Here is a 52,419-nt window from a genome sequence, read left to right on the forward strand (position 1 = left end):
GAAGACAGTGTAGCACAACGTGTTTCCAGCGGGCGAACCCGCCGCTGGCGGGCTCGCCCGCGTGCTTTCCCAACGCTTGTTTGACTAGGCGACGACACTGCTCAACGAAGTCGAGGAGATCGACTTCCATGGACAGAATCGATTTCCTCGGCTTCGTCCTTCTACTCCGTGATAACAGCTGATTAGATCGCTATTCAACACAGCAGATTGGACAACAACTGAACGATATTGACTCAGACATTTCGGAGTCAATAGATGCTATCAAGCAATATCTTGACCTCCTCGAAGAGAAACGCCAAGCCCTCATCACCGCCGCAGTTACGGGTCAGATTGATATATCTGAGGAGAAAGGTGTCATTCAAGGCGACGATTAATGAGCAAACCCTACGACGAGAAGGCCTTCGAAAACGAGATCGCGTCCGCCCTCCTCGATCGCGGCTACGTCGCGGTCCCGAGCGATCGCTTCGACGCCGAGCGCGGCATCTTTCCCCAACAGGTCGTCTCGTTCGTGAAGGAGACGCAGCCCGAAGCGTGGTCGAAACTGGAAACCGCTTATAAAGGAAACGCCCGGCAGCGCTTCCTCCAGGAGCTCACCAGCGCGCTCGAACGACAGGGGACGCTCGAACTGCTGCGACACGGGCTCCGCACCACAGGGACGAAGATCGACCTCGCGACGTTCCAGCCCAACACCGGGATCAACCCCGAACTCCAGCGGAAGTACGACGCCAACGTCCTCGGCGTCACCCAACAGCTCCACCACTCCGCGACGAACCCGGATCGGAGCGTCGACCTCGCCTTGAGCCTCAACGGGATCCCGGTCGCGACCGCCGAACTCAAGAACACCTTCACCGACCAGACGTCGCAGGACGCCCGCGAACAGTACAAAAAGCGGGATTCGAGCGAGCCGGTCCTCCGGTTTAAACGCGGCGCGCTCGTCCACTTCGCGATCGACCAGAACGAGGTGTACTACACGACCGAACTCGACGGCGACGACACCAACTTCCTCCCGTTCAACAAGGGCCACGAGAAGGGCGGCGGCAACCCGCCGCGCGAGGACGACCACCGGACCGCCTACCTCTGGAAGGAGGTCTGGGCGCAGGACAGCTGGATGGACATCATCCAGCGCTTCATCCACATCGACACCGAGGAGATCAAAAAGGACGGCGTCACCGTCGAGGAGGACGAGACGCTGATCTTCCCGCGATACCACCAGCTTGAGTGCGTCCGCCAACTGGTGGACAGCGCGAAACGCGAGGGCTCGGGCGAGGACTACCTCGTCCAACACTCCACCGGCAGCGGGAAGAGCAAGTCCATCGCGTGGCTCGTCCACCGCCTCGTCTCGCTTCACGACGCCGACGACGAGGCCGTCTTCGACGGCGTCGTCGTCGTCACCGACCGGACGATCCTCGACGAACAGCTCCGGAACACGATCTACGAACTCGACCACAAGACGGGCGTCGTCCACGGGATCACGGGCGAGAAGGGACCGAAGTCGGAGGAACTCGCGGCGGCGCTCGAAGCCGGCAAACCGGTCATCATCACGACGCTCCAGACGTTCCCGTACGTCATCGAGCACACCCAGTCGCTCCCCGAGCGCGACTACGCGGTCGTCGTCGACGAGGCGCACAGCAGCCAGACCGGCGAGATGTCCGCCGAGATGAAGGGGATCCTCTCCGGCGTGGACGCGGAGGAGATCGACGACGCCGAAGACGCCATCGTCGCCAGCGCCGAAGCCCGGAGCAAACAGCCGAATCTCAGCTTCTTCGCCTTTACCGCGACGCCGAAGGCGAAGACGCTCCAGATGTTCGGCGAGCCCGACGGCGAGGGCGGTTACGAGCCCTTCCACCTCTACTCGATGCAACAGGCCATCGACGAGGGGTTCATCCTCGACGTGCTGCGGAACTACACGACCTACGAGACGTTCTACAACGTCGCGAAGGTCGTCGAAGAGGACCCGCAGGTGCCCGAGAAGAAGGCGGTCAAAGCCATCTCGCGGTTCCTGAAGCTCCACCCGCACAACGTCTCACAGAAGGTCGAGATCATCGTCGAGCACTTCCGGAACAACACGCGGCACAAGATCGGCGGGAAGGCGAAGGCGATGATCGTCACCTCCTCGCGTTCTCACGCCGTCCGGTACAAGAAGGCCATCGACGAGTACATCGAGGAAAACGGGTACGACCTGAGCGCGCTCGTGGCGTTCTCGGGCACCGTCGAGGACGACGGCGGGAGCTACACCGAGGAGGGGATGAACGACGGGATCAAGGAGTCCGAACTGCCGAACGCCTTCGACAGCCAAGCGCACCAGATCCTCGTCGTGGCCGACAAGTACCAGACCGGCTTCGATCAGCCGCTGCTCCACACGATGTACGTGGACAAGAAGCTCTCCGGGATTCAGGCGGTCCAGACGCTTTCCCGTCTGAATCGCACACACCCCGGGAAAGAGGACACGTTCGTCCTCGATTTCGAGAACGAGCAGTCGGAGATCAAGGAGGCGTTCGAACCGTTCTACGGGAAGACCACGGTCACCGAGGAGACGGACCCACAGCACCTCCAGCAGCTCGCCAGCGACCTGAAGGCGTTCCGCATCTACGACCAGAGCGACGTCGACCGGTTCGCGGAAGTGTTCTTCGACCCGGAGAACACCGGGACTGAGGGGGCACACGCGAAGCTGAGCAGCCTCGTCCAGCCGGCGCGTGACAAGTTCGTCACGTCCGACGAAGAGACCCAAGAGGAGTTCCGATCGACGCTTCGGTCGTTCCTCCGCCTCTACAAGTTCCAGTCGCAGATCGTCAGCTACGCGGATACGCACCTCGAAAAGCTGTACACCTTCGGACGGTTTCTCTACAAGGAGCTTCCGAAGGGGTCGGGCCAGCCGGACGTCGAGTTCGACGACGAACTCGCGCTCCAGTACTACCGGCTCGAAAAGTCTGAGGAAGGCGATATCGAGGTCGACACGACCGACGGAGAGGTTCAGGGCCCGACCGAGACGGGAACCGGCGGCGGAAGTGACGACGACGAAGTCGAGCTTTCTACCATCGTCGAGAAGATCAACGATAAGCTCGGCACCGACTTCACCGAGGCCGATCAACTGTTCCTCGAACAGCTGAAAGAGGACGCACTCGAAGACGATCACCTCCGTCGATCCGCGCGGGTGAACAGTCGCGAGAACTTCGCTCTGGAGTTCGACGACGCGCTCACCGAGATGTTCATCGATCGGATGGACCAGAACGAGGAGCTGTTCGCCGAATTCATGGATAACGACGAAGTTCAGGAAGTGATCACTGAACACCTACGTCAGCAAGTGTATCAAGAGAGTCAGCAAGCGGAGGGGTAGTACACAGGGGCCGCCGTAGAACAGCGTTAGCGTCCAGGGCCATCCTCGCTTTTGTCGAACATCCAGCACCAGAACGGATACATCTCACACCTGTTCGTCGGCAATCCTCTCGTACAGTTTGTATGTGATCGAGCCGCCAGCAGCAGCCGTCTCAGAGACATGCCCGATGGTGCCAAGCAGATCCGCCGTCGACGACGAGATCGCGGGCTTCCGCGAGAACGCCACCAAGACGAACTCGCTCGTCGACCGCCTGAAGGCGATCACGCTGCCCGACCCCGACGACGCCGCCGACGACCTCGGCCGCTACGTCGAGACAAAGAAACGCGCCGACGAGCTCGACGCGAAGATCGCGGAGACCGACCGGCTCATCGACGAGATCGTCTACGACCTCTACGACCTGACCGAGGAGGAGATCGAGATCGTCGAAGAAGCGGTGGCGGAGTAGTCGTCGACGCGACCGAGCGGAGCGAGGTCGCGCTTTTATAAGTGACCGTCGTTGCCGCAGTGAACTCCTTCAAAGCCCCAGCCGCTCGCTTATAAATGGCGGATCGCGGAGCGACGACGAACACCGCCAAAGCCCCAGCCGCGAGGACTCGCGCGGCTTGCTGCGCTCCTCGCTCACTCCGTTCGCTGCGGTGCTTACTGCGCCGTGCTTCGTCCTCGCGACTGCCCCTTTGAATCCCACCCCCACGCACAGCCCCGCACCTCACGCCTCCCCAGCCTCGTCGGCCTCCCTCCGGTCGGCCGACTCCCTCGCGTGGTGCTGTCTCGCGGCCGCCGAGGGCGGCCGCTCGCAGGCACGCGCCACCGTGATAGCTGGCGCTTATTGATTCGTCCGTACTGAGCGATGGGATCGGTCGAACGCGACCGAGCGAAGCGAGGTCGCGCTTTTTGATCGAGCTTTTTCCGTGAGCGGTCGCGGGCGCAGCGAGCGACCCGACTCGGAAAACGATCGGAGTGAGGCCGTCGCGGGGGAGCTGGGCACGCGGAGAGAGATTACACCGCGTCGTCGCGGTCTTCGATGGATTTGACGACGAGCGCCGTCTTTCCCATCCGCCGACGTCCGTAGACGACGCCCAACTCCGCAGAGTCACTGTCGTATAATTCGTGGAGCCTGTCGAGTTCTCGTTCTCGGTTCACGAACGCAGGCATGTCTCCGCCTTTGAACCACCAGCATATAAAACGCACATATAGCGTAGCTCAGACTATCGTAGTTCAAGCTACGGTAGTTGTGGTAACGAAATATCAGAGCATGTGAATACGGGAGTAAGAGAGACACGTACAAGATCCCGATCGCGAGGTCGTGCCTTTTCGTCAGGAGTTCGGACGGGTGCCACCTGTTCTTTGTTAGGATTTCCCCTAACACTTATCGGAGCAGGGTGCGTCGACACGCGTGTGGATGAGCGATGACGTCACCGTACTCGAAGACGAGATCGAGGCCTACGCCGACGGTACTGTTGCGCGGGTTCGCGTGCTCTCGGTCCCGACCGGTTCGAGGACGGGATCAAGTACGCCTACCATTACGGCGAAGCCGGCGCGGACGAGCCGATCATCCGGTTCGACAACCACCACGGCGTCCACGAGCTCCACCTCGGGGGAGAGGCCTTCGAGATCGACTACCCCGGCCTCGCGGAGATCTTCCGCGCGTGGCGGGCGGCGCTCCCAGAGGAGAAACGCGACGACTGGTAGCGCGTTCGAACACGGTGACCGACGTACTGGCCGCGACCGACTCCACGACCCACACCACCCATGACTCAGACACTCCACGTTCGGATCGAGTCCGCCGACCGTAGCGACCTCGAAGAGCGCCTCGAAGCGATCGACGCCGGCGAGGACGTCGAACCCAGCGAGCCGACGCTCTCGATTGAGAACCTCGAAACGTTCGGCCGCGTCTTCCGCTCGACCAATCTCAAGCTCTTAGAAGCGATCGTCGAACACGAGCCAGGGAGCATCCGCGAGCTCGCGCGCTTGGTTGACCGGAACCCGCCGGAAGTCCTCGAAAACGTGAACGAGCTGGCCGACTACGGACTCCTCGAACTCGAAGAGGACGGCCGGGCGAAGCGGCCGGTCGTGTGGTACGACGAGATCGACGCCGACATCCCGCTCACGACTGGGTCGGGACAGGGGCGCAAGGCGAACGCCTGACCCGGCGAGGAGACACGGATGGGCGACGACGTCGACCCCGAGGATCCGCGTCCTACTGCTCACTACCACGTCGACCGCAACGCAGAGTGGTACTACGTCGACGGCGACCTCGCGGGGACGATCGCCCTCGGGCCAGCGACCGACGCCAGGCAAGGTGACGACTGGGTGCTTTCGCTCTCGGCCGCGATGCGGGGTCGCGTTACGTTAGTGTCAACATAGCTTCCGTCATGCTATTTTACAGGAAAAACATATTCATTTACTGACTATAAAGGTGAATTAATTCGGATATGTTTTGTCGCCTGACCTGCTCAAACCGAGCGGTCCGATTAAGCCCCGTAGACAATTTCAAATTAGCCTATTTCAAAATAGGCTATTCGGAAGTATTATTTTTCGCCCCGGTGGAGGAGGGGTATGGACCGCTTCGTGAATCGGGACGACGAACTCGCTCGGCTCCGCGACTGCTACGAGTCCGACGACGCGGAGATGGTCGTGGTGTTCGGCCGGCGACGCCTCGGGAAGACGCAGCTCGTCCAGCACTCGCTGTCCGACCGTGACGACGCGGTGGTCTATCAGGCCACGGAGACCACCGCTCAGGTACAGCTCGACGAGTTCGTCGACGTCGCCGCCGAGACCTTCCCCGGCGTCACGCGGATCAAACAGAACTGGGAAGCGCTGCTCGGGTATCTGGGCGATCAGGACGGCATCGTCGTCCTCGACGAATTCCCCTACCTCATCGACGCCGACGAGAGCCTCCCCTCAGTAATTCAGCGACTCTGGGACCAACGGCTCCGGGACACCTCGGGGACGCTCGTGCTGGTCGGGTCGTCGATCAGTATGATGGAAGAAGCGACGCTTCTCGGGAGCAGTCCCCTGTACGGCCGATTCACGGAACGGCTCGATCTCCGGCCCCTCGATTTCGCTGCCGCACAGGCGTTCGTTCCGGACGCGTGTTCGCCCGAAGACCGGATTTTCACGTGGGGAATCTTCGGCGGCGTTCCGTACTATCTCGACGGCGTCGATCTCGGACGGGACCTCGGAACGGTTCTCACCGAGGAGCTCCTCTCCCAGAAGGGATACCTACATAACGAACCGGAGTACGTGCTCCGCACCGAACTCACGGACCCGAACCGATACTTCGCGATCCTCACCGCCATCGCCGCGGGAAAGACGACGTCGAACGAGATCGCACAAGCGATAGGAATCGACGGGAAGCAGATATCGACGTACACACAGAAGTTAGAACGGTTGCGGCTCATCGAGCGGGAGGTTCCGATCACCGAAGAGAAGGCGAAGTCACGCCGGGGACGCTATCGAATCCTCGATCCGCTGTTTCGGTTCTGGTTCCGCTTCGTTTACGGCAGGGAAGATCGATACGAACGCCTCGGGGCGGACGCCTACGACGCGGTCATCGAACCCGAACTCCCGGATTTCGTGAGCCACGAGTTCGAGCGACTCTGCCGCGACGCACTCCCGGGACTCTACCCGGGCGAGACGTTCCTCGACATCGGCCGCTGGTGGTACAACGAGCACGAGGTCGACGTCGTCGGATTCACCACGGACGGAACGATGGTCGCCGGGGAGTGCAAGTTCACGAACGCACCGCTCGATTACGGAGCGCTCTCCTCGCTCGAAGACCACGCCGCCGAGATACGCTGGACGCCGGACGGCGATGAGAGGGACACTGAGTACGCCTTATTCACCCGGAATGGTGCGACACGGTCCGTTCAAGAAGCCGTGTCCGAGCGCGATGACGTACGACTGTTCGACCTCGAAGACGTCGCGAAACACGCGTAGAGAGCAGTCAACGGCCAGAGTGGGTCGATAGCCGGTGCTCGAAATGAAACTAGCTTCGGGGTCAGCTAATCCGTTTCAATAAAACAGCGTAAGAACGCCGAGAACGCCCGCTGACGTTCGAGGCCGTTCTCACTCGTTGTCGAACATCTGGCGCATTTCTTGCTGGGGGTTCCAAATATGTGGGCGTCGATCGACTGTGTATGGCCGACGTCAACGACACGAACTCCACCCGCGCGAAGTTCGAGCGCGAGCAGGAGCTCCTCGAGGACGCCGACATCGACGAGGACGACCGCCGGGCGATCCGCGAGTTCGTCACCCACCGCCGGCAGATGGAGGACAAGTCGCTCAATACACTGATAAGCGATATAGGAAATCTCCGTCGCGCCGCCGAACGCGCCGAGACCCCGCTCTTGGAGATGGACATCGGCGACGCTCGCGCCTTCGTCGGGCTGCTGGCGGCGCCGAAGAAGACTGGCGGCTACGGCCTCGACCCCGACGGCTCCGGGATGTTCGGCTACAAGCGCGTCCTCCGCGTCTTCTTCCAGTGGCTCGACGAGGAGCCCCACTACGGCGAGTACGGGTTCGGCGAGCGAATCAGCCTGCCCGACCGCAACACCAAGGAGGAAACCATCTCGAAGGACGACCTCCTCAGCGAAGACGAGATCGAGCAGCTGAAGCGCGCCTGTATGAACAACCGCGACCCCGTCCTCATCGACTTCCTGGCCGACGTCGGGGCGCGCATCTCGCTGGCGACCTCGCTCCGCGTCGGCGACATCGACGGCCTGGACACGCCGCGACCCACCTTTTCGCCGAACACCGACGCGCTGAGCCTGAAGGGTGTCCGCGACGTCTCCTACCCGATCCTCTACTCGCGGGCGGAGCTCCGGGAGTGGGTCAACCGCAACCATCCCGACCACACCGGGCCCAACGGCCGGGCGCACGACGAGGCACCCCTGTTCCCCGTCATCGAGCACTACGATCCCGACGACCGAGAGATGATGGCGGCCCACACCTCGACCGTTCGGAAGTCGATGAAGCGCGCGGCCGACCGCGCCGGCCTCGACGTCGAACGCGTCCATCCTCACCACTTCCGGCACGTCTTCATGACGCGGATCAGCGACTCCGAGCTGAACGACCGAGACATCGAACACATGTCGATGCTCGTCGACGACCGGATGCGGATGCGCGACCGCTACGACCACACCGGCGACGCCGAGCGGAACGACTCCATCTTCCAGAGTCACGGGTTCGTCGACCCGACCGAGGACGACGAGTCCGGGGACGCGCCCGAGATTGTCGCCTGCTCGAACTGCCGCGCCGAGGTGAAGTCCACCGCCTATCACTGCCCGCGGTGTGGGTTCCCGCTGCGCGAGGAGATCCAGAACGCGATCGATGACGCCCGCGCGGAGATGCGCGAGACGACCGTCGAAGCCGACGAGCGCGCCGAGCGGGAGGCCGCCGCCGACGCGGCGACCGTGATCGAGAACGACGAGCGGGTCGCTGAGGAGTTCGCGATCGAGGACGGGCACCTCGACGAGTGACTCACTCGGCATCGTCATCACCCTCCCAGTCGTCACTGCCAGCCCGAAGGATCGACCGTGCGACGCGTCCGCGTCGACTGTCTTCGTCGGCCCACTTCCGGTAGACCTCTCCGTGCCGGTCGACTGCCTCTTCCGCGCTCGTCGCGTCTCTCGCCGGCGTCTCGTCGTTTGATGTAGCACTCATCGGTTTACTTCCTCCAGATTCGCGGGGTCGATTCCGGACCGGTAGCTGGTCCCGTACTGTGCGTCGACAGCGGCTGCGACGGCCACGCCGTGGATATTGGTAAGATGGGCTGCGGCGAGTCCGTACACCGTCGTGAGGTCGTCCTCGCGCCGGCAGACGACGACGTCGCCGACCGGGTCGTATCGCATCTCATCGTGACGTGGAACCGGCGCCGCCGCGGGCACCTCGACGGGCTCGCCGTCGCGCCACGCGGCCAGCACCGAGTCCGTCGGCTCCGTCGAGCGCTCGTGGAACCGGTGACGGGCGTGGACGCTCGCGGACAGCCCGTCTCCGAGGCTGGCCTCGGTGCTCATCCCATCACCTCGACGAGGATGAGCGCGCCGAGCGTGACGGCCAGCCCGACCGTCAGCCAGTGGGCCGTAAACCGAATCGACCAGCTCATCGACCCACCTCGCTCGGATCGCGCCCGGCGACGACCACGTCGTGGATCGTCTGGAGCGTCTCCTTGTTCCAGTCCCGACGGACTCCCGGCGCGTCGATTTCGAGCGCGCGTTCGAGGACATCCGTTGTCCCACCCCGCGTGAGCTGGTCGATCCACTCGCGCCGGTCGAGGCCCTCGCACTCGTCGACGGCCGTCGGCTGGTAGTCGACAGCCTCACAGACCGCGGCGAGGACGTCACGCATCCAGCCGATCGTCGTGTTTGCCCGCTCCCACCGGACGCCGTCACGCTCGACCATCCTGTAGCGGGCGCCGTCGGCGCCGGTCGCCCGCGTGATCTCGCGGACGAGGTTGGGCTTCTGGAGCTGTCGCGACCGACGCGTGTCGGCCTCGCCGGCGACCCGCGTGAACACCCACTTCACGGGCGAGGTGTCGCGCCACTTCGAGACCTCGACGTCGGCGAGGAACCCGTTGGGGGTGTCCCCGCGCAGGTGTGCGCCGAGCGTCTTCCCGATCTCTTGGATGCGGACGTCGGTCGCGCTGTTCGCGATGGAACGCGACGAGGCGATGCGCTCGTCGGTCACGTGCTCGGCGACGTACCGCTCGATGGCCTCGATGGCGGCCTCACTGCCGCCGTAGGCCTTGCTCTCGTAATCGTTGTCCTGTCCGGCGCCGTTGTCGTCGAGGACCTGCTCGGCGGTGGTGCCGCCGTCGGTTATCAGGCAACCATTTCTGGTTGGGGTGTTTATTTTTTCATTCCTATCATTTTGGACATCAGGGGAGCTATCCCCGGTTGTCAGAGGCGCGCCTCCCGTCTGGTCCCGGCCTCTGGGATCAGTTTTCATCGTCCACCTCCTCGAGGACGTACGTCGTCCCGTCGTCATGCGCGAGGATCGCATCCCCGTTGCGCTCCAGGAGCTCGGCGGTCTCGCGCTCGACGTGGTCGACGACGCGATACTGAGTCGCTGTCACGCGGTCTCACCTCGGTTCTGGTAGCGCCGCCACGTGTCGTCACCTTCGGGCTTCGCGTCGGTCTCCTCGTCATCGGTCTGGAGCTGGATGAGCGACGCCGTCGACACCCGACCGACGGCGCCGACCGACTCCACGCCCCAGCCCGGCGCGTCCGGCTGGTGACTCACATGCTTGACTGGCGGATCCTCGACGCAAATCTCGTCGTCGACGAGGACGAGGTCGAACTCGCGAGCGCCATCGCGACCGCTCGCTGACTCGGAGAGCCGCAGCCGGCGCGTGTGCCACGTTCCACCGGTGGCCGACTCCCACTCAGTTGGCTCGGGCGCCTCGATGACGGTCCGCGGGTTCACCCACCCGTTGCGATCGGCGAGCGTGATCTGGAGCTTCTCGCCGAGCGTCGCCTCAAGGACGACCTCGACCGGGTCGACGAGCGGTTCGAGATCGGACTCGTTCCGTTCGGCGCCATCCCCATGAACGCCAGGATCGGAACACGCGCCGCACTCCTCAAGGTCGCGGTTCTCTGCCCAGGACCGGTCGCGCTCGCGAAGCTTCTCGCCCTTGCCTTGGACGACCGAGCAGTCGGTCGTGTGGTAGACACCGTTCGTGCCGGTCGACCCGCTCGGCGCCAGCACGGCCTCGCCCCGCCGCACCGACAGCGGGATCGCGGCCTCGCTCACCACGCTCTCGGTCGCGTCGAAGTCGACCTCGCGCGGTTCGACGTCGACGATCGCGTCGGCCGTCTCCCGGAGGAGGGCGGCCCGCGTCTCGGAGACATACGGCACATCCGTGAGCGCGCCCTCGTCGGCGATGAGGATGTCCGCGACCGTCTCGATCCCGTTGTCGTCGAGGCGCTCGGCGACCGACTCGCCGAGGCCGTCGACGTGCCCGGCGAGGGTGACGACGTCGGTCGTCGCGTTAAGTTCCGACATCGTCACCCTCCTCGGGGAGCGGCTCCCCGCACTCACGACAGTAGTTGTCCGCGGCCGAGCAGAGATGGCCCGCCGGACAGCGCACCTGCCTATCGAGCGGCGTCTCCTTCCGCGGGTGCTTACTCGCCATCTGCCATCACCTCCTGCTCGTCACCTTCTTGGGCGTCACCGAGCGTGCCCTGGAACTCCTCGGGCAGGCTCGCAAACGGCAGGATCTCCGAGTTGATGAACGCCGCGTACGTCCCGGCCCGGTCTCCGCCGTCGTAGAGGGCAACGTATCCACTTTCGGAAACGACACCGCGGGTGTACCCATCCTTCCAGGTGTACTCGAAGCCGAGCATCGTCGTCGCCCGGCTCCCGCCTGTGTCCGCGAGGTGGGCGGCGTCGTGGTACTCGATCGTCGCCTCCTCGGCGTCGTCGTCAGGGTCGAGACTCCGCGTCTGCGTGACGTTCCACGCGTTCGCATTCGGGTAGTCGCTCAGGTACTCGGCGAAGCCGTCGACGTCGATCTCGGCGCGCTCGATGAGCGTGCCCTTCGTCGCCCCAACGGTGTTGAACAGCCAGTCACCGTCCGAGCGGTTAACGCCGACCCAGCCCTCGCGAAGGTCGGCGATCCACTCGCAGTAGACATCCTCGCTGGCCTGCTCGGTCTCGGTGATGATCCCGTCTTCGGTGACGTAAATCGTCTCGCGCTCGGTGTCGATCGTGCCGGCGGCCTGCCCAGCGTAGATGGTCGTGCCGTCGAGACGCTCGTACGCGGTTGCGTCGATCGCAGGATACGTACTCTGATCGAGGTGTCCCTCGATCGTCGGGTCGGCGACCTCGTCACGGGCGAGTCCGAGGATGGTCGCGCGCATCAGGCGTCACCCCCGACTCCCTCTTGTGACGGCCGGTCGAGTACCTCGAATCCCGACCGCTCTGCGAGCGCGCCGTCGAGACGGTGGAGCGCACCGAGCGCCCGGATTGCGTGTTCACGCTCGGTCCCGTTCAGGTCCGCCAGCCGCAGGTCGTGGAGGCCGGGGGTGCCCTCGTCGGCGCCTTTGAGGGCGTTCCGGACGATCGCGTGCGCGTCGTCGACGGACATCTACGCCACCTCCGCGACGTCGACGGGGTACTTCGCCGACACCCACGCGTCGCCGCCGGCGTCGAGCTGGAAGCGCCCGAACAGCCGGTACGCCCGTGGCGGGTCGCCCCCGACGTGTGGCGCCGGCGCCGGGACGTGGTCGGTCTCGAACCCGGACTGGTCGCTATCGAGTATCTGTGCGTCGTTGCTAACTGCCGTATTGGCGGTATTACTAAACCGCCTGTCGTCTGATCTGGTCATGGGTCTCTCGAAAGCCCTCGTCATGAGGGTGGCTTCAGGGGACCCGGCCCGTCGGTGCTGGAACACCGGCGGGGTTTTCTACTCCCGCGGAGGCCAGGTCAACTGGTAGTTAATGCCCCTCCTACAAATAACTTGTTAACGGTTTACTAACGGTATCAACGACTTACCATCAGAATTATACACACTACTGTTGTATGTAGATACACCGGTAGTCCTATGAGCGCAACGGAACAGACATCGAACGTGGCCCGGAAACGCGGGGATTGGATGCGTCCTGTCGACGATCCGATCCTTGAACACATGCGGGATGAGGGAAACCTGACGCCGCAGGCGATCTCTAACCTCGGCGTCTGTACGCGGAGCCACGCGAGTATGCGCCTTTCCGCCCTCTCTCGTGTTGGATTCGTTGAGAGAGTAGCTGACACTCAAGGCCTCTACCGTCTCACCGACGACGGCCGTGCCTACCTCGACGAGGAACTTGACGCCGCCGAGCTCGACCCGGTCGAGTAGCCTCACGCGACACGCACCTCTTCGACGTCGATCTCCTCACCAGTCCGCTGGTCGATCAGCACGTCGTACTCGACCTCACCAGGGAGTCGCCAGTGCGGACAGCTCGAACACGCGATTACGCCGTCGCGAAGCCGCCAGTCGGTGTGCCCGCGCGGGCAGGCGTAGCGCCACTTCTCGCCTGCCACCGACCGATCGATCTCGACAGCCATCACAGCACCCGCAGGCCGGGCGCCGCCTTCTTGATCGCCGGGCCGAGCCACCGCGGCGCCGACCGCCCGGGCGTCCGTTTCAACTCGCCGAACTCGTCGAACGTGAGCGTCCACTCGCCGGTGTCGTGATCAACTTCGACGACCGTCTCGTCGTCGCGCTCGTCGACGGAGATCTCGACGTCGGCGTCCGCGTCGAAGCCGAGTTCGCTCAAGTCGATCGTCTCCCGTGTGCGGGTAGCCTGTGAGGGCATACCTCGACCGACGGGTGGATACACAGTAAAAGGGGGCCGTACTTCCGGGGTTCGAAACAGTATTTGTACAGCGTTATCTGTAGCCCAATCTGAATAAATTAGTCATACACAAGATTATTGACTCACCGCCCAAACTATTCATCTGGACATGGGAGACGACAGACTAGCGCCTCCAGACGCGATCACCGTCGACAGCGATGGAGACGAGCATGAGGAGGCGTGGGAAGACAGTGTGGATGGGATCGATCGAGTGGCTTCCGTGGCGATGTCGCTCGAACAGCCCCGTACCGCGAGCTACATCGGGACGAAAGCACAAGTCTCGGAGACCACTGCGCGCAAACACCTCGAACGGCTTGTTGAGTTCCGGATCCTTGCTGCTGTTGAGCAGCGTGGTGCGAAGACATATTTCCCAGACCAAGCGTACCAGCATTTCCGGGAGGTGTCGCAAATGGTCGAAGAGCATGACCAGAGTGAAATCGAGCAAATAACGGTTAGCGCTAAAGAGGAAATAGAACACCTCAAAGAGACGTATGATGTGGACTCACCGGCAGACCTGAGATCGGCAGCAACCGAAGAGGAAACATCGTCAGCAGAGGCGCGTGAATACTTCAAGAAGGCCGCTGAGTGGGACCAACATCTCAGAATGCTCTCAATTGCGAACGAGGCTCTTGACCGATATTCGGATATCTCTAAACAAGGTCCAGAGCCAAGCCACGCGACCGTATAATACTGGATGAACCAAGGTGCTCTGATGGCCGATGGCGGCTCACAGCCAATCAATCTATCCGGGCGACGTAGCCGGATTATGGATCAGCTCCGGGTGAATCTCCGGAATCACCCCGCGACCGACTACGTCGCGTATGAACCGACGCGTGATGGCCTCGACAGCAAGATTGTCGTTGACTTTGACACAGACATCTACGTTGATGGGCTCATCGAGGCCGAAACCGCGCATCTTGAGGTGACGTGGTGGACACACCCAATCGGTACAAAAGACCAGTTTAAATTCCACTACATTGAGTCTGCGGGGTACGATTGTGGCTGGCACCGCCAGCCCCACCCGGAACGCGACGAGATCCCATTCGATCACTTCCAGCAGCGGGCTGATCCACAGAACGAGTACCAATACCAAGCCGTCGAATTCAACGACGACCATCCTGTCGGGCTCGTATGGGAAATCGTTGATACACGTCTTCCGAGAATAATTCGAGCGAGATACGGTTCCGAGTGAGCGTTATCCTTGTAGTATACCGATATTATTGTCGTTCTCTGTGACGTTAATCGATGTGGACAGTGTCGCTTCCTTTGGGGTGTACAACCACCGATGGTCGAGTCGCTCTCGCTCGACGAGGTCATACGCGCGGAGCTTGTCGAGCTTGTTTCGCCGGTCGCGACGGCTGATCGGTGTTCGCTCCCGGTTCGCGTACACCCGCTCTTCAACCGATTCGTATCGCTGGTTCAACTCTCGCCCCGTAATCTCGCCAGCGTCCCGGATCAACTCGTAGAGGACGCGATGGTGGAACGGGAGCGACTGGAGGTTCGCCTCCCGGATGCTCGACCGAGCGCGCTCGTAGGCGTCGTCGACGTCGGCGTCGTGGATACGCCCGTGTTCGCGCTCGACGGCGATCTCGGCAGCTGCGCGGAGCGTCTGGATGCCCTCGCGAGCAACACCGGCGACGTCGTCGGCGATCGTCTCCAACTGGTCGCGCGTGACCACGTTGTCGACGAGCCCGACCCGCGCCCGGTCGCGAAGGATATCCGCGAGCTGGTCGACGCCGAATCGGTCGAGTTCGATCCGCCCGCCGTGGAGGTACTGCCGGACACCTGATTCAGAACGGGCAAGCCAGTCGTCTGGCTCGTGGCAGATCACGACGACCTCGACGCCGGGGACGCTCTGGAGCTGTCCCACGGCGCCGGTGCCGGCGACGTCGTCGGCCTCGTCGAGCAGGAGGAAGAACTCATCGCCAGCGAGCGTCTCCCGGAGTCGGTCCGGGAGTTCGTCGTTCGGCGCGTTGTCGGCGACAGTCCCGCCGGCGCCCCGGATGGCCCTGCGGAAGAGCTCACCTGTGGTCGTGCCGAGCGACTGGATCCACGTCCAGCGCGCCCCGAATTCGCGTGCGAACTCCTCGAGGACGGTTCGCCCGAGCGCTGTCTTCCCGACGCCACTCGGCCCTGCCAGCAACGCGCCCTGGTCGTGGTCGGAGCGGGCCCGGTGGAGGAGTCGGATGAGTTCTTGGACGTGCGCTTCACGGTGGCGGAGGTCGGGTGGCGGGGTCTCGTCGTCGAAGACCTCTGGACGACGTATCATACTGGAGACTGCTGACGTAGAGTGGGGTAATAAAGCGGCGCCTCGCTTCCGGGGTGGAACTGAAACTAAACTGTAGAACACCGAAACAGCCATGTGATTGAGAGGTTAATTTTACCCCAACTATGAGTGGTTTTGTTATACCGCCAGTCCAACAGACCCGATAGCAGTCTGAAAGCGGCTGCGAGTCGTGGACGGCAACGGAAGCGGCGGAGTCGGTTCGCAATGTTTGAGCTACACGAGTCGCCGGCTCCCCCTACAGCCGGCACGCTGGCGGCAGCGTACCTCGTGGTCAACGGACACGCCGTCTTCGCGGTGGGGTTACTTCTGGTGGCCCTAGCATACGGCCTCTGTCTTGCGGCGATGAGCACTACCGGAGACTAACCGCTCTCCGGCCCCGCCTCTGGCGGGGTACTCATCAACCTATCTTGTCTGAAAAGTCGATCCGCAGAGGTGTGAGAGCTACACGAGTCCGATCTTAGGTTACGCCACAGCCAGCATCTGCTGGCCCCCTACGTGGCTGATAGGACCGGATACCATGTCGTTGTCAGCGACACCTCCTTCGGTGCTGCGCCTGTAACGCAGCACCTCAAAATACGTTCTCCAGCCCTAAAATGTACCGTGAAGTGTGGAAGTAAAGCGCCTACCGCACGAACCGGTCGCGGAAGTAACGAGAGACGACGTCCCGCTGCGGGCAGTCACGGTCGTGCGGCAGGTTGTCGATCGTCGTTGTGTGACTCTCGGGCCCGTCGGTCCGAACCCGGGCGCCGCACTCGGTACACTCGAGGAACTTCGGCTCGATGATCGCGAGCCCTCCGCGCTCTCTTCCTGGTCGTCAACCCGAAGCAACCCAGCAGCTCGCTCGAACGCTTTCGCGGCGCCTCGCTTCCGGAGTGGAACTAAAAGTGTTCTATCGCTCGATACACCTGGTGGGGCGGTGCGATCAGCTACAGCTTCTGTGTCTGCGACGCATCCACAGGACCTGTTCTCTGCCGATCCCGCTGGGATTGTCCATCACGCAACTGGAGATATGCCGCGGCGATGATCGCGTAGTAGGGGAGGAAAAACACTGCTGAGAAGGTGATAATGACGATATCAGCCGCAACCGAGAGGCCGGCGAGGGTTAACAGGGGCGCGATGGCGCCGATAACCCCACCGAACAGCGCGGACGCAAACACGAGGACACCGAGTTGAAGTCGAGAGCCACGAGCTAATCCCCAGCTTCGCTTCAGGGAACTAATCACACCTTCATCTTCGACAGCGACAGCGAAGATGAAAAATAGGAACGAGACGGCCAGGAATAGCCCCGGAATCAGGAGGAATACCGAGCCAATCATGATCATAATTGTGACGAGTACTCCGCCGATTAGTGCGAAAACGGTGGCGCGGCCGAGTCGCTCTGTCACCGAGGCGGGGAACGATCCAGCTTCGCTGAGCGGTTGCGCAAACGTCCGAGACAAGACCACGAAATACGCGGAGCTCAAGAGAATCAGTACGCCCAGCGCCGCAAGAGCGATCTCACCGGAGATCGGAAGTGCGAGCCCGACGCTACTGCGAAACTCTGTTGCTGCCTCAGGAGGAAGATATCCGAGAATCGCTGTATTAACCATTGTTTGTGTACCGAGCTGGATGGCAAGGAACCCCAGAAAGAGGGCTCCACCAGTTCGGGTGAAGATACGCCGAATACCGTCGCTAACCGCATGGCTAAGTTGGAGGGCCATACCTGAGAAAGATCTCACGGTTGTCTAATAAAATAATCGAAATGAGCGCGTGAGCTACCGTACGAACCGCTCGACGTAGTCGCGTGACACCACGTCTCGCTGGTCGCAGTCGCGCTCGTGCGGCAGGTTGTCGATCGTCGTTGTGTGGCCCTCTGGACCGTCGATACGGATGCGCGCGCCGCACTCGGTACACTCGAGGAACTTCGGCTCGGTGATCGCGAGCCCGTCGACACTCGGTGGACTGCCCGAGGGGACAATGCGGAACTCAGTATCCGGCGAAGCGAACGAGCGAAGGCTCATCGCGAGGCCTCCGCGCTCTCCTCCTGGTCGTCGACACGAAGCCACCCGGCGACGCGCTCGAACGCCTTCGCGGCGCCGAGGTGCCGGAGAATACGGCCGAGCGCCGCGCCCGACCGACTGGAGGCTCGCCGACTACGGGCGGCCTCGTCGAGGACGTCCGCCGCGACGTTCCGAAGCCGGCGCATCTACGGCCCCTCCGTGACGGTGACCGCGGCGCGATGCTCGTCATCGATCACCAGCTCCGAGAGCGCCTCGCCGCCGCAGGGCGCCCACTCGCCCTCGTCGTCATCCCAGCGGTCGACGTGGCGCTCGGCGTGCCACGGCTCGCCCGGAACGCGCTCGTAGCGGACGCGCCGGCGCTCGCCCGACTCGGTCTCGTAGGCGATCGTCGGGAGGTCGTCACTGGACATCGTCCACCTCCCGGTCTTCAACCAGCGACCACCGTGGGTCGCTCGTCAGCGTCTCGACTGTCGACACCATCTCGGCGCCGAACGCTGGCGTCCGCGGGTGGGAGTTTCCGGTCGCGACGGTGAGCTCGACGTAGTCCTCTTCGACACGGTCAACGACGGCGTCGAACCGCGGCTGCGGCGCCCAGAGCGGGACGTCGTGCGGCTCGGGCACGTCGCCCGGGTCGGCCCGGGACTCGTCACAGCGCCACGTCTGGCCGGCCTCAACGACGCCGGCGCGAGCGACGAGGTCAGGCATCGTCGCCCTCCCCGAGCTTGCGACGGATACGCTGGACTGTCCCGCGCGCGACTTGCTCCCGGGACGCGCCGGTCATGTCCTCGTCGACGATCGTCTCCTCGACGTCGTCCAGGACTGTTTCCACGGCTGCCCGGCTGACGTCATCCTCGTCGCGAAGCTCGTGGGCGTAGAACGCAGCGTTGAGGTACGGCACCTCGTCGCCGAGGTCGACCTGCTCGCCGGGGTCGTACCCCGTGAGGTCCGGCGCCCACCCGATCTCCTGACACCACGCGGCGATCGCCCACTTCGCGACCTCGGTCTCGTCCCCGTCGTAGTGGCCGTCGTGCCGCTTGCCGCGAAGCAGATTCAACACCAACAGGTCGATCGGGTTGATCGCGGTCAGCTTCTCGGCGTCGACGACGAGTCGGATGGAGCTGTAGTTCTCTCGCGACTCCGGGATCGTCCCGTTCTCCTTCGCCTGACGGACCTGCTCGTTCGCGACGTTCGCGTGATCGTTGTCGCCCATCAGTCGAGCACCTCCGTCCGACCGTCGGCCGTGGCGATCCGCGGGCTCGCGGAGAGATGCTGGCCGAGCTGCTCGTCGATCGCCTCGCGGTCGACCCACCCCGGGATCGGTCGCTCACCGCGGGCGAAGGCGACTCTGAGTCTGTGTTTGCACCCCTCGTCGGGCGCCCGGTGAAGGGCATCGGGACAGTCGCACGTCTCGGCGATCGCGTCGACGCGGTAGGTGCCAGTCGGTGTGACGACCAAGAACTCCTCGGCGTGGAGGTCGCCGAACGTCCGCTCGTCGAGGACGGTCATCGACTCGGTGAGCGCCTTCGCGGCGCGCTTGCCGAACCGCCCGGCCGGCGCCGGCGCCGCCTCAGACATCGCCGATACCCCCGTCGGACCACGCCCGTTCAACCGGAACGGTCGCGAGCCGGCCGCGCGGGAAGTCGTACGACGTCAGGTCACCGAGGTCGTCGAGGCTGTCCATCGAGAGGTCGCTCAGGTAGTAGCACTCGAAGACCGAGTCGCTCGCGTGAACAGGCAGCCACGGATGTGGGCCGTACGTCGCGAGGTCGAACCCCTCCTCCGCGTGGTACTCGCCGAGCGTGTCGGCGACGTCGCGACGGACGAACAGCAGCTGGCGCGAGACAATGTCGATCGCGAGGCTGCCCGGGACGGGCTCGGTGCGGATGTCGGCGAGCGCGTTCGCGAGGCGCTCCTCGTACGGGCGTGTGGCGTCGTCGACGTCAGCATCGATGGCGCCCTGGTCAGACATCCACCGTCACCTCCCGGTCGAAGTCGTCGCTACTGTCATCCCAGATCTGCTCAACCTCGATGCCCTCGGCGTCGGCGGCGTCGCGATGCTCGGCGAGCCACGCGCACGCCTCATCGAACGCGTCGCGGACGGCCGCCTGGTCGTCGGCGTCGTCGAACCAGTCACCGCGGGCGTCCTCGATGACGGCCGCGCACTCCCGGGCGACCGCCATGTCGACGAGCAGGCCGTAGTGGTCGTTGATGTCCTCGGCCGCGTTGAACGCGACGTACTCCATCTCGTCGGGCAGGTCGGCGCGATCGTGGAGCTGGTACGCACGCTCGACGACGTCCAGCGTCTCGCGCAGGCGGTCGTCCTCGTGGACGGTCACGGAGACGCGGTTGTGGAGGATGGATGACTCGAACTGCTCGCGTGCTTGCTCTTCGAGGGCGCGCACGCGCTTCTCCGCGCTCCGAGTGATCTCGCGCATCAGAACGCACCTCCGAAGACGTCGCGGTTGGTCGGGTCGCGCTCGACCCACCCGATCTCCTCGCCGATGTATTCGTGGACGTACGTGTCGACGGCGTTGCCCATCGCGACGTGGTCGCGCTGCGTGACCCACTCGCGGAGGTCCGAGCGGCGCTCGCGAGCGCCCGTCTCGGGGTCGATCCGGTGAACGACGCCGGCGTCGCGGTCGAGGTGGTGGATGTAGCCCTCGGCGTCGAGGCCGAGCGCGGTGTGCTGTGCGATCAATCGCGTGTCGGTACGCCTTTCAGCGCCTGGATTCGTAGTTGACATCGCTGGTTTGTCCAGCACGGTCAGGGGTGTTCCAACCACCCCGGGCCACTTCTCGCGGCCACGTCCCGTGCTTACCTACAAGTCTATTCGCCACCCACTTATACTTAACGTACTGTAGTCTATAGTATAACACAACTTTGCGTAAGTTACTTACCAACACCAACACGTTGTTAGGATATGGCCACGTCAGCCACGGGTGTGCTTACGCCCGCCGACCTCAACGACACCGATGACGCTGTCCTCGACGTTCTACGATCGGGGCGCGTCACGCCACAGTACGCGGCGGACGAGATGGGTGTATCTCGGACCTACGCGAGCGAGCGATTGAAGCGACTCGTCGAACACAACCACGTCGAGAAGGTCGCTCCTGGTCTCTACGAGCTCATCGACGACCCGCGCGACGACGCCGGCGAGGACGATGTCGAGGAGCTGAAGCGGCACGTCCGCGCCGCCGGCGAAGCGATCGAGGAACAGGATGTCGATGCGCTCCGCCGGCACGTCCGGGCGGCCTGTAAGGTGATCGCCGATGAGTGAACCGGCGGACCGCCTCCGGGACGCAGCCGACGAGCTGAGCGACGCCCGGGGCGAACTCCCTGACGACCTCGACGTCGACGCACCCGACGAGGCTCCTGCCCCCGAGGCGATCGTCGAGAAGATCGACGGACAGCTCGGCGAGCTTCAGGTTGCGCTCCAGGAGCTCGCCGCGAACGTCGACGTGATGGAAGAGGTCGACGAGGATGAACACGACTGAGCAGCGCGCTCCCGAACTCCAGTGGCCCGAGGGCTACTCTCGCACGGACCCGAGCGAGCGTGAGTCCTACCCGGGCGACATCTCGCTCACGCGCAAGGAGTCGTTCCAGTCGATCGTCGACGAGCTCGAACGCTGGGGCGCGACTGATGTCCGGATCTCGACGGCGTCTACTCACTACAAGGACCGGCCGAACATCCCACACCAGCACGACAAGCCTGACGATGTCGGCGTCGTGGCGCGCTTCCGGCGCGAGGACCGCCCCGCCGACGAGGGCTACGCGATCGCCTGCGACCGCTGGGCAACCCAGCTGGAGAACGCCCGGGCGATCGCGCTCTATGCGCGGCGGAAGCGCCTCGCCGAGCGCTGCGGCGTCACCACCGCGGACTCGGAGTTCGAGACGGCACGGCTCCCGCCAGGCGACGAGTCCGGGGAGAGTCCGGACGTGATCGCCGTCGAGCCCGAGCCCGACCGCGAACCGCACGAGGTACTCGGCGTCGCACCGGACGCACCAGAGCCGACCGTCACGGGCGCGTTCCGGGAGCTGGTGAAGGACGCCCACGGCGACCAGGGCGGCAACGACGCGTACGACGTCGCGGAGTTGAAGCGGGCGCGAGACGCGCTGTTGAGCGAGTGACCAAAACAGGTCGCAGAAGCGTATCGGCAAACGGGACAGGCTTTTTATCCCGTCTGGAAAATTAGCACCGCATGAAGTCTACACGAAAGGGACTCCGTGATGGTGACCTATTCAAAGACACCTACGAGCGCCTCAACTGTGCGGACTGCGAGCAGGTACTGAAGACGGCTACGGATTCGGAGACCGTATTTGACCTCCGCACCTGTCCAGAGTGCGGGACAGAATACAAAGATCTCCGCTGACTGAGAGAACTCTTGTCTTAATCGGCGGTATCGTCCGTCCGAGCGGGAGTCGTGAGGGGCCGACGGCGCAGGAGCTGGTTCTTTTCGAGAGGATCAAGACGTAGGTTCGCGAGCGCCGCCGCTCGCTGTCGCTCAGTGGTCGAGTCCGATAAAGAAAGACCGCGTGTGGGTCGGCCCGCGAGGGCCGATAGTTGGAAGCTACGAGTCGCGACCGTTAGGCAACGACGTTAGTCGTTGCGGCGGGTCGCGAGCAGCGCAGCGGCGATGAGGGCGACGAGTGCGACGAGCGCACCGAAGCCGGGCGTGCCGTCTTCGCTGGTGCCGTCGGAGCCGTCGGAACCGTCGCTACCGTCGGAGCCGTCGGAACCGTCGCTACCGTCGGAGCCGTCGGAACCGTCGCTACCGTCGGAGCCGTCGGAACCGTCGCTACCGTCGGAGCCGTCGGAACCGTCGTCGGCGGCTTCGATGGTCAGCGTGCCGGTCTGACTGTCGCTCTCAGTCGAGATTCCGTGCTCGTAGTCACCAGCTTCGAGGCCGGAGGTGTCCGCGGTGAACTCCACCGTGGTGTCCTCGCCGCCCTCGAGGGTGACATCCTGACTGTCGAGCTCGTCGCCGTCAAGCGTGAGCGAGACAGTCTCGGTCGTCTCGGAGCTGCCGGTGTTCTCGACCGTCGCCGAGACGTCGACCGAGTCACCAGCCGTGGCGGTGGCTTCCTGCGGGCTCAGCTCAGAGACCGTGAAGGCGCCACCGGTGTCGACTTCCTCAACGAGCACTGCGTCGGAGTCCGCGATGGAACTCCCGGCGACCCGGAAGTTCACCGTCGCGTTGTCACCAGCCGAAGCGCCACTGAGGTCGACCTCTGCTTCGAACGAGCCGTCCTCGTTAACCGTAGCCTCAGGCGTCTCGACGAACGAGGGCGAGACACCCTCTGAGGAGCGGACGCGAACACTCACGTCCGAACCGGGCGCAACGTTGGTCTCACCGGTGACCATCGCACCCTCGGTGGCTGCGATTTCGACGTTGTCGTCGTCGTTCACGTTGTCGAAGGACGCATCGCGGTCGGCGAGGTTGAATTCAGCCGACGCGGACTGCGTGTTGTCCTCACCAGCCGGGAAGTACGGGAAGGCGGCCTCACTCACGCCGTTGGCGCCGCCGAGAGCCCGCGCCAGGTCCTGGGAGTTGTCCAGATCAGCGTCTTCCTCATCACTGAGGGCCGGGTCGGTGAATTCGAACTGGTCCTCGTCGTCAGCTTCGTATTCGATTTCAGCCGTGAAGTCCGTGTCGTCATCGACCGACTGAGTGAACGCGCTGTCCTCACTCGTGTCGACCACGATGAACATCTGGCTGGATTCTTCGTCAACGAACACGGAGACTGCGTCTTCAGGCGCATTCTGGAGGTCGAGCGACGTCGGGTCCTGGTTGCCCGTCGCGTCGTCAGTCTCAACCACGATGTTCACACCCTCACCCGGGTCTTGGTCGAGCCGGTAGAGCGTGTTCGCGCTGAAGCCGTCGTCAAGCGCGTCGAAGTTATCGTCGTCCAGCGCGACCATGTGGCCGTAGATCCCGCTGGCCTCAGCCGAGATGACGAGCTGGTCGTCGAGCGCGATGTCCGAGCTCTGGGTCACCTGCTCCAGCAGCTCAGAGGTGTTGGAAGTCTCGTCAGCCGGGTTGGCCGGAGCCGTCCACGTCTGGACGTTCTCGATACCGGGCTCGGTCAGGTCGAGCGTGGTCAGACCGATCTCGTCGTCGAGTTCGGACTCCTCGTCGTCGTTGACGATGAAGTCGTTGTTGCCGTTCGCGGCAACGTCGTAGTCCGTGGGCTGGAGCGGACGCGCCAGCTGATCGAACTTGGTTTCGTCGCCAGCGTCAATCTGACCAATCGCGTCGAGGTACTCGGTGAAGGTGACATCGCTGGCATCATCGCCAACGAGCGGCGTGTCAGTATCTTCCGAGTAGTACTCGGCGTCTTCAGTAGTGGTGGTCCCGTACAGCTCACTCTCAACGATGTCTTCTTCGGAGCTGTAGACGACACCGGGGTCGACGTTCGTGCCGAGCGTCCGCGTGTTGACCTTGAAGGTCACTTCGTCGTCATCGTCGTCGTCCTCAAGGTAGAGGACGTCGACGAAGCCTACGTCCTCGCTACCGAACTGGACCCAGGTACTGTCAGCGTCTTCGAGTTCGACAGTCATCTCGGCGACGTCGCCCGCAGTCTGGCTGTAGACGCTCTCGCCGAAGTCAGCCTGCCGGTCGAGTTCCTCGACCGTGATGCTGCCCGCGTCCGATGCTTCGGTGTCGGTCACGTTGAACTCGAACTCGTAGTCGCCCGTGTCGATACCGGTGAAGTCGACGTCATCCTCAACGTCACCGATGTCGAGGAGAACGACCTTCTCGTCAGCGTCATCTGCGCCTTCGGGGTACTGCGCAACGCTGAACTGCCCCTCACCATCGGCGCTGGTCAGGTCGCTCGGGTCTGCACCTTCGGGAACCGTGGCGAACGAGTCTGTGTTGCTGCCGTTGAAGATACTGTACAGTTCGTTGCTATCGAGGTCGCCGTCAGCGCTGACGTTCAGCGCGTAGCCGGCGCGGTTCGAGTTGATGTCGAGTTCGGTCGTCGTACTGCCTTCGTCGTTGACCGAATCGTCATCGAACTCGGCGCTGAGGCTCTGCGTCCGAATCTCGAACGTAGCGTCCTGAGAGGGAGTCGTCGTCAGCTCCGAGCTAGTCACGTAGTAGTCACCGGCGCTGTAGTCGCCAGTGTCAACGATCAGCTCGCCGTCATCGTTCACGGAGAGGTCCTCCTCGAACGTGCTGGAGTCGACCTGGTTGTTGTCTCCGTAGGAGTCGACGCTACGCAGTTCGTACTCAGTGCCAGGCGGCGTATCAGTCTCGTCCGAATTAGTGACATTCACGTCCTGACCCTGGAACGGATTGGCCGGGTCGTAACTGATGTCAGTAGTCGACGAGGTCGAGCCCACGGTGATCTCGTCCGTGAACGTAACATCGCCCTCGTCCGTACTGGCCGTGATGTCAACGTCGTACGTGCCTCCGGTCAGCGGCGTGGAGAGGTCAGTGAAATCGAAGCGAGTCGTTCCACTGAGCGTGTCGCCGTCAGAACCAGCCGTCACCGACTGATCGTTGATAGCAACCTCGACGGGATTGTCAAGATCCACATCCGGACCGGTGTTGGTGATCTCAACAGCGAAGTCAGAGATCGTTTCACCGGTCTCGACCTGATCCGGCAGGTTGTTGACCTGCTCGAAGTCGTTTTCGAGGTCGTAGACGGTGACACCGTTGTCAGCGCTGACAAAGTCGTTTCCAGCCTGGTCCGTCAGGACATTACCGCTGTCATCAACGAGCTGAACACGGTGATAGTACTCACCACTCTCGGGGGCGGTGACCTCAGAGAACCCATCGAAGGTCACCGCAGAGCTATCGTTGCCGAGTTCCTGTCCCGAGACAGTTTGACTGTCAACTACGGTACTGAATTCGGAGTCGCTGGCGATCTGCCAGCGAACCTGATCAGGTGTAACGTTAGCACCAACCGAGGTATTGGTATTCGTAATCGATACTTCCGGGGTAAACGTGGAACCGCTGTCAACAGCGGTTCCATCAGACGGCGACAGGTCGTATGTGAGATCGCCGTTGGTCGTCGCAGCAGCCGGAGCTGCGGCGAAACCAGCCGCGAACATGGACACGACCATGATCGCCGCGAAGAAGACCGCGTTGGCCTTCCCGCGATAGTTTGTATCGTTTGTCATTGTTGTTGTCTGTTGTCTGCGTTGCGTTGACAGCTTTCTCCGTCTCCTGATGCCCGATCGTCAGTGACCAACACTACTTCGAGGGCGCGACTTGGACTTGGGTCAGGGGTACTCGCTCTCACGCATTCGCATCGGGTTAGGGGTACTGCGCTTGGAACGTGTGGCGGTCTTGGTAAATACTTTGTGTCTATTTGCGTCCGTGTCAAATCCTACCAAGCATCCGGAGAACGCGTCAGACGCCGGATTTCAGATCTCGGGGATCAGCGAGTGCGCGGCCGGGCTGACGTATCCGCGAACGACTGCCGCGACGTGCGGGACGTAACCCTTACCACGCGCTGCCGAGTACACCCGTGTGAGCCCGCCCCGGGGCACCGTACCGGTTTTTCGGGCTAGGGACTCGCGGTGCCCTGTCGGTCGCCGGACACGCGCCCCCGCGGCGCGTCGGGCTCACTTGGACCCCGCTTCATACCTCCGTCACACGTGCGTCGCGAGCCGATACTACGGTGACTCCGCATCGAACGCTTCCTCAAGCGCCGCCGACCACGAGCCGAAGTGTCGCCGATAGGTCGTACACCCGTACGCACCGTGGTCGGTCATGTCGTTCATTGAGGGGCGCTTGTCGAGGTCGTCGCGTAGCCGGCGGAGTTCGGCAAGCAGTTCTCTGTCTGTCGGTCCGCGATCCGCGTCGAAGCCCGCCGCTTCGAGCGCCTCGCGCCACGAGCCGAATCGGCTTCGGTACTGCGTTTCGGTGTACTCTCCGTCGTCTTGGACGTCAAGCAGCGAGGGCACTTTGTCGCGCTCCTCGTGAAGTCGGTGGAGGTCCGCGAGGAGCTCGTCGTCGCTCGGGCGGTCGTCGTCGGGGTCGATCTCGGCCGCGTCGAGCGCCTCACTCCACGAGCCGAAGCGGCGCTGATAGGTCGCGATTCCGTGGGTGCCCTCCTCGACGACGTCGGTCGCGGTCGGCACCCGCCCGAGTTCGTCACGCAGTCGATGGAGATCGGCGAGGAGATCATCATCTGACACCTGCTGGCGGCTCGACCGGTCTGCCGGGTCGAGCCCGGCCGCCTCAAGCGCCTCGGCCCACGACCCGTATCGCCTCGTGTACGTGCGTGCGCCATGGTCTCCGTGGTCGGCCATCTGCTTAAATCGCGGCGGCTCGCCGAGTTCGTCCGCGAGCTCGCGGAGGTGTTCGAGGAGCCGCTCGTCAGAGACTTGCGGCCCGGGTGCGGCCGGGTCGTCCGGGTTGTTCACCTGCCGCGACTCGAGGAAATTGTCAGCGTCGATGTGTTCGAAGGCGGTATCGAGCGCCGCCGCCCACGACCCGAACCGTCGCCGGTACGTCGAGGGGTAGTAGTTGCCCTGATCGTTCATTTCTGTGACGGTGGGCGCGCGGCCGACCTCGTCGCCAAGGCGCTGGAGTTCGTCGATGAGGTCCTCTGTTGGGATACGCTGCTGGGGATCGTTCGGTTCGAAGCCGGCTGTCGCGACGGCCGCGTTCCACGAGTCGAATCGGCGGAGGACGGTCGTATCGGCGATATCACTGTGGTCGCGGAAGTCCTGAATTGAAGGCGCGCCGTCGGCGTCAGTGACATCAGCGACACGCCGGATTTCCGCAAGCAGATCGTCGTCGCTGTACGTCTGGGCGGCGCGGCTTCTCTCGTCGCCAGTCTCGCTGTTGACGGTGTCCTCCGGAACAGTCTCAAACGCTGTGTTGAGGGCGTTGTCCCACGAATCGAACCGGTTGTAGTAGGTCGGAACCGAGTAGCGGCCGTGTTCGCGAACGATCGTGGTCGTAGGGCGCCCCCCGAACTCGTCGTGAAGCCGCCGCAGATCGGTGAGTAGTGCCTCGGTCGTCACGTCCTGTGGCGGCGGTGGCTCGAAGCCGGCCGCTTCAAGCGCATCCGCCCACGACCCGAACCGGTCTCGATACGTCGAGGCCGCGTGCTCACCCCGTTCTCTGATGTCGCTCAGCGTCGGCGGACTACCATCGTCGCCAGCGAGTTGGCGAAGCTCGACAAGGAGTTCAGCGTCAGAGACGTTTTCCCACTCGCGGTCGGGCACCGCTCCAAAGGCCTCTTCGAGCGCGTCCGCCCACGACCCGAATCGCTCATAGTAGGTGATGTACGCGTACGCGCCGTGTTCGTCCATCTGGTCAACCGTCGGGATCTGGCCAACCTCGTCACGAAGCCAGCGGAGTTCAGCGACGAGTTTGTCGCGCGGAATCTTGTTGGCCTGTGTGAAGGGGCCGAGTCCTGCCTGTTTTATCGCCGCTCGCCATGAGCCGAACCGGCGCCGTACTTTCCGGGATGAAATATCCGACTCCTCGGTGAACGTCTGCTCGCTGGGTGTCCCATCGACAGCAGGGAGGGCCGCGACGCGGCGGATCTCCTCAAGGAGGTCCGCGTCGGAGTACTGGGGCATGTCTACGGAAGGACCGGCGAGGTGTATGAGTGTTCTGTCAGCCGGCTGCGTCTACGCTTCTCGGGCGGCCCGCTTCAGGATCTGCGGTGTAACGAGGAGGTGAAGCGCTGCGACGCCGACGATAGCGAGCTGGACGGTTCGGTCATCGAGGATGAAAAAGGCGATTCCAATAGCGACAGCAGCACCTGTTACCGGCATACCCCACCGAATTAGCGGGTTATGAAAGAGGGTTGCTTGGGACATATCGATTGTCCAACAAGGGAACTCAAATAAGTATACTGCTATCGAGCATATCCACCGCTCGTGTGGCGTCTCCGCGAGCGTCGACATCGAGGCGCAGGAGATCGGCGACTGATTGGGCGAGAATAGGCCACCCCGCGAACGGTAACGTTGATACGCAAGTGGTTATTTCTCAACAGGTAGCGGCAGTGAAAAAGAGGCCGCGAGTCGGCTGAGCGCAAGCGACGTCGGCGAAAGACACGCATGACTACGCCCAGCAGACTGGCGGTGACCCCTATCATCGCCACGAAAGGAAGTCTCGCTCTGCTTTGGGCAGGGTACCCTGCTCTCGGCGTCGCCATGATGGTGGCTGCGTTGCTGACCACGTGGTTGATTGCTCGGGAGTTCGGTCACCGGTTCCGAGGCAGGAGTACCGAGGACTGACGTTCCTCGGCCCCGCTCTGCGGGGCATTCATACCTGTACTCATTTCGAAAAGACACGACACGAGGTACGCCCAGCAGGACGTGTTTTCACCGCAGCCGGATCAGCTCCGGCCCCCTATCGCGGTGGATCGTGGTGTTCCATCTTGGAGACCACCTCGTGGTGTGCCATTCGGAGCGGGTTACGATGCTCCGAGGCGTTCTTATCTACGTGTCCCAGCGTAAAAGAGTATTGAGTTGACTGGAAGTGTTTCGTCAGCCACCGAGAAGCACGGTTCCTCGGTCGCTCGGCGTGTATCGCTCGTCGCTCGCGAACAGCGAGGCGATCTCGCGGACGCCCTCCTCGGCATCCCACCCTTCGCCCCGGTAGTGCCGGACGGGCGCTCGCCACGCGGAGCGTTCGTAGTGGCTCCAAACGCGCGTTTGGCGCCCGCCTACCGCCGGTGTGAGCCGGACGTGGTACTGCCACATCCCGAAGAAGCCCTCGGGCCGGTAGGCGTAGGAGCCGACCTCCCAGACGCGCTCGCCCGTCTCCTCGTCGACGTCGTACTGGATCGACGCGAGCGTATTGGGGTACACTCTTGACATCGACCGGAGTTCCGCTCGGACCTCACTCGGCGGCGCGTCGATCGTACCGACCAGCGTCCGCGCGTTGAGCTGGAGCCCGGTCTTCTCGGGGAGCGCGTCGGCCGCGGCCAACACATCGATAGAGGTGTGTTCGTCGACGACGTCGAGTTCGTCGTCGTAGTCGCCGTCGGCGAGCCGATCCACGACCGGGAGGACGACCCGCCGGGCGCGCCACAGGTCGGGCCACCGGTCGAGGTAGTGCTGCGCAACCAGGAAGAGTGCGAGCGCGAGCGCCGGCGCGAGCAGCTGGGCGTTCTGGATAGCGATGCGACTCAGGGTGTCGATGGTGGTGGGCATTAGATGGGATCACAACTTATTCAATAGTCAGTTCACGATCTGGCAAATGGGGACTTAGGTCCCTGATGGGAGCGGGATTAGTCAGCCCACGTCACAGACCATCTCCCGAACACGCCGCTCTCGCTCCATACCCGTCGGCTTACCTGACCCGACGTGAGAGCGGCGCAGTGCGGGGCCGCCTGACATGCCCGGCCCCGCATTCTCCGATGTCTCCGTGACTCCGTGTGCGGACGATGTAGCTCAGTCGAGATCAAAACGAATTTGAAGAGTCAATTCACTACGAGTCGGTAGGGACCATAGGTCCCTGATGAGAGCGAGATTGCTCCCTCCGCTCTCTTTGATCTGCCCTCCCCCATCCAATCGCCTGCCCGCGATCCTCCGGGCAGATCAACGCGATCCGGGCTGCCATCCCCGGTATCGCATTCTGGTCTGATCCGATCCGATCTGATCTGGTCCTAGACGTTCCGCGCGACTGCTGAGAGCCGGTTGCGGAGTTCGTCGACGACGTCGCCCGCAGTCTCCCGACTGCCGAGCGTCAGCGTCACCTCGCGGGCGTCGCTCGAAATGTCGCGCACCTCCAGCGGCCCCTCGAACGGGAGCTCATCGGCCGGGATCGACGCGACGAGCGACCGACTCGGGTCCGTCTCCCGGATGGTCACCTCCGCCTCTTCGAGCGGCTCGGCCACCTCGCGAACGACGGCAAGCGCCAGTTGCTCGCACTCGCGGTTCGACGTCGCATCGGGGAACTCCTCGCGAAGCGTGTCCGGATCGTCGACGGCGGGTTGGGCGTACTCGCCTTCGAAGCGCCACTCGTAGTCGATCGCGTACTCGACGCCGGGCGTCATCGACCCGCCCTCGAGGATAGTGATCGACCCTTCGGAGTGCCCGATCGTGTAGTCGATGTTGCGCTCGTACTGCGTCGAGCGGTCGCCGACGTCGTACACCGTCTCCGAGCCCGTGTCGACCGGGCCCTCCGCAAGCCCGACGTTGAGCCCGTAGTTGTTAGCCACGAACGTCTCGCCTTCCACGCGGGAGGTCTTCCCCTCGGCGATGACGCGCTGATACGATTCCTCGATAGAGCGCCGGCCGGTGAAGGAGACAAGCGTCGGCTCGGCGTCAGCGACGCGCTGGCCGGGCTGGGTCCACTCGATGCGGTACTCGGCGTCCGCGGCTGGCGCCCGCCGCAACTCCCAGATGAAGTCGCCGGCGTTGGCGATCCGATTGAGCAGGTCTTCGATCGTGCCCCGATGGACGAAGTCGAGCAGCACGGGCGTGTTGACGAGATCGGCAAACAGATCAAGGAACTCCAGCCGGTGGGGCTCGTCGCCGAACTCGCCTGAGGCCGTCCCGGAGTCCTCGCGGCCGAGCGTCACGCGCGCCTGGAGGAGTTGGGTGGCGTCGGCGAAGTCGGTCGTGAACGACGTGGTGTCCGTCGCCACGTTCCAGGGCGCGGTCTGGTCGTTTCGGAGTGCGAGCGCGTTCGGCGCGCCACCGTTCGCGAGCGTGACATCCAGCTGGCCGGCGACCACCTGCTCGACCGACGTGACGGGGTCGAACACGACGTCGATACTCGCGGGGCGTTGCTGCCAGCCGGTGACGACGTCGTCGACGGGCTCGATATCCTCATCAATTGGGTAGCGGTCGTCACGGACGTGGAGAAAGTCGAGATAGAGCTCGCCGCCGGACGTTACCGGGATCTTCACCTCTAGCGAGTAGGATCCAGGGGTGAGTGGACCGTCGTTGTTGAGCGTCACCTCGAACGACCCCAGCTCGAACTGCCCGCCGGTGTCGTTGATCCCGCCCTCGCCGAATGACTCGACGACTGTCTCCGAGCTGTCGGGATCGATTCGCGTGAACTCTAGGCCGGGTGCCTCACCGGTCGGGATGCCGTAGACGATGACCGCCTTCGCCTCGCCCTCAGGGATGGTGTACGATGGACTGAAGTTCACTTCGCGCCGGTCGCCAGACGACAGCCGCACGGACCCGCCGCCGGACCACTCGCCGCCTTGGGTCGTGTTGACCACGCCGCTCCCGTCGGCGGCTTCGGCCTCGCGGAACCAGCCGGTCGCCTCCGCGAACACCTCATTGTTCTCGACCGTCAGCGGCGACGTCGGCGGGAAGGGATCGCCGTCGCCCTCGATGGCGTCGGAAAAGTCCTGAGAGTCACTCGCTTGGAAGAGGCGGACGTCATCGCGGGCGTCTGTCTGTGGGTCGTCGACGTTCGCGACCCAGCCAAGCTCCTCGGTGATGACCTCCTCGGCAGCGACGTGCGCGTCGGCCTCGGGGTACTCGATGCCGTCGACGTCGTCCTCGAGGGCAGTCCCACCGACAGCGATCAGGACGTCGCGCGTCTCGTCGCGTTCCACCGTCTGGAGCTCGTCGATCGGCAGGCGCGTGCCGTCCTTCCAGGCGCGGATCGTCGAGCCCTCAACGTCGGCGTCCTCCCACGTCGACGAGCGCGGCACCGGCACGCGGATCTTGGGCTGGCTGTTGAGGCGCGGGTTCCACTCGGCGTCTTCGAGCACCGTCGGCGAGAGGGTCTCACCCGATGGGTGCTCAACCTCGACTTTCCAGCCGCTCGGTGGGACGCGGCCGATCCGGACGCCGTCGAGCGCGGGCGTCTCGCCCGTGTCGGTGTTGCTGTCGGCCTCGGTGTCGTCGGTGAACGACCGGATGCGGTACCGGTACTCGCGGTCCGGCTGGACCGTATCGTCGGTGAACGTCTCTGTGTCGGGCCCGACATCCTCGATGACGCGCTCGCGACTCCAACTCCCGTCAGGGAGGCGTCGCTCGCGAACGACCAACTGCCCGAGTTCGTTGTCGGCGTTGTCGTCCCACCCGAGCTCAGCCGCCGTCGACGAGACGATCGTCACGGAGAGGTTGTTCGACCCGGGGAACTTCGTGATGATCGAGGTGGGGTCGGTCCAGACGCCGGTGGTATAGTCTGTCTCCGTCCGCGCCCTGACCTCGTACTCTTCGCCGTCCTCGCGCCCGGTGAACTGCGTCGTGAGCGTGTCGTACGCGACCGTCTGCTCGGCGTAGCCGACGGCCGATGCGTCCCACGCGGACTGCCCCGTCTCGCGGATTTGAAGCCGTACGTCGCCCGCGTTTGTGACCGCGCTCTCGCGGTCGACGCCGACCTCGTCCTCGACGCCGTTGAGCAGGACGGGCTGGTCTTCGTCTGGGAGCGTTGTCGTGTCCGTGAACGTGTTGCTCGGGCTGTCGGCGTCGGTCGTCGTCGCGACGACGCGCACCTCGAACGTCGTGCCGTTGGGAACCTCGGTGAGGATCGCGCTCTCGGCGTCGCGGGAGACGGTTTTGCCGGTCGTCCACGCCGACGCACCGGCCTCGCGGAACTCAATCCGCGTCTGGCCTTTGGTGTGGCTTGCCGCCCAGACCACGTCGATCGTCGACGTGTTGGCCGTGACGCTGTCGAGGACGGGCGCTGGCAGCGTTGTCGTTGCTTGGACCTCGGTTGAAAGGTCTGTTTGGTAAGTTGGCATTATGTTATGATGTTGTCGTCCACGTCACAACCCCGCCAACGTCTTGCGCCCCGCTTGCGTCGCCGACGGCCCGCCCGACGTATGCCGTCTCGGGAGAAAGTCCAGTGACGGTCTCGCTAAACGTCTGTGGCGACGACAGCGTTTGGATCGCGGTCTCACTCCATGTCGTCTCCGATCCACCGATGTACGCAAACCTCACGTCGGCGCTCGCGGCGTCCGTGAGACTCACGAGGTCGCCGGTCAGATCAACGGATGAGTCCGTCACGTTCGTCGTCGACACCGTCTCCACGTCAAGCGTGGGCGCGAGTACGTCCGCCCCGATACGGTAGTGATAGGTCGTCGCCATATCAAGGCCGGTGTCGGTGTCGCTTGTCGTGCTGGGCGGGTAGGTTGCGATTTGCGTGTAGTCCGCGCGGTCGGTCCCGGGGTACGTGTCGCGGTATAACTGCCACTCCTCAACGCTGTCTACCCCGGCCGGGAGATTAATCCCCCACGAGAGGTCTATAGTGGTGTCACTCGTATCACCCGTGTATAGCGTCGGCGCGGCGGGTTCATACGTAATCTGTACACGCGGCCCGTCGCCGTTGTCCCGGTATGACCCTCCGCGCTCGTTGCGATCAACTTGGGCTAACCCTTCAGCGTGATTTGAGCCGCCGCCGCCGCCGGCAGCGTAATAATTATCGCTCGCCCCGCCACCGCCGCCGTAGTAGCCACCACCGCCACCGCCGCCATACGGGAAGTCGGGGTCGCCGCCACCGCTAGCATCACCGTCATAGGCACTCAGGCCCCCCTTCCCCCCGGAGGTCTGCGAGCCCCCTCGACCGCCAGTAAAATAGCTGGAATCCTGCCCGCCGTCCTCGCCAACGTTTGCTCCACCTTCTCCGCCGTCGTTTCCGAAGCTATCTGGTGGGTCGGCATCCGCACCCCCGCCGCCGGCCGCGGCGAGGCGGTTTTCGATGGCCGTCCCGCCACGCGCTATCCAAATTCCGTCGCCGGGTGCGCGAGGCGGGGATGCGTTGTTTTCCCCACCGCCGGGCGACACGCGTATGAGAAACGTTTCGCCCGGAGTAACCGGGAGTGTCCCTTCGACGAGCCCACCGTAGTTACTGGATTCGCCACTCTCGCCCTCCAACCGTACGTCGAGCTCGAACACGCCCGTCGGGACGGTCCAGTCGGCGTCGGTCGTCGTCTCAAAGGTCGGCATCTACAGACGCACCTCCTCTCTCGCGACAAGCCCCTGGTCGGCGCCACTGTCCACGATCGATGGCGACGCGGCCGGCTCGAGCAGCGCCTCCAGGTCCGGCGGCGGCAGCTCCGCAACGCTGTCGGGCACCCACACCTCCACGTCCGAGCGCCCGCGCTCCAGCTCGACGTCGAGCGCGTAGACGTCACCCTCGTTCGTCCCGGCGACCGCCTCGAACTCCACCTGCGCTCGCACCGAGGCCTGTCCGATATGGGTGAGATCCACGTCAACGGGCTCCCACTGCGTCTCCAACTCTCCATCAGCGTACGACGGGAGGTCGACGGCCATCCACTCGGAGGCGCCCGCATCCCACGCCTCGACGTCGAGCGCGGCCGTCGCATCAGCGGCGGTGGGTTCGTCGACGCGAATCCGCACCAGCCCGTTCGAACACACCACGTTGCCGGTGAACTCGTGGTCGCGAGCGAACACCGACTGCCACATCCGGACGCGCCCGTCCTCGCTCTCAAGGAACTTCGCGTCGCGCCCGCGCGTGTCGTAGACGTGGACATCGACGTCGGCCTGCGCGTCCGGCGGCACGTCGTACAACAGCACGGGCTCGTCGATCGCCACGTCGGCCACATCATACCGGTCGACGTCGCCGAGCGCACCCGAGACCGTGTCGACGGGCGTCGGGCGGATCCGCTCGGTCGGGTCCGACGTCGAGTCCACGATCCGAACCTGCCGAGCAGCACTGGGTACGCCGACGAGTGCCGACATCCCATTGCCGAACGGGTGTCCTGGATCCGGCTGCGAGGGCGCCGTTTCAACGGCGCGAAACTGTGACTTTCGTGTCCCATTCGCAGTCAGGGAGAGCTCCCACTCCCAGATGTCGCGCCCGGCGGCATGGACTGGCTCGACGTCCGCGCTCCGGATCTGGTAGTACCCCGACCGCGACCCGGCCCCGCCGTACAGCGAGACGGCGCCGATCGCGGAGTCGGCCAGCTCCTCGAGTTCGGTCGCGACCACCTCGGAGTGATACGGGCCGAGCGCGTACTGGCCGATCAGCGTGAGATCGGCCGCCTCCGACGAGAGCGCGTCGACGATCGCGTCGCTGCCGAGGACGCCCTGCTCGGAGAGTTGCGTCCCGAGCGCGTCCTGGTCGGTCGGCGTCGTTGCCTCTGGGAGTGGGATCGTGTAGATTCGCGTCGTCATGGTGGGTCAGGAATCGCTGATGAGGTTGCCGAGTTCGGAGACGGCCTGCTCGGCGGCGTCGGTGAGGTCTTCGGTCAGTTCGTCGATGTTCGGAACGGGGGCGACCTCCTCGAACTCGAAGGTGTAGGGGACGACCGCGGGGTCGTCCTTTGGCTTCTCGGCACGGACGGAGAGCAGCGCCACCGGCTTCGGCTCACCGAACACGCCGGCCGTGTCCGCGTACTCTCCGGTGGACCACTCGCCGGTGTAGAGGTGGACCTGTCCGCCGGAGTCGCTCCGTGCTTCGGCCAGCCACCGGAAGAGGACATCTCGCTTCGCAGCTGGGTTGACGTCGCCCGTCGCGTCGTACTGGTTCGCCTCGCCGGCGGGGCTGGACCCATCGCCCCACTGGAGGTCTTCGTCGCCGACGCCGACCGTCGCGGAGATCGTGAACTGGTTGCGCCCACCGCCGGCGTCGACGAAGTACCCTGCCCGGCGTGGTGGGTCCGCGTCCGGGAGGATGTCGGTCGGGTCGAGATCTGAAGCTTGAGCATATAATTCTGAGATCATCTGGCCCCTACCACCCACGAGGAACGATTTTGTCATCTCTCTAGTCGGCTCATGCTCCCTGAATTCGAAGACTCCGGTGCGGTTGAAGGCCTCTACTTCCAGTACTGTTCTGTCGTAAAGTGCCATGTATCTGAGAACGGGTGCGCGCTAACCGGCGCGTGGCGGTGATCGACTCGGCTGAGTACCCGTGTGACTCGGTTTCGTTTTACTTTCACCTAGCCGGCGGGATGCTTATCCGTCAGCGTAGGGTACGCGTCGTTAGCGGTGAACAAAAGCCGCCAGTGGATAGACGATCCGCGAGTTAATCCATGGTTGGATTAATCGAAGTACCAGCTGCTCCGTCGGCAGCCGTCGTGGTTTCCTTCGGAGTTCTGGTCTACGCCGGTCCGATCTGGGCTCTGACGTACGTCATCCTCGCTCTCGGATCGTACACCTACGTTAATTCGTAAGGACGTAGTGTCTAACAGGCACTACGAGTCTCGACATTTTATCGCCTCGCAGAAAGCGAGAGTCCATGGTTGGATTATTCCCAGCCCCACGTATCCGATTTTCAGCGTGATACCCTTGAGGTGATATCACGCGGCCGGATACGCGACTTGGGTGTGGTCTACGCAGACTCTCGCTTGGTGGCGTGGGATGGGTGGTGGTTATAGCTCACTGGGAGTCTGATAGCTCCCGTCACCCAGCAATTGTTTCGTCACAGCGCTAAATAAATCCAGCGCTCCCTTCGAAGACACTGCTGATTGGCGCCTTAGACCCTCTACCACTTGTGTAGTCCTTTTGGTATGCGCCATACACATAGTGCTTCGACTGCCGCGCGGCGGTCGTTACTCGTCCGGGGCGTCGAGGTCGATCCCGAGACGCTCAGCGGCTTCTTCGGTCGTACGGTAGTCATCATGGTCGAGCTCGTCGAGCGAGTCGATCCGCTCGGCGATGACGGCCGCCTCATCAGGGAGCATCTCCGCCTCGTCCTCGTGGTCGGGGCGCTCTCCGTCAATTGCCATATTTCGCACGTGCGTTCCTTTCGGCATGACTCTTGTTACTCGTCTGGCTCGTCGACGATCAGCGCCTCGGACTGCTTTTTCGCACGGACCTGATCCTCGCGCATCCGGGCGAGCGTCCGGCGGATCTCGGTCAGCTCTGCGTCACGTTCCGAGACGACGCTCGCGACGACGGCCGCCGTCACGCCGCTCGTCACACCGACGAGGAGGACTGCCGACAGCGCGGCCGCCGGGCTGATCACCCGGAGGTGAACGGTGAGCGCAGCGAGGATGGCGCCGGCGCCGACGACGGCGCGGACGGCCGTTTGGTTCATGTCTGAGCGTAGCGAGAGCGGGCTCATAAGGCTGGGTCCAAGGCTACCGAGTGATCTCGTTTTCGAGTTCTTGGAGGTCGCGTTCGAGCTCTTGGAGGTCGTCTTCGAGGGCATCGATGTCCCGCTCGACACCGTCCTCGATCTCGGAGACGATGCGGTCAGCCAGCGAGTCGAGTCGGCGTGGGTCGACGTCGACGTTGTACGTCGGCGAGTGGGTGACAGTTACCTCTCGGCTCGGCGCCGACGCCGACGTCGACTCACCTGATCCAGACTGCGTCCCAGTCGGATCGCCCGGGTCGCGCCCCAACGTGAGGCCGTCGTCACCGCCGACCTGGATACCGCCGGGGCCGAGCGTGATACCAGTCTCGCCGCCGAGTTGGACGCCACCTGGTGGGTCGGAGCCTGAACCGGAGTCCGTCGATGCTGACGGACGTCCAGTACGCGTTTCGACGGCGACCGTGATAGGGCCAACATCCTCCACGGGAAGCGGGTCGATGGCTTCGACCGGAAGCGGATCTCGTTGGACTGGCAGCGGCTCACGGTTGACTGCCAGTTGATCGGGGATACCGAGGTTGAGGTCAGGCAGGTCCGGGAGGTTGATCTCCGGACCGAGGTCCGGCGCCTCGAACGTCGGCTCGAACGTAGGACTGATCCGGACGGTGCGGCCACCGCCGAGCTCGTCGAGCCACCCCGGCCGTTCCACAGACAGAGTCGTCTCCTCGACGCTCACCTCCGAGCCCGTGATCGCGGAGCTGATCGTGTTGCCGAGCGCGGATGCCGCGGTCCCGGTTAGGACGTCTGAAACGGCGTCGGCGACGGTGCCGCCGGTTTCGATGGCAGCATCGCCGGCGGTTTCGCCAGCGACGCCGACCAGTTCGGTGACAAGCCCTCCCGCGCCGCCTCCGAGACCGCCCTCTGAGAGGATGTCATCGATGTCCTCCAGATACGCGACAGCCTCTTCGAGGTGTTCGGTCCGCGAGCGCTCCATCCGGAGCGACTCCCGACGTCGACGCGACCCGCCACCCCCGCCCCGAGCAGACTGCGCCGACATCGTGCCGCCGTCGGTCACGCCCATCTCGACGGCGCCGAGCTCCGACTCGATCTGGTTGCGGACGTTCCGCAGCGCCCGGTCGGAGACGACGAGATCGAGTTCAGCAGCTGTTCCGAAGCTCATAGGGGCTGGGAGGCAGCGTAGTCAGCGAGTAGTTCGAGGTACGCCGTCGGCGTCGCGAGCGCCTCGTCGTAGGACAGGCCGTGGGCGAGCGCCACGACGATCAGGTAGTCGAGTCGGGCGCGGGCGTCGAGGTCGCCTCGCTGTCGGTCGCCGGCGATGACTTGCTGGACCTGTTTCCCTCGTCGCTCGCCGTCCCGAGGCTGTTCGCCTTCGCTTCGACCCACTTCACCACCGCCGGGTGGAGGCCGGCGACGTTCGCGAACGTGTCCGAGAGCTCGTCCTCGACGAACGGCCCCCCCTCGACGCTGGCGGCGACGAACCAGAGGCGGAACTCGTCGTCGCCGACTTGGTCAGGCACCTCGCGATGCATCATGGCCTCCTCGCCGGCCGTCATCGCGCCGATCGTGAGCTCCGTCTCGGCGGTCCAGTCGCCCTCGGACGTCTGCCAGTCGAGGCCGTTCCGCCAGTAGGTGAGCGTCCCGCGTCGATCCCGGAGTGCCGCCGCCTCGTCGGTGTCCTCGTCGAGCTCGTCGAGCGCCTCGTCGATGGCCTCGATTCCCTCGGTGAGTTCAGCGCGAGCGCCCTCGATCGTGATGGTCTGTGTGGTGAGCATCTTAGGCGGTGGTGACCGTCGGCGTGACGTTCGTAACGTGGTAGTCGATCGGTTCGGTGAGGTCGGTGTCGGCGGCGACAAGGTCCGACCAGCTGTAGGACGTCGGCTGGAGGTCGTCGAGGGCGTACTCGATCGTGTCGCCCTGCCCGTTCTCGAAGGTGAGTTCGCCCGACACCTTCCCGATCTGTTCGTAGTCGCTGTCGTCGACATCGTCGACGGCGAGGGCGAGCTGGTCGCGCTCGGTGAAGATGGCGTCCGTGGAGAATGCCGGCTCGATTGCGCCCGTGACGGCGTTGTACGGATGCCGACCCTGGCCGCGCCGGAACCGCGCCAGCCCCGTCAGCGAGATGGTCGCGCTCTGCATCAGCGGCTGGTTCAGTCCGTCGACAGAGAAGGACGCACCGTGGTAGCTGAACGCGTCCTCGCTGGACGGCTGCTCGATCGCACCGTCAGCCGGCGCCGTCAGGTCGTCAGGTTCGAAGCCGTAGATACCGGTCAGCGAGACGCGGATGTCCGCCGCACGCTCGTAGAGGACCTCCGCGTCGGTGAAGATCGTCCCGGTCGGCGTCCGCGGCTCGGTCGTCCCGTCCGGAAGCGTGGTCGCGAAGTACCACGCCGACGACGGCGCCCTGACTCCTTCCTCCGGGAGCGCAGTTCCGCCGTCAGCGAACACCAAGTCGTGCCAGTTGGCGTCCGTGAGCGTGAACTCGATCCCGATCCCGCCCTCGAAGTCCCGCGGACGGGATCCCTGCGGGAGCGGGCTGTCTGGATGCCGGCTGCGTTCGAGTGCCTGCTGGACCGAGAGGTCGGTGACGTTGACGTCGATCCCGGGCTGTGTCCAGGTCGGATCTGTTCCCGGTCCGGCGCCGAACTCGGGCTCCGTTGTGAACGCCACGTTTGCGGACCCTGCGCCGGGCACTACTGTTCACCTCGATTCGTCGTATGAATGGATTCTGTCATGGGGTGTCGGTGTAACCGCGGAACAGCACGTCGAACTCGGCGCGGTAGAAGTCCGAGTGGTCGGACTGCGAGTCGTCGATGTTGGTGACCGTGAGGTCGCGATAGGAGACACCGGGGCGCCCAACATCGGGATACGACATCGCGCCCTGGACGGCGTCGAACACGTCCCGGAAGAGCGCCTCGAACGGGACGGCGTCGACATCCGGGTGGTCGATATGGCCGCGCTTGGCGGCCGACAGCCCCTCCAGTCGAAGCGACGTCGCCGCCTGAAGGTCGTAGCGCTGCCCAGGTCCCGCCGGCGTCAGGTCGGTCGTCTCGCTCGCGACGCCGACGAAGTTGGCGCGCTGGAGCTGCTGTTTCCGCGTCTGGATCGGCGCCTGCATGTCGAGTTCGTCGCCCGTCTCGTAGACCGTCGAGTCGTCCCGGTTGACGCGGAACAGCGGGTGGTCCGCCGGCTGGGCGTCGACGACCGGCCCGAGGACGTCCTCGAGGAGGTACTGTATCTCGTGTCTCATCGGAACTCAGCGTGGAGCCAGTTGAGCGTGTCTCGGATGAACCGGGACTCGGGGAGGCCGGCGACCTCTACTTTCGGCAGGAACACGCGGTAGCCGTCGCCTTCGGGTTCGAACTCCTCACGAACCCACTCGGGGGCGTCCTCCCAGATGAACGACAGCACGTCGGCGTTCTTCGCCTCAACGACGTGTTCGACTGTCCCGCGCTCGAAGTAGATCGCCGGCTCAGGCCAGCCGAAGCGGACGACGACACGGTCACCACGCCGGCTAACCTCTGTCTCGCCGGCCTCGATGATCGGTTCGACGTCGTAGTCGTTCCGTTGGCCGTACTGGCGGAGGATCTCGTGGGCGTGGGCTTGGACATGCGGTGCGATCTCCTCGCGAGCATAGTCTTCGAGCTCGTCGAGAAGTGCCTCGCGAGCATCCGCTTCGAAGTTCGGGAGCGAGGCCATCAGTCGGTCTCACGACCGCCACCCGAACGAAGTTCTTTCCAGGCGCGGACGTTCTCGGGGCCGATGATGTAGACGGCGACAGCGCCCCACTGAAGCGCGAGGGCTGACGACCACACGGCGCCGATGTCGGCCGTCCCGTGAGTTAGGACCCACGCTGGAACACCCAGGCCGTACACCAGCGCGTAGATGGTCGAGAGCCACTTCCAGCGGTAGTCTGTCTCTGTCGTCCCCGAAGATCCCTCGTCGACGTCACTCTCGGTGTTGGTCGCGTCTGTCATAGCGGTGAGAAGCCACTGTACTCGGCGGCCGTCTCCTCGTACGCTGCTTTCAGCGCTTCACTCCGCGAGGCCCGGCTGGTCAGCTGGCCGTCGTCCGGGATGTCGAGCGTCGTGTTGTCGTTCAGCGCGAGCATCGACGCCGCCTTCGCCGCGACCGCTTCGCGAACGTCGGGCGGCGCGCTCTCGACGACGTTGTCCTCGTTGATCTGGACTTCCTCACCGAGCGGCCCGTACCGGTAGGTGAGCCGAACGAAACTCGTGTTCGGATCGTCGCGAGGCGTGATGGCGAGGCGTCGTTCGAACACCCGGAGACGCCGACGCCGGTAGTCCAGTGTCCACGCATCGCCCTCCTCATCGGTGACGTCATCCCACTGGTCGCGCCCAGAGCGGATCTCGATGGCGTCACCCTCAGCAGGGTCCAACGGCACCGGCCGGGCGTTGTCGAGGATGACCTTCGCCGGCGACCACGACCTCGCGTCCTGGACGTCGTGGACTTCCCAGCTCCGCGGCTCGTCGACGGCGCCGACACGCACGGGATGGAACGCCCGCCCGGTGCGGTTGATCCATTTCTCCGTCGCGCTCGCGGCGCGCTTGATGGCTCGCTCCCGGGTGTGATCCGGAATCGTCGCCGGTTCAGTGTCGGCCGAAAGGGCGAGGAGGACCTCATCCGCTGTGGCGTACCGGATCGGGTCAGCACCGGTAGACATGCGGCGTCACGCCTCGCTGTCGGCGCCGTCCTCGCTGCTGGTCTCCTCGTCGCTGCCTTCCGTCTCGTCCTTACTCTCGTCGACACGCGAGATCTCGAGGTCGGCCTCGTCGGCGTCGCCGTCGACGACGTCGACCGCGGTCTCGACCGTCGACGGGTCGAACCGGGTGAGGTAGTCAGCCATGTCCGTGAGCCCGGCCGTCCGGAGGTCGATCTCGTCGGCATCCTGCCGGAGCACCTTCACGACCTCCGACGCCTCCGAGCGGGAGAACCGGCTGGTGTACTCGTCGGAGCGCTGCGTGGAGATCGAGGCCTCGTCGTCAGTTTCGACGCCGGCGATCGCCCGGAGTTGGTTGCGGTAGGGTTCCTCGTCGTCCTTCTCGAACACACGCCCGACATCGTCGAGGTCGAGCTTCTCCATGACCTTCTGGCGCTTCCAGCGGTCGAACCCTTCGTAGAACGCCTCGGGCGGGAGGTAGTTCTGGTCGAGCAGCGCCTCCGCGAGTCGCTCGGGGTCGTAGATCACCTCGAAGTCGCTGCGCGACTCCAGGGCGTGGACGCCGATGTTGCTGTTCTCGACGTGATTCGCGTCGAGGTAGGTCGGCAGCAGCGCGAGGTAGACGCGACCGGCCTGGAACTTCGGCGGCCCGTTGTACCCGACCCGCTGCCGGACGTCGCGGTCGACCTTGGTCGATTCGTCGCCGATGTAGCGGAAGCCGACGAACTCGACTTCGGCGTGATCCTTCTCTTCGAATTCGCGTGCGCTCGGGAGAGTACTGATGGGCATGATGTGGTGATTACTGAGTTGTGACTGCCGTCTCGACGCTGTCTTCGCGCATCGCGCCGACGAAGTACTCGGCGTCGAGCTCGAGCGCCGTGGTGTCGTCGTTGTAGACGTACACCGTGCGCTCGTTGTCGCGACGCCAGTGCGTCCCCTCGACGGTGTGGACGTACTGCGTCCCGTCGATGAGGGCGGTAACGCTGATGGTAGTAGTATCGCGGTCGCTCATGTGGTTACTCGCCGATGTCTCTCAGAAGTGCCGCCGATGCGAAATCCCGATTGACCGCCTCGTGGTCGAGCTTCATGAGCGCCTCGTCCCGGTAGTTGCCGGTCGCGAGGTAGCCCTGCGACTGACCACGGCCGGCCGTCTCGACGTAGGGCTCCTGGAACTGTTCGATCGCGAGCCGCGGCTGGCCGCGGATCGTGTCCGTCGGGACGATGAAGATCGACGAGATGTCGCCGTGCTTGATCGCGTGCTGGTTCGCCACGATCGGGATGCCGTCGTAGTCGCGGAACCGGGCCGTCCCGGAGAGTCCGCGAATCGTCTCGGCGTCACCGACGTCCTCGCTGACGTAGTCCGCCATCGCGGCGTTGTTCCGGACGTTGTTCCGCTCGGCAGCGAGCTCCGAGAGCACACCGGCGGTGTCGTGCCCGGTCAGGATCGCCGTGTCGCTGTAGACGTCGACGTCGGCGAACTCGTTGAAGGAGTTGAGGAACCCCGAGAACAGGTCGTTGGTCAGCTGGCGGACGCTCGACGCGTCGAAGTCGACGTAGGAGTCCGCCCAGTCGTCGTTCGACCGGTCGATGTTCCCGTAGTCGAGATCGCCGTCGTTGTAGGCGGTCCCGTTGGGGTCCTGCGCGTTGGCCTCCTCGTCGCTCGACGCGATGACGCGATCGAGGCTGGTGATCTGGTCGGTCGCATCGTACTGCGGGTCGCCAGCCATGACCGGCTGGGCGAGCCCGTCGCGGTCGATCGCGAGGTCGAGCTGCTCCTGCTGGAGCTGCCAGAACTCTTCGAAGCCGACTGCGTCCTCGATGGCCGCGTAGATTTCCTGGAGGTCCGACACCTCGATGACGGCGTCCGACCGCTTGGGGTCGAACTCGACCTCCTCGACGCCGAAGGTGTTCCCGTCAGGGACCTGGCCGCCCTCGGTGTGGGTCTGGAGGTCGACCGGGTTGGTGGCCGCGCGGTAGGCCTTCGCGGTGACCGGCCCCTCGAGCGAGGCGTTGAAGCGGTCGACCTGCGAGAGCGCGTTGTACCAGTTGTGCTCCTGATTGTACTGGGCGTACAGCGTCGCCGTGAAGATGGCGTTGACGTGCGCCTCGGTCGTGGAGTCGTACTGGGCGCGCTGGAGCAGGCCGTCGTCCCAGTCGAGCGGGACGTCGCTGACGACGTTGCTCTCGACGAACCGACTCGGACTGTGCCCGCCGGCGTAGGACATGAAGGGATGGGCCTCAGCACCGCTCATGCGTCATCACCTCCGGTGACCGCGCCGGCCTCACCGACCGTCTGGGAGTCGCCGCTCGGTGCCGTGACGACGGTGTCGTCGGTCGTCGCGAAGTCGCCCTTCTGGTCGACCGTGTCGACGAGCTTGTCGGCCAGGTCCTCGTCGTCGGAGAGCTTCTGAGCGACCTCGCCAGCCATCTCGTTGATCACCTCGTCGGCGGTGACCGCGTCGGCCACGCGCTCGTTGATGTTCAGGTCGCCGAGCTTCTGGTCGACCTTCTCCTCGAGCATCTGGTCGACGTCCTCCTCGTAGGGATCGTCGTCCGGGTCGTTGCCCGCGGTGTCGACGTTGCCCTCCGGCGCGGCGCCGGAGGTGTCGTCACCGCCAGCGTCACCGTGGCCTTCGACGCTGACGCCGGGGACGTTCTCGGAGACCCACTCGGCGGCGGCCTCCTGCGTGTCCTTGCCGACCGACTCGGCGTAGTTCTCGACGGTGTCTCGGGCGTCCGAGTCGCCGATCTCCTCGACGAGGTCGATGGGGTTCATCTGGTCGTTCTCCTGCTTCTGGTCAACATCCGGGTCGTCCGGAGTCGTGTTGTCGTTGGATTCCATGTCTGCTGTGGGGGTGTTGGTTTCCGCGCGCTGGTCGAGTTCGCCGTCGAGCTGCTCGTCCGCGGCGAGGGCGTCGAACTCGTCGACGAACCGCATCGGCTCCATGTGGTCGGCTGCCTCGGCGGCGGCCGAGAGCAGGTCCATGGCGCCTTCTTCGGAGAAGCGCGTGCGGTCGGCGATCACGCCGGCCGCAGTTCGCATCTCCTTCTGGTCGACGTCGTCGCCCTCAATGGTGGCGAGCTTCTGGTCGACCGACTCGTCCAGGGTGCGGATCTTCTGTACAACTGCGTCTCGGTCGACGTCGTCGCCCGCCTTCTGGTCAACCGTCTGGAGGATCTCGAACGGAGAGGCGTCCTCAGACAGATCACCCAGAACCGTACGGGCTTTGCCGTCGACGGTCGGGGTTCTCCCGAAGATGTCCATGTGCGCTCAGAATCGATGACCGGTTTCCGGATGGCGGCGGTCAGCCGCTGTCTCGCGTCCCGCCGACGCGACACGTCTTTCTCAGCCGTCAGTCAGAGGTGCTCTTCGACCCGGCCGGCGAGACTCCGGCGCCGCCGGAGCCGCCGTCGAATCTGTGCCTCAAGGACGCCGCCGTGCTTGAAGTCGACGACGTCGAAGTCGGCGGCCGGGTTCATTACCTGGCTCTCGTGGCCGAGCGTGACGGCGTGGAGGTCGCAGTCGACCGTGACTCGCGTCCCGTCGTTCCGCCGGTGTTCCTGATTCGAGTAGACGGTGACCGAGTAGCCGCCGTAGTCACCGTTGAGACAGCGGAGTCGCGCCATCTTGCTCTTCGTTGTCTCGTTGCCGAGGTTCGCGACCAGCGTGAACTCCTCGTCCTCAACGGTCGTCTCGTAGTGGACGCCCTCGTCGGTAGTCCACTCCCAGACGGGGACGCCGACGGGGACGTCGTCGTGTCGCGTCGAGATGATCCCCGGCTCGCGAGTGCTCTCGAGGTAGCGGTCGAGGCTGTCAGCCACCGCCTCCATCTGGATCTGCTGGCCGCTCCGGTCGACGATCTCGACCGACGCGGGCCCCTCGATTATGAAGTTCTCCGCTTCGAAGACGGCGTGCTCCCACTCGTCCGGGACGTCCTCGCGAGTGATGCGCCGGTCGTGAACCGGGCCGTCGGGCTCGACGGACTGGCCGACCGCCGCCTTGTGGTCGACGTCAGCCGCCGGCTGGTTGAGAACACGGATGCTCATCAGTAGGCGATCGTTGTCCCGGACGTGGTGTCGTCGGCGCCGACCCACTGGTTGTTCGGCGGGTCCGACGTGTACGTCCCCGCCGGCGGCGTGCCCGTGCCGTCATGCGCGGCCTGGACGCCGGCGTCGGTCGGCGCCGGCGCATCGCCGGCGGTCAGGTCCTGCGGCGTCGACCGGAAGACGGTCGCCTCGATGCCGACCGCCGAATTGACGAGCGCCCACGCGTCGCCCGTCCCGACGTAGACGTCGTTGGGGCGGGTACCGGCCGCCACCTCGGCGACGCGGCCCTCGGTCGGGGCGTGCTGCTGGAGATCGTCGGTGGTCGCGACCTGCTCGACGTCGTCGGCGACGGCGCGGACGAGCGTGGATAGTGGAAGCGCGCTGTTCTCGATCGGGGCGAGCGTCGTATCGGTCATGGCTAGGAGTCAGAGGGGTCGGAATCGGGTTGGTCAGGATCGGGGCTGTTCGCTTCGTCGCCGTCGTCGGGTGGGTCCGCGGCGCCGGCGTCGGGGGCGGGGTCGCCACCGTCGGCGCCGTCGTCTTCAGGAGGCGGCTCGTCTTCCGGCGCCGTGGTGTCGGGGTCCATCGGTGTGATCTCTTGATCCGGGATCTGGAGCTGCCCGTCTTCGACGGCTACCGCGGTGCCAGTCTGCTTGGCCTTCTCGATGCCCTGGAGGACTTCGAGCGGCGAGAGCGACGCGTCCTCGCTCTCGGGGGCAACGTACGCGAGCTCCCAGTCACAGTGCCCGTCGACGCGCTCGATGAGCTGGCAGAGCGCGTCGAGCGCCTTGTCCTTCGTGTCCTGGTGCGCGCTCGCGACAGCGCTGTTCGTGATCTCGACCTGCGTCCCCTCGGCGTTGAGCCCGCCCGTGTCGGAGAGTTCGTTCTCGAAGGCGTCGGTCACGCCGAACATCGCGCGGATCTGCGACATGAGCCGCTCGACCATCGGCTCGCGCCCGTTGATCCCGGCCGACGTCGACAGGTCGAGGATGTCGATCTCGACGTCATCGGGGCTCCCCTCGTACATGAGCCGGCCCTCCTCCCACGGGTTCTTGCCTTCCTCCTCGGTCAGCGACGCCCGCAGGCTCGACCGGACGTTCTTCCCGTAGGCGACGAGGAACTTGTCCGGAAGCTGTTGGTCGTTCTGCGGGTTGAGGTACTGGAGCTCGTAGTTCCGCGACCACTGGAGGATAGCCTGGAGCTTGATCAGCGGGAGGATCGGCGACCGGCCGTCGAGCCCGTTCAGGATGGGGAAGTGCCGCGCCCAGTCGATCACCTCGTGCGTGAGGAAGAGCCGCTCGACGCCGTCGCTTCGCTGGCTCTTCACCTCCGCGTAGCCGACCTCCTCGAGGCGGGCATGACACTCCGGGCAGACCTCGATCGGGTGGTCGGCACCCTCTTCGAACGTGAGGGCGTCCTCCTCCCAGTACTCCTCGCGGTGGGCGGGACACGTCCACCACCCGCCCTGTCGGTTCTGCTCGTCAAGGACCGGCCGGATGCGACTCGGGTCGGCGTGGACGAGCTCCTCGATCGCGGTCGCCTCCCACCGCCCGGTCGACTCGACCGTCCGGCCTGCGACCTGCGTCTCGCTCTCGACGTGCTGGTAGCGGAGGCGTGCGAGGATCGTCGAGACGCCGTTGAAGGCCTGATAGTCCTCCTCGTACTTCATCAGCGACGCCAGCGACTGCCCGTCGTCGTTGACTGAGGCGAACTGGTTGGTGAGGCGCTCCTTCTGGGCTCGCGACGGCGTCTCGAAGTTGGCCTCTCCACACACCTCGCAGACGTCGCGCTCCTCGTCGTACTCCGTGCCGCAGGTGGTACAGCGGACGGCGAACGCCGGCGTCAGCACCGGGAACTGGTTCCGGTACATCTCGTCGCGGAACCGCTTAACCGTCGTCGCAAGCTCGGTCGAGTTCAGCGTGAACGACTGGAGGTCGATTCGACTCCAGACGCCGCCGCGATCCGAGACGCGCGGGACCGGCCCGACCTCGTCGGTGTGGCTGTCGCCTCGGTCGCCCGAGGCTTGGGGCGTGGTCGGGATCTGCCCGTGGAGCATCTGCTCGACGTCGCCGTCGGGCCAGTCGATCGCGACCAGCTCGCCGCTGTCGTCCTCGCCGAGCGTCGTCGTTCGGGGTTCGTCGTCACTCATAGCGATCGTGTTTCGTGATACTGACGCTGTCCATCGAGTGCTTCCGCCCGCACTGGGCACACCGAGTGACAGTCGGCGGGTCGTCGGCTTTCCGAACCGGGAGCGTGTAGAACGGCCGGCAGTCGGTACACATGAGTTTGTACGCGAACCCGGGCGTCGAGATATGCTCGCAGGCGCGCTTGACGTCGTCTGACTCGGGGTCGAGTGTGCGGTGCTCCGGTCGGGGTGGTGTCGTTGTATCCATGAATTCGTGAATTACCAGTCGAGGTGCTCGAACTCGTCACTCGATGCGTGCTCAACCGAGCCATCAGGGCCACGCGACGCGATCTCGAGGGCGTCGAAGCGGTCGTCGTGAGCCGCATCGGGGAACGGCAGCCACTCCTCGCGGATGAACGACTCCCAGCGCTCGTTCTCCTCGCTCGCGACCTTCACCTTCCCCTGCTGGAAGCGGTTCGCGAGGCGGTGGAGTCGTTGCTCCTTCTCGCCCTCCGAGTTGCTGGGCGTCACCCGGATGTCGACGTTGTCCTCGATCGTGTCGGCGATCTCCTTGCCGTCGAAGTTGCTCTCGACGAGGAGCTCGCCGACCGGGTAGTCCGAGAGGTGGACACCGACGAAGTCCGTCGCCGCTTCCTCCCACATGTACCCGCGGTCACGCCAAACGTCGACGGCGTACTCCTGGTCGTTGTCGCGGTCGTACGCGTAGACCGCGAGCGCCCAGTAGTCGGTCTCGCCGCGCTCCTCGGCGGCGACGTTGTTCGGGTTCGCGAAGTCGAGCCCGGCGTACCACTCCAGTGCCGACCAGTCGTCTCGGGGGATTGGGTCGACGAAGCGGAGCCAGTCGAGATCGAGGACGCGCCCGATGGCCGCCTCGGGGTTCTGCTGGTTCTCCGCGCGCCACAGACCGGCGCTGCCGTCCTTCGAGACAACCTTCGTGAGTAGCGTCTCGGGCGCCTCGAACTCGGGCCACAGCGTCCGGAAGTCGGTGTCGGGTGCCGGCCGGATCCCGTCGTCGATGATCTCGACGTCTGTCGGGACATCCCGGATCGAGTCGTAGACCTCGCCGTCCGTCGCGTGGACCTGATAGGTCTCGTTCTCGATGACGTGCCAGTCGGGCGTCGCTCGCCAGATGCGAGCCGCCCAGCCCGGCCGGGAGACGCCGCGGGCGATACAGCCGTCCCACTCCGGGTTGTTCGTGGACAGGACGTGTTCGCGGTAGACGTCCTCGGGCGTTTTGCGCGTCCCGATGACGATGTTGAGCGACTTGTGCGGGAGACAGGTCGCGCCGGCTTTTGCGGCGACGTTGTCGTAGAACTCCTCGAAGTTCTCCGATATCTGCGACCGGAGCGCTGTCGTCTGATTCGTGAGCGTCGCGATGTCGTCGTAGATGATGACATCGTAGTGCGACCCTGTGTCCGACGTCCGGATAGAGAGCGGTTCGAGCGTCGGCTCGATGTTCTGGGTGCCCGCCTCCAGCTGGAGCGTCGTCTTCGAGGAGTCGTACACCGGGACGCCGTACCGCTCGCACGCCTCCTCGATCGACGCGACGGCCGTCTTCGCCCGCTTGTCGGCGTGCGTCTTCTTGTGGGAGACGATCGCCATCCGGATGCTCGGGAAGTTGACCGCGAGCCACGCCGGCGCGACGTTGATGGTCGACACCGTCTTCGCGTAGTTGCGCGGCCCCAGCAGCGCGAGGTTCTTCGGCGTGTGCGGCTTGTACACCGCCTCCCAGATGTGCTGGTACCAGTCGCGCAGGTGCTTCGGCGGCGCGAGGATCCCGTCCGTCCCGAGGTGTCGGATCGAGAACGGGAGCGGGTGAGCGGTCGGGCGCTCCTCGACCAGCCGAGCGATCGACGTCGACGCGGTCGTGCCTGTCTCCGTCTCCGCGGACATGGTCACTGAACCTCGCGCATCTCGTGGCGACACCAGTCGTGGACGACGTGTGCGCTCGACGGCGGGTCCTCGACGAACCGCCGCTTCGCCTCCTGCATCAGCTCGACGACCTCGTGATACGGCAGCCCCTTCTCGGGGATCTGGTCGCGGATCCACTGACACGCCGGGTGGTCCGCCTCGGGACCGGCCCACCGGAAGCGCCGGCCGGCGAGTCGCTCCTGGCGGTAGCCACGCATCCGGGCCTGGAGGACGAGCTGGTTCAGGTGCTGGCGGGCGGTCTTGAACGCCCAGCCCGGGTTGATGTCAAACCGGGCGGCCATCGCCTCCGAGATGGAGTAGATGTCCCACGGCTCAGCGTCGAGCTCGTCGATCCAGAACTCGCGGTACTCGCTCTGCCGGATCGCCTCCTGGTCGTCGGGCGTCGACGGCGGGTCGAGCGCGAACTCACGCCGGGCGACGGTGACGATGTTGTTCCGGACGAAGTCGGGGATGTCCTGCGAGCGGGCGAAGTCCGGCTGCTGGTTCTCGTACTTTCCGAACCGGCCCTTGCGATCGACGTCGTCGGGGATGTCGTCGACGTGGTCGGCGTCGTGGAGACGGGCCGCGACGTGGAGGGCGAGCGGGGTCATCTCTCCGTGACCTCCGACGGGCGGACCGCCTTGTCGTCGATGTACACGTCGCCCGAGCCCTTGTCGCAGCGGAGCGCGTGCCAGCGGACGCCCCACTCGGTCAGGTGCGCCGCGATGCGGCCGGCCTCGCTCCACGGGCGCGCCGTCCAGACGACGACCGTGGCGCCGTCGTAGTAGCGCTCGTTGACCGCGTCGATGACGTCCTCGTCGGGGTCGGGCCGCTCGCCGTCCCAGTACGCGACGTCGTCGGTAGTCAGCGTGTTGTCGAAGTCGACGAACACGCGGTCGGCGTTATCCGGGTCGGTCATGCCTTCAGGTCCTCTTCGAGGTCGTCGATCATCTCACGAGTCGCCTCGTCGAGGCCGTGGCTGTGGTCGTGGTCGACCTGCCCGTCGACGTTGACGTCGAGTTCGTCGGCGCCGAGCAGTCCCATCTCCTTCAGCCACTTGCGGTCCTCCTTCCGGAGGCGCTGCTGCGTCTTCACGACGACCGACTCCTTGTAGCGCACCTCTTCGCGGAACTCGTTCTGGGAGGCTTTCACCCGCGTCTCCCGGTCGACGAGTGCGTTTCCGGAGTCGAGCGATTCGGGGCGGTGAGCCGCCCAGTTGTCCGAGTGGATCACCTTGATGTGGTTGATCGCGATCTCCGACAGCCGCGCTTTCTCGCCGGCGACGGGCTCTCCGTTGACCTCGCGGAACTTCTCGACGTAGCCGTCGTAGATGTCGTCGCAGAGGTTGCGAAGCGCGTCGTCGATGACATCCTGGTAGAAGCGGTTGCTCTCGACGTACAGCGCGTGGGTGACGGCGTTCGTGTTGTCTTCGGGGGCACCGCCGGGATCGCCGACATCTCCGCCGGCGCCGCCGTGGAACTTACACGGCCCCGAGTCGTTGTCGGTGCCCCAGCCGGCGTCGAGGCCGCAGGGTTCACCCTCGTTGTTCGTGCCGGGACAGGTATCGTCGCTCATGAGGGGTTGTTTTTCAGGAGTGGAGGCCGACCGCCTGGAGGGCGGTTTGTGTTCTATTCGACGGGGTGTAGCCGGTGATGAACGCTCGGTGTCGCGCCTGGTCCCACGGGACGTCGGCGCCGTCGTCGGGCGTCGAGAGCGAGAGGTCGACGATAGCGCCGTCGTCACTTCGGCGGAGGAACCAGTGGGCGCCA

Annotated in this window: 64 protein-coding genes and 4 pseudogenes (1 of these 68 only partly in view); 14 read left to right on the plus strand and 54 right to left on the minus strand. The window is 64.5% G+C overall.

Features of this window, described 5'->3' with window-relative positions; genetic code table 11:
- A pseudogene (locus tag DVK07_RS12550) lies at nucleotides 1-130 on the minus strand (IS5/IS1182 family transposase); the annotation flags it as partial.
- A 243-nt stretch (nucleotides 131-373) separates the two neighbouring features.
- On the opposite strand from DVK07_RS12550, the gene DVK07_RS12555 reads away from it, so the two are divergent.
- Both DVK07_RS12555 and DVK07_RS12560 read left to right on the plus strand, forming a co-directional pair.
- A complete protein-coding gene (locus tag DVK07_RS12555; protein ID WP_121597390.1) occupies nucleotides 374-3,334 on the plus strand; it encodes a type I restriction endonuclease subunit R in 2,961 nt (986 codons plus the stop codon).
- 166 nt (nucleotides 3,335-3,500) lie between these two features.
- The gene (locus DVK07_RS12560) at nucleotides 3,501-3,779 is read left to right on the plus strand and encodes a restriction endonuclease (RefSeq protein ID WP_121597391.1); all 279 of its coding nucleotides are present in this window, start codon (nucleotides 3,501-3,503) and stop codon (nucleotides 3,777-3,779) included.
- A 554-nt stretch (nucleotides 3,780-4,333) separates the two neighbouring features.
- Here DVK07_RS12560 and DVK07_RS12570 read toward each other — a convergent pair.
- Nucleotides 4,334-4,486: pseudogene (locus DVK07_RS12570) on the minus strand (ATP-binding protein); the annotation flags it as partial.
- Nucleotides 4,487-4,733: 247 nt separating this feature from the next.
- On the opposite strand from DVK07_RS12570, the pseudogene DVK07_RS24335 reads away from it, so the two are divergent.
- The 5 genes and pseudogenes from DVK07_RS24335 (at nucleotide 4,734) to DVK07_RS12595 (ending at nucleotide 8,814) form a co-directional block, all read left to right on the plus strand.
- Nucleotides 4,734-5,023 (plus strand): annotated as a pseudogene (locus DVK07_RS24335) (DUF6516 family protein).
- 60 nt (nucleotides 5,024-5,083) lie between these two features.
- Nucleotides 5,084-5,479, plus strand: a complete 396-nt coding sequence (locus tag DVK07_RS12580; protein WP_017343823.1) for a transcriptional regulator — start codon at nucleotides 5,084-5,086, stop codon at nucleotides 5,477-5,479.
- A gap of 18 nt (nucleotides 5,480-5,497) precedes the next feature.
- Entirely contained in the window at nucleotides 5,498-5,698 is a 201-nt protein-coding gene (locus DVK07_RS12585; protein WP_121597393.1) for a hypothetical protein, read from the plus strand.
- A gap of 192 nt (nucleotides 5,699-5,890) precedes the next feature.
- Nucleotides 5,891-7,273 (plus strand): ATP-binding protein, encoded by a 1,383-nt coding sequence (locus DVK07_RS12590; protein ID WP_121597394.1) that lies wholly within the window; start codon nucleotides 5,891-5,893, stop codon nucleotides 7,271-7,273.
- Nucleotides 7,274-7,473: 200 nt separating this feature from the next.
- Entirely contained in the window at nucleotides 7,474-8,814 is a 1,341-nt protein-coding gene (locus tag DVK07_RS12595) for a site-specific integrase (protein WP_121597395.1), read from the plus strand.
- Nucleotide 8,815: 1 nt separating this feature from the next.
- Here DVK07_RS12595 and DVK07_RS22220 read toward each other — a convergent pair whose 3' ends face one another.
- The 9 genes from DVK07_RS22220 to DVK07_RS12625 all read right to left on the minus strand — a co-directional run bounded on the left by DVK07_RS22220 (nucleotide 8,816) and on the right by DVK07_RS12625 (nucleotide 12,662).
- Nucleotides 8,816-8,998: a hypothetical protein gene (locus DVK07_RS22220; RefSeq protein ID WP_094521088.1), complete on the minus strand. Its 183-nt coding sequence runs from the start codon at nucleotides 8,996-8,998 to the stop codon at nucleotides 8,816-8,818.
- Nucleotides 8,995-9,351: a hypothetical protein gene (locus DVK07_RS12600; protein WP_121597396.1), complete on the minus strand. Its 357-nt coding sequence runs from the start codon at nucleotides 9,349-9,351 to the stop codon at nucleotides 8,995-8,997. The genes DVK07_RS22220 and DVK07_RS12600 overlap by 4 nt, the downstream gene beginning before the upstream one ends.
- 85 nt (nucleotides 9,352-9,436) lie before the next feature.
- The gene (locus DVK07_RS12605) at nucleotides 9,437-10,282 is read right to left on the minus strand and encodes a hypothetical protein (RefSeq protein ID WP_233565417.1); all 846 of its coding nucleotides are present in this window, start codon (nucleotides 10,280-10,282) and stop codon (nucleotides 9,437-9,439) included.
- A complete protein-coding gene (locus DVK07_RS22675) occupies nucleotides 10,272-10,409 on the minus strand; it encodes a hypothetical protein (RefSeq protein ID WP_158603152.1) in 138 nt (45 codons plus the stop codon). The genes DVK07_RS12605 and DVK07_RS22675 overlap by 11 nt, the downstream gene beginning before the upstream one ends.
- Nucleotides 10,406-11,338, minus strand: a complete 933-nt coding sequence (locus DVK07_RS12610) for a helix-hairpin-helix domain-containing protein (protein ID WP_199719497.1) — start codon at nucleotides 11,336-11,338, stop codon at nucleotides 10,406-10,408. The genes DVK07_RS22675 and DVK07_RS12610 overlap by 4 nt, the downstream gene beginning before the upstream one ends.
- Entirely contained in the window at nucleotides 11,325-11,468 is a 144-nt protein-coding gene (locus DVK07_RS22680; RefSeq protein ID WP_158603153.1) for a hypothetical protein, read from the minus strand. Before DVK07_RS22680 ends, DVK07_RS12610 begins: the two co-directional genes overlap by 14 nt.
- On the minus strand, nucleotides 11,458-12,195 hold the full coding sequence (locus tag DVK07_RS12615; protein ID WP_121597398.1) for a hypothetical protein: 738 nt from the start codon (nucleotides 12,193-12,195) through the stop codon (nucleotides 11,458-11,460). The genes DVK07_RS22680 and DVK07_RS12615 overlap by 11 nt, the downstream gene beginning before the upstream one ends.
- Nucleotides 12,195-12,422: a hypothetical protein gene (locus DVK07_RS12620; RefSeq protein WP_121597399.1), complete on the minus strand. Its 228-nt coding sequence runs from the start codon at nucleotides 12,420-12,422 to the stop codon at nucleotides 12,195-12,197. Before DVK07_RS12620 ends, DVK07_RS12615 begins: the two co-directional genes overlap by 1 nt.
- Nucleotides 12,423-12,662 carry a hypothetical protein gene (locus DVK07_RS12625; protein WP_147441156.1) on the minus strand — a complete coding sequence of 80 codons (240 nt, stop codon included), beginning with the start codon at nucleotides 12,660-12,662 and terminating at the stop codon, nucleotides 12,423-12,425.
- A 216-nt stretch (nucleotides 12,663-12,878) separates the two neighbouring features.
- Here DVK07_RS12625 and DVK07_RS12630 point away from each other — a divergent pair, with 216 nt between their 5' ends.
- Entirely contained in the window at nucleotides 12,879-13,172 is a 294-nt protein-coding gene (locus tag DVK07_RS12630) for a MarR family winged helix-turn-helix transcriptional regulator (protein ID WP_233565418.1), read from the plus strand.
- A gap of 2 nt (nucleotides 13,173-13,174) precedes the next feature.
- Here DVK07_RS12630 and DVK07_RS12635 read toward each other — a convergent pair whose 3' ends face one another.
- On the minus strand, nucleotides 13,175-13,381 hold the full coding sequence (locus tag DVK07_RS12635) for a PepSY domain-containing protein (RefSeq protein WP_121597401.1): 207 nt from the start codon (nucleotides 13,379-13,381) through the stop codon (nucleotides 13,175-13,177).
- The gene (locus tag DVK07_RS12640; RefSeq protein WP_121597402.1) at nucleotides 13,381-13,632 is read right to left on the minus strand and encodes a hypothetical protein; all 252 of its coding nucleotides are present in this window, start codon (nucleotides 13,630-13,632) and stop codon (nucleotides 13,381-13,383) included. Before DVK07_RS12640 ends, DVK07_RS12635 begins: the two co-directional genes overlap by 1 nt.
- A gap of 148 nt (nucleotides 13,633-13,780) precedes the next feature.
- Between DVK07_RS12640 and DVK07_RS12645 the strand changes: the two genes are divergently transcribed.
- Nucleotides 13,781-14,359, plus strand: a complete 579-nt coding sequence (locus DVK07_RS12645) for an ArsR family transcriptional regulator (RefSeq protein WP_121597403.1) — start codon at nucleotides 13,781-13,783, stop codon at nucleotides 14,357-14,359.
- A gap of 24 nt (nucleotides 14,360-14,383) precedes the next feature.
- Complete coding sequence (locus DVK07_RS12650) at nucleotides 14,384-14,863, plus strand: hypothetical protein (protein WP_233565419.1); 480 nt, start codon at nucleotides 14,384-14,386, stop codon at nucleotides 14,861-14,863.
- Nucleotides 14,864-14,866: 3 nt separating this feature from the next.
- Here the strand turns inward: DVK07_RS12650 and DVK07_RS12655 are convergent, their stop codons facing one another.
- The 11 genes from DVK07_RS12655 to DVK07_RS12705 all read right to left on the minus strand — a co-directional run bounded on the left by DVK07_RS12655 (nucleotide 14,867) and on the right by DVK07_RS12705 (nucleotide 20,656).
- Nucleotides 14,867-15,940, minus strand: a complete 1,074-nt coding sequence (locus DVK07_RS12655; protein ID WP_121597405.1) for a Cdc6/Cdc18 family protein — start codon at nucleotides 15,938-15,940, stop codon at nucleotides 14,867-14,869.
- Nucleotides 15,941-16,884: 944 nt separating this feature from the next.
- Nucleotides 16,885-17,658, minus strand: coding sequence for a hypothetical protein (locus tag DVK07_RS12660; protein ID WP_121597406.1), 774 nt, complete (start codon nucleotides 17,656-17,658; stop codon nucleotides 16,885-16,887).
- A gap of 54 nt (nucleotides 17,659-17,712) precedes the next feature.
- On the minus strand, nucleotides 17,713-17,958 hold the full coding sequence (locus DVK07_RS12665; protein WP_121597407.1) for a hypothetical protein: 246 nt from the start codon (nucleotides 17,956-17,958) through the stop codon (nucleotides 17,713-17,715).
- Nucleotides 17,955-18,143, minus strand: coding sequence for a hypothetical protein (locus DVK07_RS12670; protein ID WP_121597408.1), 189 nt, complete (start codon nucleotides 18,141-18,143; stop codon nucleotides 17,955-17,957). Before DVK07_RS12670 ends, DVK07_RS12665 begins: the two co-directional genes overlap by 4 nt.
- Nucleotides 18,144-18,368, minus strand: a complete 225-nt coding sequence (locus DVK07_RS12675) for a hypothetical protein (RefSeq protein WP_121597409.1) — start codon at nucleotides 18,366-18,368, stop codon at nucleotides 18,144-18,146.
- On the minus strand, nucleotides 18,358-18,663 hold the full coding sequence (locus DVK07_RS12680) for an SNF2/RAD54 family helicase (protein ID WP_121597410.1): 306 nt from the start codon (nucleotides 18,661-18,663) through the stop codon (nucleotides 18,358-18,360). Before DVK07_RS12680 ends, DVK07_RS12675 begins: the two co-directional genes overlap by 11 nt.
- Nucleotides 18,656-19,168 (minus strand): hypothetical protein, encoded by a 513-nt coding sequence (locus DVK07_RS12685; RefSeq protein WP_121597411.1) that lies wholly within the window; start codon nucleotides 19,166-19,168, stop codon nucleotides 18,656-18,658. The genes DVK07_RS12680 and DVK07_RS12685 overlap by 8 nt, the downstream gene beginning before the upstream one ends.
- Nucleotides 19,168-19,533, minus strand: coding sequence for a hypothetical protein (locus DVK07_RS12690; protein ID WP_121597412.1), 366 nt, complete (start codon nucleotides 19,531-19,533; stop codon nucleotides 19,168-19,170). Before DVK07_RS12690 ends, DVK07_RS12685 begins: the two co-directional genes overlap by 1 nt.
- Nucleotides 19,526-19,927 (minus strand): hypothetical protein, encoded by a 402-nt coding sequence (locus DVK07_RS12695; protein ID WP_121597413.1) that lies wholly within the window; start codon nucleotides 19,925-19,927, stop codon nucleotides 19,526-19,528. The genes DVK07_RS12690 and DVK07_RS12695 overlap by 8 nt, the downstream gene beginning before the upstream one ends.
- Nucleotides 19,920-20,393 carry a hypothetical protein gene (locus DVK07_RS12700; protein ID WP_121597414.1) on the minus strand — a complete coding sequence of 158 codons (474 nt, stop codon included), beginning with the start codon at nucleotides 20,391-20,393 and terminating at the stop codon, nucleotides 19,920-19,922. The genes DVK07_RS12695 and DVK07_RS12700 overlap by 8 nt, the downstream gene beginning before the upstream one ends.
- Nucleotides 20,393-20,656, minus strand: coding sequence for a hypothetical protein (locus DVK07_RS12705; protein WP_121597415.1), 264 nt, complete (start codon nucleotides 20,654-20,656; stop codon nucleotides 20,393-20,395). Before DVK07_RS12705 ends, DVK07_RS12700 begins: the two co-directional genes overlap by 1 nt.
- Before the next feature lie 222 nt (nucleotides 20,657-20,878).
- Here DVK07_RS12705 and DVK07_RS12710 point away from each other — a divergent pair, with 222 nt between their 5' ends.
- The 4 genes from DVK07_RS12710 to DVK07_RS23340 all read left to right on the plus strand — a co-directional run bounded on the left by DVK07_RS12710 (nucleotide 20,879) and on the right by DVK07_RS23340 (nucleotide 22,328).
- On the plus strand, nucleotides 20,879-21,235 hold the full coding sequence (locus DVK07_RS12710) for a type IV toxin-antitoxin system AbiEi family antitoxin domain-containing protein (protein ID WP_121597416.1): 357 nt from the start codon (nucleotides 20,879-20,881) through the stop codon (nucleotides 21,233-21,235).
- Nucleotides 21,228-21,452, plus strand: coding sequence for a hypothetical protein (locus tag DVK07_RS12715; protein WP_121597417.1), 225 nt, complete (start codon nucleotides 21,228-21,230; stop codon nucleotides 21,450-21,452). The genes DVK07_RS12710 and DVK07_RS12715 overlap by 8 nt, the downstream gene beginning before the upstream one ends.
- On the plus strand, nucleotides 21,439-22,086 hold the full coding sequence (locus tag DVK07_RS12720) for a J domain-containing protein (protein ID WP_121597418.1): 648 nt from the start codon (nucleotides 21,439-21,441) through the stop codon (nucleotides 22,084-22,086). The genes DVK07_RS12715 and DVK07_RS12720 overlap by 14 nt, the downstream gene beginning before the upstream one ends.
- A 71-nt stretch (nucleotides 22,087-22,157) precedes the next feature.
- A complete protein-coding gene (locus DVK07_RS23340) occupies nucleotides 22,158-22,328 on the plus strand; it encodes an HVO_0758 family zinc finger protein (protein ID WP_199719501.1) in 171 nt (56 codons plus the stop codon).
- Nucleotides 22,329-22,555: 227 nt separating this feature from the next.
- Here DVK07_RS23340 and DVK07_RS12725 read toward each other — a convergent pair whose 3' ends face one another.
- The 30 genes and pseudogenes from DVK07_RS12725 to DVK07_RS12860 form a co-directional block, all read right to left on the minus strand.
- Nucleotides 22,556-25,750: a BGTF surface domain-containing protein gene (locus DVK07_RS12725; protein WP_233565420.1), complete on the minus strand. Its 3,195-nt coding sequence runs from the start codon at nucleotides 25,748-25,750 to the stop codon at nucleotides 22,556-22,558.
- Nucleotides 25,751-25,987: 237 nt separating this feature from the next.
- Nucleotides 25,988-26,086 (minus strand): annotated as a pseudogene (locus DVK07_RS24340) (surface glycoprotein); the annotation flags it as partial.
- Between the two features lie 498 nt (nucleotides 26,087-26,584).
- Nucleotides 26,585-28,507, minus strand: a complete 1,923-nt coding sequence (locus DVK07_RS12730; RefSeq protein ID WP_147441157.1) for a homing endonuclease associated repeat-containing protein — start codon at nucleotides 28,505-28,507, stop codon at nucleotides 26,585-26,587.
- A gap of 51 nt (nucleotides 28,508-28,558) precedes the next feature.
- Complete coding sequence (locus DVK07_RS12735) at nucleotides 28,559-28,705, minus strand: hypothetical protein (RefSeq protein WP_233565421.1); 147 nt, start codon at nucleotides 28,703-28,705, stop codon at nucleotides 28,559-28,561.
- Nucleotides 28,706-29,422: 717 nt separating this feature from the next.
- Complete coding sequence (locus tag DVK07_RS12740) at nucleotides 29,423-30,091, minus strand: hypothetical protein (protein ID WP_121597421.1); 669 nt, start codon at nucleotides 30,089-30,091, stop codon at nucleotides 29,423-29,425.
- 455 nt (nucleotides 30,092-30,546) lie between these two features.
- The gene (locus tag DVK07_RS12745) at nucleotides 30,547-33,594 is read right to left on the minus strand and encodes a fibronectin type III domain-containing protein (RefSeq protein WP_121597422.1); all 3,048 of its coding nucleotides are present in this window, start codon (nucleotides 33,592-33,594) and stop codon (nucleotides 30,547-30,549) included.
- 4 nt (nucleotides 33,595-33,598) lie between these two features.
- Complete coding sequence (locus DVK07_RS12750; protein ID WP_121597423.1) at nucleotides 33,599-34,798, minus strand: glycine-rich protein; 1,200 nt, start codon at nucleotides 34,796-34,798, stop codon at nucleotides 33,599-33,601.
- Nucleotides 34,799-35,989, minus strand: a complete 1,191-nt coding sequence (locus tag DVK07_RS12755) for a hypothetical protein (protein ID WP_121597424.1) — start codon at nucleotides 35,987-35,989, stop codon at nucleotides 34,799-34,801.
- A 6-nt stretch (nucleotides 35,990-35,995) separates the two neighbouring features.
- On the minus strand, nucleotides 35,996-36,538 hold the full coding sequence (locus DVK07_RS12760; protein WP_233565422.1) for a hypothetical protein: 543 nt from the start codon (nucleotides 36,536-36,538) through the stop codon (nucleotides 35,996-35,998).
- A gap of 827 nt (nucleotides 36,539-37,365) precedes the next feature.
- The gene (locus DVK07_RS22685) at nucleotides 37,366-37,542 is read right to left on the minus strand and encodes a hypothetical protein (RefSeq protein WP_158603154.1); all 177 of its coding nucleotides are present in this window, start codon (nucleotides 37,540-37,542) and stop codon (nucleotides 37,366-37,368) included.
- A 35-nt stretch (nucleotides 37,543-37,577) separates the two neighbouring features.
- The gene (locus DVK07_RS12765) at nucleotides 37,578-37,853 is read right to left on the minus strand and encodes a hypothetical protein (RefSeq protein ID WP_121597426.1); all 276 of its coding nucleotides are present in this window, start codon (nucleotides 37,851-37,853) and stop codon (nucleotides 37,578-37,580) included.
- Nucleotides 37,854-37,896: 43 nt separating this feature from the next.
- Nucleotides 37,897-39,027 (minus strand): hypothetical protein, encoded by a 1,131-nt coding sequence (locus DVK07_RS12770; protein WP_121597427.1) that lies wholly within the window; start codon nucleotides 39,025-39,027, stop codon nucleotides 37,897-37,899.
- 100 nt (nucleotides 39,028-39,127) lie between these two features.
- Entirely contained in the window at nucleotides 39,128-39,640 is a 513-nt protein-coding gene (locus DVK07_RS12775) for a hypothetical protein (protein ID WP_121597428.1), read from the minus strand.
- 1 nt (nucleotide 39,641) lies between these two features.
- Nucleotides 39,642-40,559: a hypothetical protein gene (locus tag DVK07_RS12780; protein ID WP_121597429.1), complete on the minus strand. Its 918-nt coding sequence runs from the start codon at nucleotides 40,557-40,559 to the stop codon at nucleotides 39,642-39,644.
- Between the two features lie 37 nt (nucleotides 40,560-40,596).
- Nucleotides 40,597-41,115 (minus strand): hypothetical protein, encoded by a 519-nt coding sequence (locus DVK07_RS12785; RefSeq protein ID WP_121597430.1) that lies wholly within the window; start codon nucleotides 41,113-41,115, stop codon nucleotides 40,597-40,599.
- On the minus strand, nucleotides 41,112-41,564 hold the full coding sequence (locus tag DVK07_RS12790) for a hypothetical protein (RefSeq protein ID WP_199719503.1): 453 nt from the start codon (nucleotides 41,562-41,564) through the stop codon (nucleotides 41,112-41,114). Before DVK07_RS12790 ends, DVK07_RS12785 begins: the two co-directional genes overlap by 4 nt.
- Complete coding sequence (locus tag DVK07_RS12795; protein ID WP_121597432.1) at nucleotides 41,564-41,842, minus strand: hypothetical protein; 279 nt, start codon at nucleotides 41,840-41,842, stop codon at nucleotides 41,564-41,566. Before DVK07_RS12795 ends, DVK07_RS12790 begins: the two co-directional genes overlap by 1 nt.
- A complete protein-coding gene (locus tag DVK07_RS12800; RefSeq protein ID WP_121597433.1) occupies nucleotides 41,839-42,549 on the minus strand; it encodes a hypothetical protein in 711 nt (236 codons plus the stop codon). Before DVK07_RS12800 ends, DVK07_RS12795 begins: the two co-directional genes overlap by 4 nt.
- 6 nt (nucleotides 42,550-42,555) lie before the next feature.
- Complete coding sequence (locus tag DVK07_RS12805) at nucleotides 42,556-43,335, minus strand: hypothetical protein (protein WP_121597434.1); 780 nt, start codon at nucleotides 43,333-43,335, stop codon at nucleotides 42,556-42,558.
- Nucleotides 43,336-43,345: 10 nt separating this feature from the next.
- Nucleotides 43,346-43,558, minus strand: coding sequence for a hypothetical protein (locus DVK07_RS12810; protein ID WP_121597435.1), 213 nt, complete (start codon nucleotides 43,556-43,558; stop codon nucleotides 43,346-43,348).
- Between the two features lie 4 nt (nucleotides 43,559-43,562).
- On the minus strand, nucleotides 43,563-44,798 hold the full coding sequence (locus DVK07_RS12815) for a hypothetical protein (RefSeq protein WP_233565423.1): 1,236 nt from the start codon (nucleotides 44,796-44,798) through the stop codon (nucleotides 43,563-43,565).
- On the minus strand, nucleotides 44,795-45,811 hold the full coding sequence (locus tag DVK07_RS12820) for a hypothetical protein (RefSeq protein ID WP_121597437.1): 1,017 nt from the start codon (nucleotides 45,809-45,811) through the stop codon (nucleotides 44,795-44,797). Before DVK07_RS12820 ends, DVK07_RS12815 begins: the two co-directional genes overlap by 4 nt.
- A 92-nt stretch (nucleotides 45,812-45,903) precedes the next feature.
- Nucleotides 45,904-46,593 (minus strand): hypothetical protein, encoded by a 690-nt coding sequence (locus DVK07_RS12825; RefSeq protein ID WP_121597438.1) that lies wholly within the window; start codon nucleotides 46,591-46,593, stop codon nucleotides 45,904-45,906.
- Complete coding sequence (locus DVK07_RS12830; protein WP_121597439.1) at nucleotides 46,593-47,009, minus strand: hypothetical protein; 417 nt, start codon at nucleotides 47,007-47,009, stop codon at nucleotides 46,593-46,595. Before DVK07_RS12830 ends, DVK07_RS12825 begins: the two co-directional genes overlap by 1 nt.
- Nucleotides 47,010-47,011: 2 nt before the next feature.
- Nucleotides 47,012-48,742 carry a hypothetical protein gene (locus tag DVK07_RS12835; protein ID WP_121597440.1) on the minus strand — a complete coding sequence of 577 codons (1,731 nt, stop codon included), beginning with the start codon at nucleotides 48,740-48,742 and terminating at the stop codon, nucleotides 47,012-47,014.
- Between the two features lie 255 nt (nucleotides 48,743-48,997).
- Complete coding sequence (locus tag DVK07_RS12840; RefSeq protein WP_121597441.1) at nucleotides 48,998-50,632, minus strand: hypothetical protein; 1,635 nt, start codon at nucleotides 50,630-50,632, stop codon at nucleotides 48,998-49,000.
- Nucleotides 50,633-50,634: 2 nt separating this feature from the next.
- Nucleotides 50,635-51,261 carry a hypothetical protein gene (locus DVK07_RS12845; RefSeq protein ID WP_121597442.1) on the minus strand — a complete coding sequence of 209 codons (627 nt, stop codon included), beginning with the start codon at nucleotides 51,259-51,261 and terminating at the stop codon, nucleotides 50,635-50,637.
- Nucleotides 51,258-51,569 (minus strand): capsular biosynthesis protein, encoded by a 312-nt coding sequence (locus tag DVK07_RS12850; RefSeq protein ID WP_121597443.1) that lies wholly within the window; start codon nucleotides 51,567-51,569, stop codon nucleotides 51,258-51,260. The genes DVK07_RS12845 and DVK07_RS12850 overlap by 4 nt, the downstream gene beginning before the upstream one ends.
- Entirely contained in the window at nucleotides 51,566-52,225 is a 660-nt protein-coding gene (locus tag DVK07_RS12855) for a hypothetical protein (protein WP_199719505.1), read from the minus strand. The genes DVK07_RS12850 and DVK07_RS12855 overlap by 4 nt, the downstream gene beginning before the upstream one ends.
- Nucleotides 52,226-52,238: 13 nt before the next feature.
- On the minus strand, nucleotides 52,239-52,419 hold the 3' portion of the coding sequence (locus DVK07_RS12860) for a hypothetical protein (RefSeq protein WP_121597444.1). It continues 221 nt past the right edge of the window; 181 of the gene's 402 nt are visible here — the last part of the coding sequence; the start codon falls outside the window, past its right edge; it ends in the stop codon at nucleotides 52,239-52,241.

The sequence above is a fragment of the Halorubrum sp. Atlit-26R genome (assembly GCF_003666015.1).
Classification (GTDB): Archaea; Halobacteriota; Halobacteria; order Halobacteriales; family Haloferacaceae; genus Halorubrum.

Bases quoted from the DNA above. Each gene is read 5' to 3' on its own strand.
- DVK07_RS12555 (WP_121597390.1), top strand. From the start codon at position 374: ATGAGCAAACCCTACGACGAGAAGGCCTTCGAAAACGAGATCGCGTCC.
- DVK07_RS12560 (WP_121597391.1), top strand. From the start codon at position 3,501: ATGGTGCCAAGCAGATCCGCCGTCGACGACGAGATCGCGGGCTTCCGC.
- DVK07_RS12580 (WP_017343823.1), top strand. From the start codon at position 5,084: ATGACTCAGACACTCCACGTTCGGATCGAGTCCGCCGACCGTAGCGAC.
- DVK07_RS12585 (WP_121597393.1), top strand. From the start codon at position 5,498: ATGGGCGACGACGTCGACCCCGAGGATCCGCGTCCTACTGCTCACTAC.
- DVK07_RS12590 (WP_121597394.1), top strand. From the start codon at position 5,891: ATGGACCGCTTCGTGAATCGGGACGACGAACTCGCTCGGCTCCGCGAC.
- DVK07_RS12595 (WP_121597395.1), top strand. From the start codon at position 7,474: ATGGCCGACGTCAACGACACGAACTCCACCCGCGCGAAGTTCGAGCGC.
- DVK07_RS22220 (WP_094521088.1), bottom strand. From the start codon at position 8,998: ATGAGTGCTACATCAAACGACGAGACGCCGGCGAGAGACGCGACGAGC.
- DVK07_RS12600 (WP_121597396.1), bottom strand. From the start codon at position 9,351: ATGAGCACCGAGGCCAGCCTCGGAGACGGGCTGTCCGCGAGCGTCCAC.
- DVK07_RS12605 (WP_233565417.1), bottom strand. From the start codon at position 10,282: ATGAAAACTGATCCCAGAGGCCGGGACCAGACGGGAGGCGCGCCTCTG.
- DVK07_RS12610 (WP_199719497.1), bottom strand. From the start codon at position 11,338: ATGTCGGAACTTAACGCGACGACCGACGTCGTCACCCTCGCCGGGCAC.
- DVK07_RS22680 (WP_158603153.1), bottom strand. From the start codon at position 11,468: ATGGCGAGTAAGCACCCGCGGAAGGAGACGCCGCTCGATAGGCAGGTG.
- DVK07_RS12615 (WP_121597398.1), bottom strand. From the start codon at position 12,195: ATGCGCGCGACCATCCTCGGACTCGCCCGTGACGAGGTCGCCGACCCG.
- DVK07_RS12620 (WP_121597399.1), bottom strand. From the start codon at position 12,422: ATGTCCGTCGACGACGCGCACGCGATCGTCCGGAACGCCCTCAAAGGC.
- DVK07_RS12625 (WP_147441156.1), bottom strand. From the start codon at position 12,662: ATGACCAGATCAGACGACAGGCGGTTTAGTAATACCGCCAATACGGCA.
- DVK07_RS12630 (WP_233565418.1), top strand. From the start codon at position 12,879: ATGAGCGCAACGGAACAGACATCGAACGTGGCCCGGAAACGCGGGGAT.
- DVK07_RS12635 (WP_121597401.1), bottom strand. From the start codon at position 13,381: ATGGCTGTCGAGATCGATCGGTCGGTGGCAGGCGAGAAGTGGCGCTAC.
- DVK07_RS12640 (WP_121597402.1), bottom strand. From the start codon at position 13,632: ATGCCCTCACAGGCTACCCGCACACGGGAGACGATCGACTTGAGCGAA.
- DVK07_RS12645 (WP_121597403.1), top strand. From the start codon at position 13,781: ATGGGAGACGACAGACTAGCGCCTCCAGACGCGATCACCGTCGACAGC.
- DVK07_RS12650 (WP_233565419.1), top strand. From the start codon at position 14,384: ATGGCCGATGGCGGCTCACAGCCAATCAATCTATCCGGGCGACGTAGC.
- DVK07_RS12655 (WP_121597405.1), bottom strand. From the start codon at position 15,940: ATGATACGTCGTCCAGAGGTCTTCGACGACGAGACCCCGCCACCCGAC.
- DVK07_RS12660 (WP_121597406.1), bottom strand. From the start codon at position 17,658: ATGGCCCTCCAACTTAGCCATGCGGTTAGCGACGGTATTCGGCGTATC.
- DVK07_RS12665 (WP_121597407.1), bottom strand. From the start codon at position 17,958: ATGAGCCTTCGCTCGTTCGCTTCGCCGGATACTGAGTTCCGCATTGTC.
- DVK07_RS12670 (WP_121597408.1), bottom strand. From the start codon at position 18,143: ATGCGCCGGCTTCGGAACGTCGCGGCGGACGTCCTCGACGAGGCCGCC.
- DVK07_RS12675 (WP_121597409.1), bottom strand. From the start codon at position 18,368: ATGTCCAGTGACGACCTCCCGACGATCGCCTACGAGACCGAGTCGGGC.
- DVK07_RS12680 (WP_121597410.1), bottom strand. From the start codon at position 18,663: ATGCCTGACCTCGTCGCTCGCGCCGGCGTCGTTGAGGCCGGCCAGACG.
- DVK07_RS12685 (WP_121597411.1), bottom strand. From the start codon at position 19,168: ATGGGCGACAACGATCACGCGAACGTCGCGAACGAGCAGGTCCGTCAG.
- DVK07_RS12690 (WP_121597412.1), bottom strand. From the start codon at position 19,533: ATGTCTGAGGCGGCGCCGGCGCCGGCCGGGCGGTTCGGCAAGCGCGCC.
- DVK07_RS12695 (WP_121597413.1), bottom strand. From the start codon at position 19,927: ATGTCTGACCAGGGCGCCATCGATGCTGACGTCGACGACGCCACACGC.
- DVK07_RS12700 (WP_121597414.1), bottom strand. From the start codon at position 20,393: ATGCGCGAGATCACTCGGAGCGCGGAGAAGCGCGTGCGCGCCCTCGAA.
- DVK07_RS12710 (WP_121597416.1), top strand. From the start codon at position 20,879: ATGGCCACGTCAGCCACGGGTGTGCTTACGCCCGCCGACCTCAACGAC.
- DVK07_RS12715 (WP_121597417.1), top strand. From the start codon at position 21,228: ATGAGTGAACCGGCGGACCGCCTCCGGGACGCAGCCGACGAGCTGAGC.
- DVK07_RS12720 (WP_121597418.1), top strand. From the start codon at position 21,439: ATGAACACGACTGAGCAGCGCGCTCCCGAACTCCAGTGGCCCGAGGGC.
- DVK07_RS23340 (WP_199719501.1), top strand. From the start codon at position 22,158: ATGAAGTCTACACGAAAGGGACTCCGTGATGGTGACCTATTCAAAGAC.
- DVK07_RS12730 (WP_147441157.1), bottom strand. From the start codon at position 28,507: ATGCCCCAGTACTCCGACGCGGACCTCCTTGAGGAGATCCGCCGCGTC.
- DVK07_RS12735 (WP_233565421.1), bottom strand. From the start codon at position 28,705: ATGCCGGTAACAGGTGCTGCTGTCGCTATTGGAATCGCCTTTTTCATC.
- DVK07_RS12740 (WP_121597421.1), bottom strand. From the start codon at position 30,091: ATGCCCACCACCATCGACACCCTGAGTCGCATCGCTATCCAGAACGCC.
- DVK07_RS12745 (WP_121597422.1), bottom strand. From the start codon at position 33,594: ATGCCAACTTACCAAACAGACCTTTCAACCGAGGTCCAAGCAACGACA.
- DVK07_RS12750 (WP_121597423.1), bottom strand. From the start codon at position 34,798: ATGCCGACCTTTGAGACGACGACCGACGCCGACTGGACCGTCCCGACG.
- DVK07_RS12755 (WP_121597424.1), bottom strand. From the start codon at position 35,989: ATGACGACGCGAATCTACACGATCCCACTCCCAGAGGCAACGACGCCG.
- DVK07_RS12760 (WP_233565422.1), bottom strand. From the start codon at position 36,538: ATGATCTCAGAATTATATGCTCAAGCTTCAGATCTCGACCCGACCGAC.
- DVK07_RS22685 (WP_158603154.1), bottom strand. From the start codon at position 37,542: ATGGCAATTGACGGAGAGCGCCCCGACCACGAGGACGAGGCGGAGATG.
- DVK07_RS12765 (WP_121597426.1), bottom strand. From the start codon at position 37,853: ATGAACCAAACGGCCGTCCGCGCCGTCGTCGGCGCCGGCGCCATCCTC.
- DVK07_RS12770 (WP_121597427.1), bottom strand. From the start codon at position 39,027: ATGAGCTTCGGAACAGCTGCTGAACTCGATCTCGTCGTCTCCGACCGG.
- DVK07_RS12775 (WP_121597428.1), bottom strand. From the start codon at position 39,640: ATGCTCACCACACAGACCATCACGATCGAGGGCGCTCGCGCTGAACTC.
- DVK07_RS12785 (WP_121597430.1), bottom strand. From the start codon at position 41,115: ATGAGACACGAGATACAGTACCTCCTCGAGGACGTCCTCGGGCCGGTC.
- DVK07_RS12790 (WP_199719503.1), bottom strand. From the start codon at position 41,564: ATGGCCTCGCTCCCGAACTTCGAAGCGGATGCTCGCGAGGCACTTCTC.
- DVK07_RS12795 (WP_121597432.1), bottom strand. From the start codon at position 41,842: ATGACAGACGCGACCAACACCGAGAGTGACGTCGACGAGGGATCTTCG.
- DVK07_RS12800 (WP_121597433.1), bottom strand. From the start codon at position 42,549: ATGTCTACCGGTGCTGACCCGATCCGGTACGCCACAGCGGATGAGGTC.
- DVK07_RS12805 (WP_121597434.1), bottom strand. From the start codon at position 43,335: ATGCCCATCAGTACTCTCCCGAGCGCACGCGAATTCGAAGAGAAGGAT.
- DVK07_RS12810 (WP_121597435.1), bottom strand. From the start codon at position 43,558: ATGAGCGACCGCGATACTACTACCATCAGCGTTACCGCCCTCATCGAC.
- DVK07_RS12815 (WP_233565423.1), bottom strand. From the start codon at position 44,798: ATGAGCGGTGCTGAGGCCCATCCCTTCATGTCCTACGCCGGCGGGCAC.
- DVK07_RS12820 (WP_121597437.1), bottom strand. From the start codon at position 45,811: ATGGACATCTTCGGGAGAACCCCGACCGTCGACGGCAAAGCCCGTACG.
- DVK07_RS12825 (WP_121597438.1), bottom strand. From the start codon at position 46,593: ATGAGCATCCGTGTTCTCAACCAGCCGGCGGCTGACGTCGACCACAAG.
- DVK07_RS12830 (WP_121597439.1), bottom strand. From the start codon at position 47,009: ATGACCGATACGACGCTCGCCCCGATCGAGAACAGCGCGCTTCCACTA.
- DVK07_RS12835 (WP_121597440.1), bottom strand. From the start codon at position 48,742: ATGAGTGACGACGAACCCCGAACGACGACGCTCGGCGAGGACGACAGC.
- DVK07_RS12840 (WP_121597441.1), bottom strand. From the start codon at position 50,632: ATGTCCGCGGAGACGGAGACAGGCACGACCGCGTCGACGTCGATCGCT.
- DVK07_RS12845 (WP_121597442.1), bottom strand. From the start codon at position 51,261: ATGACCCCGCTCGCCCTCCACGTCGCGGCCCGTCTCCACGACGCCGAC.
- DVK07_RS12850 (WP_121597443.1), bottom strand. From the start codon at position 51,569: ATGACCGACCCGGATAACGCCGACCGCGTGTTCGTCGACTTCGACAAC.
- DVK07_RS12855 (WP_199719505.1), bottom strand. From the start codon at position 52,225: ATGAGCGACGATACCTGTCCCGGCACGAACAACGAGGGTGAACCCTGC.